At 41.6% G+C, this 57,671-nt stretch carries 45 protein-coding genes and 1 tRNA gene (1 of these 46 running past the window's edge); 29 read left to right on the top strand and 17 right to left on the bottom strand.

Annotated features, from left to right (window positions below; all coding sequences use genetic code 11):
• On the top strand, positions 1 to 677 hold the 3' portion of the coding sequence (locus tag C900_RS10025; RefSeq protein WP_157493980.1) for an IPT/TIG domain-containing protein. It extends 442 nt beyond the left edge of the window; only the last 677 of its 1,119 coding nucleotides appear in the window; its start codon lies off the left edge, out of view; the stop codon is at positions 675 to 677.
• Positions 678 to 1,182: 505 nt separating this feature from the next.
• Here C900_RS10025 and C900_RS28330 read toward each other — a convergent pair.
• On the bottom strand, positions 1,183 to 2,163 hold the full coding sequence (locus tag C900_RS28330; RefSeq protein ID WP_009579708.1) for an HNH endonuclease: 981 nt from the start codon (positions 2,161 to 2,163) through the stop codon (positions 1,183 to 1,185).
• A gap of 166 nt (positions 2,164 to 2,329) precedes the next feature.
• Here C900_RS28330 and C900_RS10010 point away from each other — a divergent pair, with 166 nt between their 5' ends.
• The 4 genes from C900_RS10010 to dcm are packed head-to-tail and all read left to right on the top strand — an operon-like array spanning position 2,330 to position 9,552.
• Complete coding sequence (locus C900_RS10010; RefSeq protein ID WP_009579707.1) at positions 2,330 to 3,100, top strand: HsdM family class I SAM-dependent methyltransferase; 771 nt, start codon at positions 2,330 to 2,332, stop codon at positions 3,098 to 3,100.
• A gap of 4 nt (positions 3,101 to 3,104) precedes the next feature.
• Positions 3,105 to 3,659, top strand: coding sequence for a JAB domain-containing protein (locus C900_RS10005; protein ID WP_009579706.1), 555 nt, complete (start codon positions 3,105 to 3,107; stop codon positions 3,657 to 3,659).
• A gap of 59 nt (positions 3,660 to 3,718) precedes the next feature.
• Positions 3,719 to 3,937, top strand: a complete 219-nt coding sequence (locus C900_RS29860; RefSeq protein ID WP_157493979.1) for a hypothetical protein — start codon at positions 3,719 to 3,721, stop codon at positions 3,935 to 3,937.
• Positions 3,934 to 9,552: a DNA (cytosine-5-)-methyltransferase gene (gene dcm, locus C900_RS09990; RefSeq protein WP_083867474.1), complete on the top strand. Its 5,619-nt coding sequence runs from the start codon at positions 3,934 to 3,936 to the stop codon at positions 9,550 to 9,552. The genes C900_RS29860 and dcm overlap by 4 nt, the downstream gene beginning before the upstream one ends.
• A gap of 65 nt (positions 9,553 to 9,617) precedes the next feature.
• Here dcm and C900_RS09985 read toward each other — a convergent pair whose 3' ends face one another.
• Positions 9,618 to 10,415 (bottom strand): hypothetical protein, encoded by a 798-nt coding sequence (locus C900_RS09985; protein ID WP_157493978.1) that lies wholly within the window; start codon positions 10,413 to 10,415, stop codon positions 9,618 to 9,620.
• A 170-nt stretch (positions 10,416 to 10,585) separates the two neighbouring features.
• On the bottom strand, positions 10,586 to 11,029 hold the full coding sequence (locus C900_RS09980; RefSeq protein ID WP_040496376.1) for a hypothetical protein: 444 nt from the start codon (positions 11,027 to 11,029) through the stop codon (positions 10,586 to 10,588).
• A 173-nt stretch (positions 11,030 to 11,202) separates the two neighbouring features.
• Between C900_RS09980 and C900_RS09975 the strand changes: the two genes are divergently transcribed.
• The 6 genes from C900_RS09975 to C900_RS09950 all read left to right on the top strand — a co-directional run bounded on the left by C900_RS09975 (position 11,203) and on the right by C900_RS09950 (position 15,357).
• Positions 11,203 to 12,657, top strand: a complete 1,455-nt coding sequence (locus C900_RS09975) for an ATP-binding protein (RefSeq protein ID WP_009579699.1) — start codon at positions 11,203 to 11,205, stop codon at positions 12,655 to 12,657.
• A 2-nt stretch (positions 12,658 to 12,659) separates the two neighbouring features.
• Positions 12,660 to 13,319, top strand: coding sequence for a hypothetical protein (locus C900_RS09970; RefSeq protein WP_009579698.1), 660 nt, complete (start codon positions 12,660 to 12,662; stop codon positions 13,317 to 13,319).
• A 124-nt stretch (positions 13,320 to 13,443) separates the two neighbouring features.
• A complete protein-coding gene (locus C900_RS09965; RefSeq protein ID WP_009579696.1) occupies positions 13,444 to 13,605 on the top strand; it encodes a hypothetical protein in 162 nt (53 codons plus the stop codon).
• Between the two features lie 75 nt (positions 13,606 to 13,680).
• Positions 13,681 to 13,752 (top strand) — tRNA-Arg (locus tag C900_RS09960).
• Between the two features lie 177 nt (positions 13,753 to 13,929).
• On the top strand, positions 13,930 to 15,051 hold the full coding sequence (locus tag C900_RS09955) for a hypothetical protein (RefSeq protein WP_009579694.1): 1,122 nt from the start codon (positions 13,930 to 13,932) through the stop codon (positions 15,049 to 15,051).
• 60 nt (positions 15,052 to 15,111) lie between these two features.
• Positions 15,112 to 15,357, top strand: coding sequence for a hypothetical protein (locus C900_RS09950; RefSeq protein WP_009579692.1), 246 nt, complete (start codon positions 15,112 to 15,114; stop codon positions 15,355 to 15,357).
• Between the two features lie 83 nt (positions 15,358 to 15,440).
• On the opposite strand, the gene C900_RS09945 is transcribed toward C900_RS09950, so the two are convergent.
• Positions 15,441 to 16,430: a tyrosine-type recombinase/integrase gene (locus tag C900_RS09945; RefSeq protein ID WP_009579690.1), complete on the bottom strand. Its 990-nt coding sequence runs from the start codon at positions 16,428 to 16,430 to the stop codon at positions 15,441 to 15,443.
• A gap of 90 nt (positions 16,431 to 16,520) precedes the next feature.
• On the opposite strand from C900_RS09945, the gene C900_RS09940 reads away from it, so the two are divergent.
• From C900_RS09940 to C900_RS09920, 5 genes are all read left to right on the top strand, one after another.
• Positions 16,521 to 16,856, top strand: a complete 336-nt coding sequence (locus tag C900_RS09940; RefSeq protein ID WP_040496373.1) for a helix-turn-helix domain-containing protein — start codon at positions 16,521 to 16,523, stop codon at positions 16,854 to 16,856.
• 3 nt (positions 16,857 to 16,859) lie between these two features.
• A complete protein-coding gene (locus C900_RS09935; protein ID WP_009579686.1) occupies positions 16,860 to 17,735 on the top strand; it encodes a DUF4007 family protein in 876 nt (291 codons plus the stop codon).
• 172 nt (positions 17,736 to 17,907) lie between these two features.
• On the top strand, positions 17,908 to 20,973 hold the full coding sequence (locus tag C900_RS09930) for a hypothetical protein (protein ID WP_185113968.1): 3,066 nt from the start codon (positions 17,908 to 17,910) through the stop codon (positions 20,971 to 20,973).
• Positions 20,960 to 22,117 (top strand): phosphoadenosine phosphosulfate reductase family protein, encoded by a 1,158-nt coding sequence (locus C900_RS09925; protein WP_009579683.1) that lies wholly within the window; start codon positions 20,960 to 20,962, stop codon positions 22,115 to 22,117. The genes C900_RS09930 and C900_RS09925 overlap by 14 nt, the downstream gene beginning before the upstream one ends.
• 111 nt (positions 22,118 to 22,228) lie before the next feature.
• Positions 22,229 to 24,346 carry a DUF262 domain-containing protein gene (locus C900_RS09920; RefSeq protein WP_009579682.1) on the top strand — a complete coding sequence of 706 codons (2,118 nt, stop codon included), beginning with the start codon at positions 22,229 to 22,231 and terminating at the stop codon, positions 24,344 to 24,346.
• Here C900_RS09920 and C900_RS09915 read toward each other — a convergent pair.
• Entirely contained in the window at positions 24,326 to 25,432 is a 1,107-nt protein-coding gene (locus tag C900_RS09915; protein WP_009579681.1) for a cysteine desulfurase family protein, read from the bottom strand. The two genes, C900_RS09920 and C900_RS09915, sit on opposite strands and share 21 nt — an antisense overlap.
• Positions 25,433 to 25,499: 67 nt before the next feature.
• Between C900_RS09915 and C900_RS09910 the strand changes: the two genes are divergently transcribed.
• Positions 25,500 to 26,837 (top strand): hypothetical protein, encoded by a 1,338-nt coding sequence (locus C900_RS09910; RefSeq protein ID WP_009579680.1) that lies wholly within the window; start codon positions 25,500 to 25,502, stop codon positions 26,835 to 26,837.
• A 578-nt stretch (positions 26,838 to 27,415) separates the two neighbouring features.
• Here the strand turns inward: C900_RS09910 and C900_RS09905 are convergent.
• The 7 genes from C900_RS09905 to C900_RS09875 all read right to left on the bottom strand — a co-directional run bounded on the left by C900_RS09905 (position 27,416) and on the right by C900_RS09875 (position 36,493).
• Positions 27,416 to 27,619, bottom strand: coding sequence for a type I restriction-modification system subunit M N-terminal domain-containing protein (locus tag C900_RS09905; protein ID WP_009579678.1), 204 nt, complete (start codon positions 27,617 to 27,619; stop codon positions 27,416 to 27,418).
• Positions 27,620 to 27,658: 39 nt separating this feature from the next.
• The gene (locus C900_RS09900) at positions 27,659 to 28,519 is read right to left on the bottom strand and encodes a nucleotidyl transferase AbiEii/AbiGii toxin family protein (protein WP_009579677.1); all 861 of its coding nucleotides are present in this window, start codon (positions 28,517 to 28,519) and stop codon (positions 27,659 to 27,661) included.
• Complete coding sequence (locus C900_RS09895) at positions 28,519 to 29,319, bottom strand: type IV toxin-antitoxin system AbiEi family antitoxin domain-containing protein (protein ID WP_040496370.1); 801 nt, start codon at positions 29,317 to 29,319, stop codon at positions 28,519 to 28,521. The genes C900_RS09900 and C900_RS09895 overlap by 1 nt, the downstream gene beginning before the upstream one ends.
• 354 nt (positions 29,320 to 29,673) lie before the next feature.
• Entirely contained in the window at positions 29,674 to 29,859 is a 186-nt protein-coding gene (locus C900_RS30240) for a hypothetical protein (protein WP_040496368.1), read from the bottom strand.
• Positions 29,852 to 30,094 carry a hypothetical protein gene (locus C900_RS29855; protein ID WP_157493976.1) on the bottom strand — a complete coding sequence of 81 codons (243 nt, stop codon included), beginning with the start codon at positions 30,092 to 30,094 and terminating at the stop codon, positions 29,852 to 29,854. The genes C900_RS30240 and C900_RS29855 overlap by 8 nt, the downstream gene beginning before the upstream one ends.
• 1,025 nt (positions 30,095 to 31,119) lie before the next feature.
• A complete protein-coding gene (locus C900_RS09880) occupies positions 31,120 to 34,731 on the bottom strand; it encodes an amino acid adenylation domain-containing protein (RefSeq protein ID WP_009579673.1) in 3,612 nt (1,203 codons plus the stop codon).
• Positions 34,732 to 35,518: 787 nt separating this feature from the next.
• Positions 35,519 to 36,493, bottom strand: coding sequence for a GlxA family transcriptional regulator (locus C900_RS09875; protein WP_009579672.1), 975 nt, complete (start codon positions 36,491 to 36,493; stop codon positions 35,519 to 35,521).
• 142 nt (positions 36,494 to 36,635) lie between these two features.
• Between C900_RS09875 and C900_RS09870 the strand changes: the two genes are divergently transcribed.
• The 9 genes from C900_RS09870 (at position 36,636) to C900_RS09830 (ending at position 44,995) form a co-directional block, all read left to right on the top strand.
• Positions 36,636 to 37,091, top strand: a complete 456-nt coding sequence (locus C900_RS09870; RefSeq protein WP_009579671.1) for an SRPBCC family protein — start codon at positions 36,636 to 36,638, stop codon at positions 37,089 to 37,091.
• A 125-nt stretch (positions 37,092 to 37,216) separates the two neighbouring features.
• Complete coding sequence (locus C900_RS09865; protein WP_009579670.1) at positions 37,217 to 37,708, top strand: SRPBCC family protein; 492 nt, start codon at positions 37,217 to 37,219, stop codon at positions 37,706 to 37,708.
• A 351-nt stretch (positions 37,709 to 38,059) separates the two neighbouring features.
• Entirely contained in the window at positions 38,060 to 38,251 is a 192-nt protein-coding gene (locus tag C900_RS09860; protein WP_009579669.1) for a hypothetical protein, read from the top strand.
• Between the two features lie 336 nt (positions 38,252 to 38,587).
• A complete protein-coding gene (locus C900_RS09855) occupies positions 38,588 to 40,075 on the top strand; it encodes an MFS transporter (protein ID WP_009579668.1) in 1,488 nt (495 codons plus the stop codon).
• Between the two features lie 164 nt (positions 40,076 to 40,239).
• Entirely contained in the window at positions 40,240 to 41,295 is a 1,056-nt protein-coding gene (locus C900_RS09850; protein ID WP_040496367.1) for a hypothetical protein, read from the top strand.
• 26 nt (positions 41,296 to 41,321) lie between these two features.
• Entirely contained in the window at positions 41,322 to 43,565 is a 2,244-nt protein-coding gene (locus C900_RS09845; protein WP_009579665.1) for a molybdopterin oxidoreductase family protein, read from the top strand.
• Positions 43,566 to 43,614: 49 nt separating this feature from the next.
• Positions 43,615 to 44,184 (top strand): 4Fe-4S dicluster domain-containing protein, encoded by a 570-nt coding sequence (locus tag C900_RS09840; RefSeq protein ID WP_040496365.1) that lies wholly within the window; start codon positions 43,615 to 43,617, stop codon positions 44,182 to 44,184.
• 14 nt (positions 44,185 to 44,198) lie between these two features.
• Entirely contained in the window at positions 44,199 to 44,717 is a 519-nt protein-coding gene (locus C900_RS09835; protein WP_009579662.1) for a QcrA and Rieske domain-containing protein, read from the top strand.
• A 2-nt stretch (positions 44,718 to 44,719) separates the two neighbouring features.
• Positions 44,720 to 44,995, top strand: coding sequence for a DUF6755 family protein (locus C900_RS09830; RefSeq protein ID WP_009579661.1), 276 nt, complete (start codon positions 44,720 to 44,722; stop codon positions 44,993 to 44,995).
• 59 nt (positions 44,996 to 45,054) lie between these two features.
• Here C900_RS09830 and C900_RS09825 read toward each other — a convergent pair whose 3' ends face one another.
• The 5 genes from C900_RS09825 to C900_RS09805 all read right to left on the bottom strand — a co-directional run bounded on the left by C900_RS09825 (position 45,055) and on the right by C900_RS09805 (position 52,307).
• Positions 45,055 to 45,699, bottom strand: a complete 645-nt coding sequence (locus C900_RS09825; RefSeq protein ID WP_009579660.1) for a hypothetical protein — start codon at positions 45,697 to 45,699, stop codon at positions 45,055 to 45,057.
• A gap of 146 nt (positions 45,700 to 45,845) precedes the next feature.
• Positions 45,846 to 47,108, bottom strand: a complete 1,263-nt coding sequence (locus C900_RS09820) for an MFS transporter (protein WP_009579659.1) — start codon at positions 47,106 to 47,108, stop codon at positions 45,846 to 45,848.
• 6 nt (positions 47,109 to 47,114) lie between these two features.
• The gene (locus tag C900_RS09815) at positions 47,115 to 48,218 is read right to left on the bottom strand and encodes an MBL fold metallo-hydrolase (RefSeq protein WP_009579658.1); all 1,104 of its coding nucleotides are present in this window, start codon (positions 48,216 to 48,218) and stop codon (positions 47,115 to 47,117) included.
• 148 nt (positions 48,219 to 48,366) lie between these two features.
• On the bottom strand, positions 48,367 to 48,948 hold the full coding sequence (locus C900_RS09810) for a Crp/Fnr family transcriptional regulator (protein ID WP_009579657.1): 582 nt from the start codon (positions 48,946 to 48,948) through the stop codon (positions 48,367 to 48,369).
• Positions 48,949 to 49,145: 197 nt separating this feature from the next.
• Complete coding sequence (locus tag C900_RS09805; RefSeq protein ID WP_157493975.1) at positions 49,146 to 52,307, bottom strand: T9SS type A sorting domain-containing protein; 3,162 nt, start codon at positions 52,305 to 52,307, stop codon at positions 49,146 to 49,148.
• Positions 52,308 to 52,553: 246 nt separating this feature from the next.
• Between C900_RS09805 and C900_RS09800 the strand changes: the two genes are divergently transcribed.
• From C900_RS09800 to C900_RS30365, 3 genes are all read left to right on the top strand, one after another.
• A complete protein-coding gene (locus tag C900_RS09800) occupies positions 52,554 to 53,240 on the top strand; it encodes a GNAT family N-acetyltransferase (protein WP_009579655.1) in 687 nt (228 codons plus the stop codon).
• A gap of 431 nt (positions 53,241 to 53,671) precedes the next feature.
• Positions 53,672 to 56,206 carry an alpha-glucan family phosphorylase gene (gene glgP, locus C900_RS09795; protein WP_009579654.1) on the top strand — a complete coding sequence of 845 codons (2,535 nt, stop codon included), beginning with the start codon at positions 53,672 to 53,674 and terminating at the stop codon, positions 56,204 to 56,206.
• A gap of 425 nt (positions 56,207 to 56,631) precedes the next feature.
• Positions 56,632 to 57,375, top strand: coding sequence for a LuxR C-terminal-related transcriptional regulator (locus C900_RS30365; protein ID WP_009579653.1), 744 nt, complete (start codon positions 56,632 to 56,634; stop codon positions 57,373 to 57,375).
• Positions 57,376 to 57,671: the final 296 nt, after the last annotated feature.

Here is a 57,671-nt window from a genome sequence, read left to right as displayed (position 1 = left end):
CGCAGGTGAATAGCTGGACTCAAAAGACAGCTATACATCCTGATTTGGATTCAAGGACAACGGCTTGTTGGGGTACAGAGGACAAAGGCTATATTCTGGAATATGGAAAGTTGTGGGAATACGATCCGCAAACAGACACATGGAATCATATAAGTGATGCACCCATTTCTTTCTATACACCGGATTTCACATTCTACATTAAGTCCGAAAACAAAGCATTTTTTATTCCCGCAGGAGGTAAGGTATACTCGTACGATATTGCAGGTGGAGACTGGAATGAAGAAGAAAGTGTACCTTTTGTTTTTGTCAATGAAGATTATGATGGCCTCTCAGCTAGCACCGACAACACAGCTTACATAGGCCGTGAAAACGGAGAGGTTTGGCAGTATTCATTTGAAAGCGGAATTGGAAAGTGGGAGAAACTACCCGAGCATTTCTTATCTCACGTAGATGCAATATTTACCATAGGAGGAAGGCTCTACATAGGGGATAGTTGGGGAGAAAAAACAGTACTCTACTTCAATGAAACAGACCAGAAATGGTATCAGAAAGTTGATTTTCCAGGGAGAAGGAGCAATCCTGTAGTAGTATCGGATAACAACAGCGCTTATTGGGGAGGTGGCGTAGGTGTTGAAGAGGAATATTTTATTGATGATTGGCACGAATTTGTGCCATAAAGCTCGGGAGGCTAAACTACTTATGTTTGACTTTAAATCCTTATTTTCGTAGTTATGATCAACATAGGCCAACGATTAAAAGAGGGTTTAACAGTAATTGAGCTAATAAAGCTACTTCAATCAGCACCCGGAGATTTAGCTCAATCTTCGGGTTACATTTTAATTCCTGCAGATACACTGGCAACAGCCTCAAGGACTGCCCAGGACACGATTAACTATTGTAAGGAGCATGGCTTTATCAGAGTTGAGCAGTCAGGGAAAAAGTGTTATGAGTTTTATGTGACTGAGAAGGGTTTGGCGTTCTTACGGTCGCAGCCTAAACAGTACTAACAATGAGAAGAATACTTTCGGATTTTGTAAATCTATTTGTGGGTTCTAAGGAGGAATTTGAATTAACCAATACCGGTATGGTAGTGACCATTCTTATTATATTCTTGGTTTGTTTTTTTTACGTCTGGATTCAAGTGTTTAATTGAGGCTATTACTGAAGTGATTCCTAATTTTTTCAAACCTTACGAAATGGCAATCTAATAATTTCATCAAGACCTTTTACCTTTATTGTTGCCCCCATGTTCATGATATTTACTTGCGCTGCACCGTTTGGATTATCAGAGGATATTTCTTGGCATAGATATTCAGCTATTGGAATATATAATTTCCCTTTGGAAAATTGAGTAACCTCCGATTGATGAAAGGGTATAAATATTTGATAGATAAATATACCATAGAAAATTAACAAGCAGTGTTCCGGAATAGCAAATGGGGCATCAAATTGTTTCCTTTTCATCAGCATTATTAACGGTTCATTAAGTTTCTTAGTGCCCCTTGCTCGTGGAACATAGAAATAGGGATGCATTGCTATTGCTTTCTCTGGAATTTCACCTATAAGCCATCGCCGTGTTTTCTCATAACCTCCTAGGTTTTTTTTATCAAGGAACCCCAGCGCTATTTTTACGAAGCATTTAAAAACATTTCTTGGAATGAAGGCAGGTTTAAAAGTATTGATGGACAGCATTTCGTTGTTAACGTTTACGCCTCCCTTTTTCAAATCCTTTATATATAGGTGAAGTTGATTGTCTTTTGAAATAATATGGAATTTATTCTTTTTGTCCTTAAATTTTGAAACTCCCCCACGGCCAGAAACTTGCGACAACGTATGCCAGATACCTGAGAAGTTGGCCAGATCATTTTCATATTTACTGAACAACATGTTACAATTATCACACTCATAACCTGAGAATAAAACCTTATTGCCCATCAATGCAGGAATTAAGTGCGCAAGCTTTCTGAAGCTCGTTGATGAAGCGTCTTTTTTGCAAAATCGACATACCCTCTCATTTGTTTTGGATTTTCCCCACATAGCTTGCCTCCAGTTACTTTCACTAGCATGAAATCTTTTCTCAATTTCATAATATCTCCAAAATACTCCTAATTCTGCATTGTCTGGATAAAAATTAACATCGACATCTATGTATCCTTCATTCATAATAAATTAGTTGGACGTGTTATATACCTAAATTAAAGTTAATCCTAATCGACCAGTTCATCAAATTCTCTGATTGTTCAGCTCTGGTTTACCTCTTGAAAAGGTAAAATCACGAAATCCAGTTGTATTAGCTGCTTACCATTGCCCATAATCAAGCCAACCGATTATGGGAACAACCAAAAACCAATCAGAGCTTAACCTTGAAATAGAGGCTTTCATCAAACACAAGGATGCCACCAACCAGGGCTATTCAGATAAGGACAAAGAATTTATTAACCAGTACATCGGTGCGGGTGGGGAATCGGCCAGTGGCAAAACTGGTGAAGGTATTCTCTACGAGTTCTACACACCGAGTTACATAGTAGAACTCATGTGGGAGCTGGCCGTTCACTTTGGGTTCAAAGCCGGTGGGCATGTGCTTGAACCTGCATGCGGTACGGGGCGCTTCTTTGCTCATTCACCAACCGGAAGTAAGCTGACTGGATTCGAGACCAACCCTACAAGTGCCAGAATTGCAGATATTCTCTACCCCGATGCAGAGATCCATAACCTGTATTTTGAAAACGCCTTCATGGAACCACCCCGGTATGTCTCGCGGATCAGGCAGGGGCTTACCTGGTTAAAAGATTACCCTTTTGATCTAATAATCGGTAATCCTCCCTACGGCAAATACAAGAACTTCTATAGCAGTTATTTTGGTTGGCCGAAAGTAATTTTGAATGAGATGTTCTTCATGTATTATGGTTTAAAAATGTTGAAGAAGGGAGGTTTATTAGTGTACATCATTCCAGACAGGTTTATGAGAAACGGAGCTAGCTACAGTCAAATGAAAAAGGAAATGGGTTGGCTATGCAAGCTGCTGGACGCTTACCATTTGCCACCCGTGTTTTCCAAGACTTCTGTGGCAACTGATATTGTCGTACTTCAAAGAACATAGTACTATGAAAACAAAGAGGAAAACTAAAGCGAAAGCGTACAAGCCAAAAAAAGCAGTAATTTATAGGCAACAACCTGAAATGCTCCTTGGCGAACTTTCTGGTCTAAAGGGACAATTCAAGCCCAACCTGGTGCCGGAAATAAAGGTTTCTTTTAATAAGGGGAAACGTATTCTTGGCAAAATCACCAGCTCGCATGACGTGGCAGATTTTATTCGTAAGCAATACAAGCGAGGAACAATAGAAACACAGGAATACTTCAATATCCTTTATCTCAATAAACAGAATAACATAATCGGTTATTACCGGCACTCGAAAGGCGGTATTGATGGTACATTGGCCGATATGAGGATCATCTTCGGTGTGGCATTAAAGAGCCTCGCCACCGCCTTAGTCTTATCACATAACCATCCGTCTGGCAACCTGAAGCCGAGCCAAGCTGATATTACACTGACAAAAAAATGTAAACAGTTGGCAGAATTGCATAATATCGCTGTTCTGGATCATGTGATCATTACCAAAGCCGGATACCTGTCCTTTGTGGATGAAGGTCTTCTTTAAACATCCGTAAACAGGAGAAATCACGGAATTGGTTTTTCCTGTTATGCTACGCTTGTAGCATGAAAACTCAACTAAACAACAACGACATCCGGCAACTTCGATCTATGATCCGGGTTGCCCTGCAACATTGTGACAAAAGCGTCACACCCAACTTTTGCGAAATGCTGTCCTCTCCGCAGAGCTATAAAAAAGCCGAAAGCATGGTGCTCAACTACGCTATTACAAATGAAGTGTCAATAGGAGCAGCTATAGGGCACCTGGAAAGTGAGATGGCATGAAAGCCACCGGTCTCACATTACTGGAGCTTTTTGCCGGGACCGGGGGCTTTGCCCTCGGGCTTCACCGGGCAGGTTTCCGATTTTCCACCCATTACTTTTCAGAGATAGACGAAAAGGCCACAGCTAACTATCAACTAAATTTCAAAAATGCGATCCCCTTGGGGGACGTGACCAAAATCAATGGGAAAGAAATCAAAAGACCAGACATCGTCACCTTCGGTTCACCCTGCCAGGATTTATCGGTTGCTGGACAAAGAAAAGGACTTAAAGGAAGTAAAAGCCGCCTCTTTTTTGAAGCAATCAGGATTATCAGAGAATGCCGACCCCGTATTTTTATCTTTGAGAACGTCAAAGGTCTCTTGTTCTCGAACGGGGGCAGAGACTTTGAAATCGTGCTCCGGACGCTTGCCAACCTTGGGCTATATGACTGCCAGTGGCAGTTGCTTAATACTGCCTGGTTTCTCCCCCAAAATCGCGAGCGCATCTACCTTGTCGGAAGTCTTAGAGGCGAACCCACACCAAAAGTATTTCCTATCGGAGACCACTGCCAGACGGATTGTAGAGCAAATGCAAAGACCCTCGTTCAAGCCAACATTGCTCCGACCATAGATACACGAGCCGGTGAACAAACAAATTCTGCTCCCTACGTGCTTGCCGTAAGGGGCAAAAAGCAAAAGGACGGCAGTTATGCGCAGGGGGTAGAGTTTCGCAGGGACAAAAACACGAATGCCATTATAGGGAACAATAAACATAACTTCCTTCTACAGGGAGTCTGGCAACCCCTCAAAACCCAACGAACTGAGAGGGCAAAAGCAATAAGGAGAGAAAACCAGAAGCTGGGCAGAGACCACGCCCCTTTTTCTGAAAAAGAATATGTGCCGCGGGAAGAAGATATGACCGGGGCGATTGCCAGCTCGTCCCAAATGGACAATCTCCTGGCTAGCAAAACCAAACCACTGATAAGAAGACTTACCCCTAAGGAATGCGAGCGATTACAAGGGTTTCCTGATGATTGGACACGTTTCGGCTCCTTTAATGGAGAAACACAGGAAATATCTGATACACAACGCTACAAAATGGCCGGTAATGCTGTCAGTGTACCAGTGGTTGAAGCAGTAGGCAAGCGGCTATTAGGAAAGCCTGTCCACCTGCAGGCAGCCCTTGATGGTATTCCCTCTGATAGTTTATTTCCTGATTTAAGAGGTATTCACAAAACGTATGGAAATATGGAAAGAGAACCCGACTACTACAGGCATAGAATGGAGTTCATTGACCACCTAATTCTGAAATATAATCTGCAACTCCGGGAGGAAACAGATCCTAAGCGAATGAAAGCTATTGAAAGAAATATCAGAGTGTTGAGAAATGGTGTCTTTCCCGAAGATTATGAAGACTTTGCCTATGAACACAGCATACCACTTATTGACGAGAGGGTAGCAAAAATCACCTTTGGCAATGATCCACTAACCTTTGAAGAAATCACAAAGTACAACACCTGGTTTGAGATCCATCCCGAAAAAGTGGCGGGTACCGAATGGATAACTACTTCAAGGGACTTTCCTATTAGCATCAAGGGCACAAAACAGGATATTCTAAACACCATCAGGCAAGGCATGCGCAGTCCGGCAAAGAGTGAAAAGAACAAAAAGCTGGAAGCACTAAAGGCCAATGCGCGAAGCATCAAACAACAACTCTTAAAACTCAAAAAGGATATGAACAATAACAACTATGCCCTAAGCGGGCTTGACGATGATAGTTTTTTTCAGGGTCTTGGAGATTTAGTTCAACCAGACCTTACGGTAATGAACAAGAACCTGGAATCATTAAAGGAAGTACTAAGCAAAAGCAAACAAGAACAACAGGAAAAGCACAAAGACCTGCTAAGTTTTGATGATGTTGATAGACTGTACAATAAAGGTATCAGCGAAAAGGAAAAGCAGGCTTGGGTATGGTATAAGCGGTCACTAGGCTACCCCATGAAGGGCTGGAATAAATACTATGTAAACTCAAAAGCAGGCAAGGAAGAAGAAGTATTGCGTACTACTCGTGATGCTATGATTAAGGACAACCGTTGGCAGGATATACAAAGCATTAAAAAAGGAACGGTTATAGGTAAACCTACCAAATTCACCAACACCTATGATGGCAATACCTACATGGTGTATGTCGGGCTGGATGGGAATAAATACATTATCAACCAGGCACATGTAGTCAGGGAAAAAACAGGGGTGAGAGTTGATAATGGAATACTTCACCAATGGATCAAAGAAGGGGTTCTGTTTTATTCCGGGGGCGACTATCTGCCTTACCCATTGTTTTCATATGGAAACATGTACGACAGGGAATTACAGTTGCGTGAAGACAAAGATGATATTATAAGCCTTTTTGGACAGGAAGTTTATGACAAACACATTGAGTTGATCAACAGCCTAAAGCCCAAATTACTGACGGTTACAAATCCCGATCCCAATGAGCGCCCAAAGATTTTAAGTGTTTCCAAATTTGCAAGAACCTTTACTATTACAGAGCTCCGTGAGGAATCCGGAATTGTTCTCAATGAAGAAGGAACCGCCACAGATCAAATAGCCAGCTATAGCCTTACTGATGCCTTTGCAGAATGGCTTGAAAAGCTTGAAAAACACAATTTCAGAGAAGTCACCGCACGCGAGATCATTGACTATTATATCAATGGCAAAAATCTAAAACGGGATTTCTCGGATGAACATAAAAGCACCATAGAGAAATATACAAGGATAGAAGGAGAAGAATTGTTCAGTCGGTTCCTCTACGAAGCTGTTACATTTGAAGACCAGCAGAAAGTTGACTTCAAATGGAATCGTGAATACAACGGCTTTAGCGCTATTCCCTATCATAGGGTCCCTATAGGTTTTGAATGCTCCTACAAGTTTAAGGCTTTCAGCCTCGAATTTACCCCTGCCCAACGAGAGGCCATCGCTTTTATGGAGATAGCAGGAAGTGGCATTATTGCTTATGATGTGGGTGTTGGAAAAACTATGTCAGCAATTATCACTGCCGCTAACGCACTTTATTCAGGTAAATGCAGCCGCCCGGTTGTTGTTGTTCCCAACCCGACCTATGCTAAATGGGTGCGAGAGATTATTGGCTACCACGACCGGGAGACGAAAAAATTCATACCAGGTGTACTGTCATTCACCGATGTAACGGTCAATGAGTGGTATAATTTAGGCAGGACTATAGCAGGCAAAATTGACTTTCTGAAAGCCGTTCCTGAAAAGAGCATTACTGTAATGACCTATGAAGGATTGAAGAAGATAGGGTTTTCAAGAAAGGTTATGGAGCTTCTTTTCAAGGAATTGAGCGAGATACTTGCCCAGGCAGGTGACGAGGACAAATCAGGCCGTGACCTTGAAAGTAAGTATCAAAAATTCAGAGAACTGATAGGTATGGGAGTAAAAGATACCATTGCCGATATTGATACCCTGGGCTTTGACTATATGATCATTGATGAAGCCCACAACTTCAAAAATGTATTTGCCGATGTTCCCACTGATGAAGACGGGGTGAAGCGCTACAAGATCACTGGCTCACAAAGTAGCCGGGCAGTAAAAGCTTTCTTCTTATGTAACTACATTCAAAGAACCTTCGGAAGCAATGTTATGCTTTTAACAGCTACACCATTTACCAATAGCCCTCTGGAAATCTACTCAATGCTTTCCCTGGTCGGATATGAAAGCATGCGCAAGATGGGCATTGTTTCAGTTGAGCGCTTTATGGAAACCTTTGTGTTGCAATCATTAGAGTATGTAAATTCCTATGATGATACTATCAGAGAAGCCCCGGTAGTAAAGAGCTTTAACAACAGGTTAATCCTTCAAAAGCTCATTCATAACCATATCGCTTATAAGACCGGAGAAGAAGCAGGAGTAAAAAGGCCATGCAAGGTCAACCTGCCCAGGATTAATGCAACCATGCCAGATGGTAGTATAAAGAGATTGCCGAACGACCAACAAATAGTCACCTATTTGCGGATGAACCAGGCGCAGAGGGACAACCAAAAGGAGATTATTCAACATGCCCAGGAAGGAACCGTTTTAAATGGCAATATTATGCGTGCGATGGGCCAGTCCTTGGATAATGCACTTTCGCCATTTCTGTACAAGCATAACCGGCCACCGGAGGACTATATAGATTATGTAGAAGGAAGCCCGAAAATCCACTATACAATGGAGTGTATTCGTTCTGTTAAGGAATATCATGAGAGCAAAGGGGAATCCGTTTCCGGCCAGGTTATCTATATGAACCGGGGCAAAGATTATTTTCCCTTCATAAAGGAATACTTGGAAGAACAATTATACTATAAGACGAATGTCAGACATAACAGTAAAAACTTTGACGAGGTAGAGATTATATCCTCCGGTATTTCCGCTAATAGAAAAGAGGCCATTAAAGATGCGTTTTTAGATGGTATTGTAAAGATTATCATAGGTACTGCCACAATCCGGGAAGGTATCGACTTGCAAAAGAATGGAACGGTTGTTTACAACTTGTATCCGGATTGGAACCCCACGGATGTAAAGCAACTCGAAGGCAGAATTTGGCGGCAAGGTAATCTGTTTGGTTATGTAAGGTCCGTGATGCCTTTGGTTCAAGACAGTATGGATGTTTTTGTTTTTCAAAAACTCGAAGAAAAAACAGCCCGCATCAATGATATTTGGTACAGAGGTGACAGGGGCAACGTGATAGACCTGGAATCGCTCGATCCGCAAGAAGTCAAATTCGCCTTATTTACCAACGTCAATGCCCTCACCAAGCTAATGATTGATGAAGAAAGAAAAGAGATCCGCAGAAGGCTTGTCATAGCAGAGAATAATGTTGACACTATGGCACGCTTCAATTTTAAGCTCAAAATGTATTATGAGTTTCAGGAAAAATGCAGGGAGAGACTTTCATTTATGTCACAACGATTCAAAAACTATTTCTTTGGCGATGGGGAGCAGTACAAAGATGAAAGATGGTACATCAATAAAACGGATGCAAACAAAAAAGCCTTTTTAGAGAGAGTTGATAAAGCGATAAAGGAAGCAGAAGCCTTTGAAGAAGGTACTGAAAAGGATGACAAAGAATTACTCCGGATTGGCAGGTTGTTTTTCAGCATCGGCAGGGATATGGAGCAGAACCCCACGGATGTAAGCCATACGTTCAATACATTTAAAGAATACCTGTCAGAAGTCAGGAAGGCAGAAAGGACAGTGCTGGCCGATAAAGGTTACACGCTAAACGATGATATGGAGGAAGTTTTGGCGGCTTTCAAAAAGGAATTTGAACAGATACAAGAGGAGCTGGATAAGACCCGTGAGGAATCCTACTTGAAAGTAAAAATGGAAGAGGTGTTGGCAAAGAAAGAAAAGCTTGCAATCAGCGGTGGTGATCCTGTCGAAAGAGCAAAGGATTTCGCAAAACTAAATTATCTCCTGGACTACAAAGCCTCTGATGTAGAAGATCAAAGGTGTGTGCTGCCTTTGCCTGACAGGAAGCCAGTAAGGAGAAATGATGAGAAATTAAAGCTGTTGAAGCTGAAAGCCAAGGCCGTCAAGGTGCGGCTGACCCTGCTCAAATATAAAATGGGTAGTTAAGCTTGTGTTGAATATATATGGGGATAGCAGCTTAAGTGGTATCCTCTATTTTCCTCATTTGTTTACTAACAGCCCATGCCACAATTTGAATCCTTCATTAAGTACTCTGGAAACTCAATGGCATCGTTGTTTTGTGGCATGTCCAGTTTAATGCCAAGTGAATACCCTTGGTTAATTAAAAATGCCAACAATTCATGCCAGAAGTTGGATGCTTCATCATCTATTGCGTATAGAACGGTTCCTGCACCAGGTTTCTGAAGCTTAAATTTAGTTATATCCAATTTTGGTCTTTCAAACCCGGTTTTACCGCAGTCTATTTTACAGGGGAAGAATGAAAAAATGTATGGACTGTCATCCGAATAATGCCTGTTGAAATCATACATTTCTCCTTTGTAAAGTTTTTTCCAAGGTGCTAGACCACTACCTAAATCAATAGTGGCTTGCCTTAGCATATCGTTGTATTCTTCCTTATGGTTTCGATAATCAGCAACCGTTTCAGAACTATTTACAACAAATACGGTATCGAGAACAAAATGTCTTTTGTCCATTTCAGAACCAAACAAAATAACTGAACCGGCTTGGAGGTTTAGTAGCATCTTTCCCTTTCCGGTTCTTTTCTGTTTACAATTCGTATAATAGAAGTGTTCCCCAAACACGAAAGGATCAGTATTATGTCTGCCTTGCCCTCTTTGTGAAAAGATAGGGTAATGAATAGCATGTGGCAGTTTAGAATCGAAGGGATTACCCGTTAATTCGAAGCGCGATTGAGGCTCCCATTCTCCCCAAAAGAGGAGATCAGCTCGTTGGGGTACCGTTGAGAATGTGTCTCCCAGGTTTTTTAAAAACCATCCACTATGCATCATAAATTTTCTCTTATGAACCTCAAGATCATTCCAAAAGCGATAGCCACCAGATGGAGAATTAAATTTGTAGTGACCCCCGTGATTAGTACTTCTTTTGGAAAGGTTTATCTCCTTTCCATTGTGAGAAAACTGTATTACCTTATTATTCATTCTACTAGGAAATCATATTATTAACCAATTCTACCTGCTTTAATCAATGGATTGAACCTCGTTTCAAAGTAAGCTTCCAGGGCTAATAGCCAATGACGATCTTCCTTGTTTTTTACATTAAATAAAAGTATTGATTTGTCATCAAATTTATCAATATCCCAGATGCAATGACCATTTTTTGCTGTATGTGCTTCCAAGTGTTGCATTACCCTAAACCGACTATTACGCATACTCACGCCTACTCTATATAGGCATCCGTTACCGATGAACACGTATACTCCAGGGTGCCAGACAATATTATGTTCAGCAGAAGGAAGGGCGAGGTATTCTATTGTGTCATAATCCATAGGCGAATTGTCGCCTAAAAGATCCATAATTTCGAACTTGTCTTTTAGAAAAGAGAACTCTTCTTCAAACTCTTTGATTATTCTGCTTTTAAGGTTTTCAGTATTTGTAACACTCATAAGTTAACTTATCAAGGTTGAAATATGTGTTTGAAAATAGTTGATTTAATTATTTTCTCCTAATTAAAATCAACGAGGATATAGACTGTAGAATTGCGGTTTGTAAACACGTCAAATCACGGAATACCGGAAAACACCGTTTTGCGCTCAAACTATCATTACTTAAAAAACTAATGATAACGATATCCAATTACCATCAAAAAGTAACTCCTGAAATAATTGAACGTCTTCCCAAGGACCTGCAAAAGTCCCATGAGGTTTTTGATCAAATTATCCAGTTCTACGATGAAGACGATGAACTTAAGGAGACTGCGGACTTACATGTAAAAGTACTTAACATGTTTCTGTCCGAAAAGGAGAAGCCAAAATCTCAAAGTACCAAGAAGAAGATCAAGTCGAAGCCAACGGAATCACGTAAAAAGAAAGTAAAGAAGGCAGGAAACGAGACTAAGCCAAAGAAGTCACGACAGGAACGACCAGAGATCAGCTATGTCTTTCATGAAGATAAGGATTTCTATTTCTTAAAGCGGTTTCTAAATCTACTCAATAGGCCCAAATCAAAGCACCAGATCGGATTATATATCAAGGCACTACAAAGAGCTATTGTCGCAAAAGAGATCCGCAAGAATTCAAAGTATGCTGCACATATCATAAAGATTCAGGAAAAGCTGTGTAACGTGTTTAATAAAATGAGTGATGACAAACTATTGCCGCTTGAGATAGATAACAAATGGATGGAGGAGCTTTCGGCCATTGTCAAGAGAGAAAAGGTTTACAAGTCAGTCATGCTCATTAAGAGGTATATCGGCCTGGAAGGTAAGCGTGCTCCCGAGAAAGTGCAGCTATTGTTGAAGGCAATTGAGAATGCTTTTAAGAAGCAGGAGATCGTCAAAGGAGATCCTTATTTTGAAATGATCAACAAGATCAGGACAAATTTGAAACAAGCCAAAGAGGGATCGCCGGTGTTGATTGAGCAGGCAGAATTGGCCGGATTGAGAGGAATTATCGAACAGTACGAAGGTCAGGAATTGGCGGGACTTGCGTGTGCCTGTGATACCCCGATTAACAGCCTCGATTTTGTTAAAGTGAGGTTTAATACGTTAGGTTTTAAAGGCGCATGGAAAAATTTTATTGGTGATCCTACACCTGGATTTACAGCGCTTATTTACGGTAAGCCGAAATGTGGCAAGAGTACCCTGTGTGCCATGTTTGCGGGCTACCTCGCAAGAAATCACGGACGAGTGCTATATGTGGCAAAGGAAGAAGGAAGACAAGGGATACTCCAGGAACGACTTATTCGAGTTGGCGCGATGCATCAAAACCTTGAACTTGTTGAGTCAATACCCTACGACCGGTTAAACAACTATGACTTTGTCATTCTGGATAGCGTTCACAAACTCGGCTTAAATGAGGATGACCTGGAACGTCTGAAAAAGGATTATCCCAATGTAAAAGGCTGGCTGTACATCATGCAGTCTACAAAAGAAGGAGTGTTCCGGGGTAGTCAACGGTTTGCCCATGATGTTGATGTGTTGATACACGTTTCGGAAGAAGGTGTGGCAGCACAGCAAGGTCGCTTCAATGCAGGTAGCAAAATGGAAATATTTGATCAAAATAAAGCTGCCTGACCATGACTATCGCAATATTAAAACTGTTGGGGAAGTACTATTGGATACTACTACTCATCATCATAGCACTACTTTTTTATTCACGTCAGTCTCAAAAGAGGCTGGCAGAGGATTACCGGCAAATGGCCGACCTGCAGGAAATTGAGGTAATGCAGTGGAAGGACAAAGCTGGCAAGAATAGGGCAAGAGCGGAAATGGCGGAGATCAAAGCGGAGAATGCCAAACACGTTCTCAATGAAGACTTGAAACGAATGCTTAAGGAAGAAGTTGGTAACATCAAACGGAACCTGATAGGCTATTCTTCCATCAACGCTAGTACCGAGGGAGAAATTCATGCCAGTGGCCGTGATACTCTAGTGGTATTGAATAACCAGGCACAACCTGTTAAAGCAACGAGATATTCATATAGCTCCAAACACCTGGACTTTCAAGCCCTGACATTACCAGGGGTTGATTCATTAATTGCGGATTACAGGGTGTATCACAATTTTGAAATCTTCTACTATTATAAGCGGCCAGGGAGGCCACCATTCAATGTTTTGAGACGTAAGCAAGCTGTAGCTGAAATTAAATTCGATAACCCTGGTACTCAGGCGGATAGTGTTTACAGTATTGTGCTCGAGCGGAAAAAAGGATTGTTAAAAGCTGTGCTTGGTCGCTAATGGTAACATTTAAAGGATTTAAGTAACATTCTTTAAAAACCGGAAAAATGCCCACAGTGATGTAATGTTTTTGTATAGTATTTTATATACCTTGGGAGAATTGTTACAACAAAGAAATGTTGAAATGACTAAATCAGAACTAACCGAAGTAGAGAAGAAAAATAGAGAAGAAGCAGCACAACTTTTTTATAGAACCCTATCGATCAATCATCCACATGTAACATTGGATATGTGCTACGAAATTTATGACAAAATAATAGAGGAGAATAAAAAGGAAAAGAAATAACAACTGTGGCTAATTGAAAAGCCGCAACAGTTGTCTTAAATCATTTTTTCTTTATTTTTGCAATCCCAAATCTTTGGCCCCGTAGTTCAATGGATAGAATAGGGCTTTCCTAAAGCTTAGATGTAGGTTCGATTCCTGCCGGGGCTACTACTTCAGAGCCGATTGTCGAAAGATAATCGGTTTTTTTGCTCTCTGCCAATTGATTAATTGTATTTCTCTCTTCAAGCTCAAAAATACCCAACCGGTAATTTGGATAGATATTAATACTTTTAAGTAGTCCGAAAAAGGAGGTTCTTATACCAGGCGTTAGACGTAATCAAGAATATGGATGTAAAAAGTTACCGTGATTGGATCGATTCAGAAAATTTTTATTACAGAAGATTTGATCTTCTAGCTTCAGCCTTGGAAAACTTTATGTTAAATTATCGTTTAACGGAACCTGATTTCACAAATGAAGTTGCTTCAAAGTTTGATGCTGTACTACGGTTTTGTGATGAAATAGATTATCAGGAAGATTCAGTAGCAACAGCTTATGGAATTTTACACTTCCTTCCTAGGTTTCGAAGATTTCAGTTAACGTTCTCAAAACTTGTAGATAAGCAAGTATTACCCTTAGGTGCTAAGCCAATAAACACCTTAGATATTGGCACAGGACCAGGGCCATCATTATTCGCATTATCGGACTGCTATTATTCATTAAGAAAGTTTGGGGAGCTACATAATATATCATATTTAAAAAATATTGATTATATCCCTGACTATGTAGAAAGAAGCTCTGGGTTTAGACAGTGGTTGCACCATTTTACTGAACTAGCAAATCATGAATTGCCAACTGATACAGAAGGGTGGGTAGTACCATATCACCATGGTTCTTTCCATGATTTCGATGATATTAAATTTAATTATTCATATTCTTATACAGATCTTAATTATAAGGGGGATTTTGTGATAAAAACAAAAAGGACTAAACATAGATTCAACGTGGTGGTATCTAGTAATTTTTTCACCCAAGTATCTCAAATTGAGTCTTTAAGGACAGAGCTTCAAAATTGCATGAGATTTATGAGGAACGGTGGTAAATTAATTATATCTGGAGGAACTGGCAAATCGAGTGATAATAAAAATTACCCTCAAATATATAGGACAGCCAAGGATATTCTTTTAGAAAATGTTTATGGCAATTATAGGTTTTATTCTAAAGCAAGGTATGTTAAGATTACTAATAATAAAATGTCTTTTGATTTACAAGATATATTTGGTCGGCGAATAAAGGAGTTTAATAAAAGAATATTGCAAAGATTTGAAGATCACAATGCGATTAACTCTTTACCAAAAGATATACGAAACCGTTTTGTTGAATCAACCGATGAAAACTATGATTACAATTACAAATGGGAGTTTCATGTTTTTGATAAATTTGCCAGATTAAAAAGAAAACACTCATAACACAAAAAGAAGGCAACAAAAAGCCTCTTATATTAACCGCTAGAATTAATCACATAAATTATGGCGATAAAATATAATACCAGAACAGGCGAAAAGACAGTGAATGCAAAAGCCGCTCAACTCCGAGATTATGTCCTTAAGCCAAAACTCAAAGGAATAAGGTGTACTTCTTGTGGTGGTAGCTCTGAATTTACTTTTCATCAACATCAAGGTTATGTAGGGTCAGGCAGTGTGGACTGGGAATTTCATTCTTGCTGTCCAGACTTTGAAACAAAAGTATTAGAGAAGCTAGGTATGAATAGATAATCCTATGACGTTCCGCATACATGCTCTGCGTGAATGTGGATTTTTATTGTTTGATTTCTTAAAAGTCAAGGCAGTTTGTTTTTTCATTCACATAGGCCTACCGTGGTAGCCTGACTAAGAGTGCCACAGCTACATTGAATACTGTTATACATGACTTCCTTTGGATGCGCTTTTGTATAAACCTTTTTTAGATGCTCTGGTCCGAAATGCAGATACAGAACGGTAGTTTTCAGTGACCGGTGGCCGAGAAGATTTTTGATGCTGTGCAATGGTGTACCGTTGTGATATAAGTGAGTTGCGATTGAGTGGCGAAGTACATGTGCAGATGTATTTATTTTAAGCTCATCAGGCTTGAAGTATTTTCTTACAACCCTCCATACAAACATGGGGTAAATCTGCTGCCCCTTGTCACTGCAAAAAAGGAACACACCCTTGTCCCCGTGTTTGCATTTACTTCGATACGTTTTTATAAGGTCGATTATTTTGGAGTTGACAAAAACTATTCGCTCACGTTTTCCTTTACCTGTTACCTTGATTTCACCTTTGCAATAATTTATATTCTGTTTTTGTAGATTTATGATTTCGGAAGCTCGGCAACCAGTGTAATATAACAGTTCAAGTATTAGTTGATCCCTTATTAATTTTATATTCTCCCCAGGGTTGATGTTATCTAATACATTTATGATATTATCCACAGGTATAAACTTTCCCCTACGTTTGGAATACTGAAAATGCCTGAGCTTCCAGCAAGGGGACGCTTCAATATAGCCGTGCCTCCAATAATATCTATAGAAGGATTTTAATACTTCTAGTTTTCGATTGACCGTATTTAAAGAGTATCCTTTTGACACAAGCCACATTAGAAATTCTCTAACATCTCTATGAGTGGCCAATAGCAGGCTTTGTTTAAAGAATCTTTGAAATTGTAATAAATCTGTTTTGTACGCCGTGATAGTATGAGAACTATATCTCTTAACGAAAGCAAGATGATCCAAAAAATAAGTAATTTCATTTTCTACTTCTGGAAGTGTAAATAACGCTTGATCGTTTTTTGGGATAACTAAACTTTCCATCGGTATAAATGCACTGTAAATTTGCGTTACGGTTCATAAAGTAGCAATATTTTTTCTTATCTTGCGTTAGACAATTTTTTTCCAAAAATTATGATTCTAGAAGTTAAAGAGCCGTTGGGAGATTTTATCAGAAAGCTCAGAGAATCAAAGGATATGCCTTTGCGGAAGCTTGCTGCTGAACTTGATATTGATCAGTCCACATTAAGTAAATATGAGAGGGGAGAAAGGCTAATTAAGGAAGAATTAATTCCTAAGTTAGCAGTGTTTTTTAATGTGAATGAAGAAAGGTTACGGATCAGCTATATGGGGGATAAGATTCTATTCTCCATCTTAAATGATCAGCGTGCTGAGGAAATATTGGAAGTCGCAGAGGAGAAACTTAAATATTACAAAAACCTGCACGCAAAACAAGGAAATATATTTTAGGTTATGGAGAAATTAAGGTTTTCGGGACATGAATCGTTTCATTGTCGACACTTTTGGTTGAAGAAAGGATACGATTTTATCTCTTCAGGACGGAAAATTTCGGATGTTGATGCAACCAGTAAGCTTGGTGTTGGAAAAAACATGGTGTCTAGTATTGGTTATTGGCTGAAGGCATTTACAGTAACAAACGATGACTATTCTACTACTGACCTTGCTGAGTTCTTGTTCGGTGAAAATGGTAAGGATCCTTTTCTTGAAGACATAGGAACTCTATGGCTACTTCAATATTACTTGGTTAGCTCTGGAATTGCTTCCATCTACCCTCTGGTCTTTAAGGAGTTCCGTAAGAAGCATTTAAACTCTCAGTTTTCGGCGCGCCAACTCGAGTTTGATATAAAGAGGGAATTACAGAAATACAATTTAACTGTTGCCGATAAAACAATCCAGAATGATATCAAGGTCTTCTTAAATAGTTACGTTGTTAGCAGTAAAAAGAGGACCGAGGATGATTTGTCAGCTATCTTAATAGACTTAAATCTTATAGAAAAGGTGGAAGATCATGAATACAGGAATGATGATCCTTATAAATTGAATATAACTGAAAGATCAGACATTCCATTCGAAATCATGGCGTTTGCGATATTAGATCAATTCGCAGATACTTCCCTTTCAGAAGATATTTCAATATCATTTGACGAAATACAACTGCAGGTGGCGGACTGTTTTGCCTGTAATAGAGAGGGTTTAGAACAGCATATTGGACTACTTCAGGATAAATATCCGTGGATTGTTTACAAAGAAGATGCTGGGCGAAAGGAAATCCAATTAAAAAATGGTTATGAAGATAAATGGAAATTATTAAGTAGGTATTATGCATAATTTTACGACATCCACAAATATACTTCGTGATGTCAATCATGACATTAATTATATACCCACTCCAAATTCTGTAAACGTATATAGAAGGTTAATTCAATCATATAAGACGGGGTATCATTCGTTTAATATTATTGGTTCCTATGGGACTGGTAAATCCAGCTTTTTGTGGGCTTTGGAAAAGAACTTGAAGGATGAGGTTACTTATTTTGAGCCATTGAATGGCCAGTTTCAGGGACTGAAGAAATTTGAGTTTTTAAAAATTGTTGGGGAGTCCGAATCATTCATAAAAGTCTTTAATCAAAAAATTGGGCTGGATGAGGAAGCAAATATTAATGAGACTTTTAAAAGACTCGAAGATATTTACATGCATTCTGTTGCGGACGTAAAGGTGCTTTTTATTGTAGTTGATGAATTTGGGAAGTTTCTTGAATTTGCAGCCAAAAACAATCCTGATAAAGAACTTTATTTTATACAACAACTGGCGGAATACATTAATGATCCTAAAAAGCATGCGCTCTTTGTAATCACACTTCATAAAAACTTTAAAGCCTATGCCCGTGGCTTATCAAGAGATCAAAAATTAGAGTGGGATAAAGTAAAAGGACGATTAATAGACATTGCATTTGACGAGCCTATCGAACAACTTCTTTACTTATCGTCTAGAAGAATTAGCGAATTCGGGTTCAAAATTCGCTCAAAGAAGAACTTTGTTAGTCTTTTTAAACTAATAAATGACTCAGGGCTTATTTCTCATGCGAAGAATCTGGATAAAGACTTGGCTGCAAAGCTTTATCCTATGGACTATTTGTCGGCAAATATCCTTACACAGGCATTGCAGAAATACGGGCAAAATGAGCGATCTCTTTTCACCTTTTTGGCTTCAAGAGAGAAAGATTCTTTGCAGCTTTTTGATTCTGCATCTAACAAAACTTACAATGTTGCCGATGTATTTGACTATTTAATCAAATACATGTCTAGTGAACTTGAAGATCGTGATAACAATCCTCATAAACCACTATGGCAATCAACATTTACGGCAATACAGCGTGCCGAAGCATTGAATGATGGGCAGTACGAGGAAATGGCAAGTTTGCTAAAATGTATTGGATTGATAAATCTTTTTGGTAAGCCTTTAGGTCGTTTAGATAAGTCTTTCCTTGAGGAATATGCGTATTCTGCAATGGGCATAGAAAATGCGAACGAGTTAATTGATAAGCTCATTCGTCAAAAGATTATCAAGTATTATAGTCATCGAAATAAAATCTTCTTTCTTGAAGGTACTGATGTTGATTTTGAGCAGGAGTTAATTGAGGCTTCTAGTAAAATCAGTCCTATTGAAGATGTAAAAAGAGCTCTGAACTATTTTCTTGAGTTTCCAACTCTACCTGCTAAACGAATCCAGTACTTAAGAGGTACACCACGATTCTTTGCATTTAATTTATACAATTGGGAGGATATAAGTGACGGGAAGGTTATGGTTCCTGACGGAGAGGTGGATGGCTACATAAACATTGTTTTCGGTGACAAAGAGCTAGTGAATGAAATGAAGCAATGCTCAGTAAGCTCTCATCCCGGACAGATTTTTGTCCTTTATTCTAATATAAGTCCCATTGGAGAAATTCTTTTTGAAATAGGCAAAATTGATTATGTAGTACAAAAGTTGTCCGAAGATCCAACTGCTCAAAAAATTTTACTTGAAGAACGGCATCATGAAGTTTCAAAACTCAGAAAACTAATTTTCACAAGTCTTTATAGTAACGAGGAAGTTCAGTGGTTTAATTCAGGGAAAAGCCTATCTATTTCGTCTTACAGAGATCTTAACTCTTTGTTGTCAGATGTAGCTGAGGTGGCTTATTATAATACTCCAGTTTATTTGAATGAGATGGTCAATAGGGAACATCTTAGTAGTCCAATCTTGACAGCAAGGAAAGCATTGCTTAATGATATAATTGAAAGCAGTGAACTTGAAGATTTGGATTACCCATCTCATAAGTTTCCACCTCAAAAAACAATATACCAAAGCCTTTTGAAGGACACTGGTATTCATCGTAAAGAAGGTAATGGTTGGGTGTTAGGAATGCCGGTTGAAAAGTCTTTCCTCCCTTTATGGAACGTATGCGAATCCTTTTTGGATGAGGCTAAAGCCCACAAAAAATCAGTTAATGATCTTTATGAGGCATTAAAGGAACCACCATTAAAGTTAAAAAAGGGATTGATTGAGTTCTGGATTCCTATTTTCCTGATCATAAGAAGAGAAGATTATGCTCTTTTTCATGTCAATCAAGGTTATATACCTTACTTGACATCGGATGTGCTTGATTTGATCCACAAAAAGCCAAAGGATTTTTTAATAAAGACATATGATGTCGAAGGCATAAAAGTTGATTTATATCATAAGTATAGGGAGTTGGCAGCACTGCCAGAAGACAAGCAGGGAAAGGGTAGTAGCTTTATTAGTATTTTTAGTCAATTTATGAGGTTTTATAATGACTTGCCTCAATATAATAAACAAACAGGAAGATTAACTTCTTCGACATCCGCCTTTAGGGAAGCGATAGAAAAAGCAAAAGATCCAGAGGAAGCCTTGTTTGAACAATTTCCTAAGGCATTAGGATTTCATGGTGTGAATCTGAAGGGTGATGAAAGTATAATCCAAACGTATCTGGATGAGTTAAATACCTCTATATTTGAACTTAGAACAGCTTTCAGCAACCTCCTTGATCGAGTGGAAAGCAAGATGTTGAATGTGTTGGGCATAAAGGAAAAGAGATTTTTGAATTATAAGAGTCTTATTCAGAAGAGATTTGGACAAATTGATTCAAATCTTTTACTGCAAAAGCACCGTACATTTTTCAATAGGTTAATGTCGCCTCTGGATGATCGTGATTCATGGTTGCAAAGTTTGTGTGATGTGCTAATATCAAGGAATTTAAAGCAGTTAAAGGACGATGAAGAACCGTTGCTTATGGTTCGGATTGAGGAATATTTTGGTGATTTGGAAAAACTGCTCGATATCCATAGCTTAAAGAAAGAAAGAATAGCTGACGAAATTATAAGATTTGAGGTTTTCAATCACGATGGAAGTAAAAGGAATGAAACGGTTATTATTCCATCAGATAAAAAGGATTTGGTTGACAACGTTGAGGCAGTTTTAATGAAGCAGTTAACCGATGACAGGCATGTGAACAAGGCTGCTTTGATCAGGATTATTAACAAGTATTTTGATGAAAAAGACTAAAGTGAGACATGTTTTAGGAATTAGTGGTGGCAAGGACAGTGCTGCCCTTGCTCTGTATCTTAAAACCCGTCACCCCGAACTGGATGTTGACTATTATACATGTGATACTGGTCGGGAGTTGCAAGAGACCTATGATTTAATAGATAGACTGGATATAACGTTGGGTAAACCTATTGAGCGACTGGTTGCCGTAAGGCCCAAAATTGACACTCCTCATGAAAGTACATTTGATCACTTTTTGGAAAAGTTCGGAGGCTTCTTACCTTCTTCAACAGCTAGGTGGTGCACTCAGTCGCTTAAGTTGAAGCCTTTTGAAGAGCATATTGGTGATGAACCGACCATATCTTACGTGGGAATAAGAGGTGATGAGGATCGAGAGGGATATATATCAAAGAAGCCCAATGTACAGTCGATATTTCCCTTTAGAAGGAATATTTGGGATGAAGGACTGACATTGGAGGTCTTAAGCAATAAATCTCGGGAGAAGTTTAACGATTGCTATGGAGAAATTGCTAGTCAGAAGAAATTGAAAGCAGCACAATATTACCTGGAAACCCCAATCTCAATGAAGTTCACATCGAAGCAAAAGCTAAGCGCTTTGCTGGAAGTGTCCGTCAAAACTTTTAATCATGCCGTGTTCACTTATATCAAAAGATACGAAGACCCAAACACTAGAGAGATAAGACCGGTAGGTTTACTTAAATCATTTCCGCTTGTCGAAAATGAGGATGTGTTAAAGCTTGATGATATTTTTCAAATACTTGAAGATAGTGGGGTTGGGATACCTGCTTACTATAAGGAACGAACCTATTTAGTCGAAATTGATGGTGAAATAAAGCAAGGAACTTATTCAAGAAGTAGAAGTGGCTGTTTCTTCTGTTTTTACCAGCAAAAGATTGAGTGGGTATGGCTATACGAGAACCATAGAGAGTTATTTGAGAAGGCGAAGGAGTATGAGAAAGATGGGTATAAGTGGATGGATAACGAAACTTTGGATCAGTTATCTAGTCCAGACAGAATAGAAGCTATAAAAAAAGAACACTATCTGCGCATGCAAAGAGGTATAAATAAGAGAAATAATCAATCCTGGAAAGAGGAAATTATGGAAGCTGAAGGGATAGGCTGTGCCTCTTGTTTTATTTGACAAATCAAGGACGAATTGTAGTAGAAATTACTATTATTACATCTTAGTGCAGAACTCGGTATCCTTTGGTTCCTGCATGCGTTTTTGTATCGGTAATTTTTGAGAATAATAATGGAATTCAGAAAGTTTAGCTTGCAGTCACTTTTAGAGCAATCTTCAAATCAACAGTTGGTTCTTCCCAATTTTCAACGAGATTATGTTTGGAAACATGATCAACAACAGATGCTTTTAGCTTCATTTCTGACCAACTTACCAATTGGAACATTTCTAATTCTAGATGGTGGAAAAGATGACTTTGTAAGTAAGGAGCTTTGCTACAACAGAAGAGCTAAGCCTACTGAAAGGTGTCTCTTTCTATTAGATGGGCAACAAAGACTCTCCACTATAAAGAACATATTTTACGACCTTTTTGGGAGCGAAGACTGGGAAAATAATTTTGACAGTTTACATTATCATCTTAGGAAAAGGTGGTATATGGACTTAACTGAAGATGCAATTAGAGATGCAATAGGCTATAGCAATCTGCAATTTAAAATGCTAAGGGACAACAATGAACTAACGCCAATTTTAAACACTAAAGAGCCTTCTGATATTGTAGATGGATTAAAGTTCTTCACGATCTTCAAGACGACAAATAAAGAAAAATTTTACCATCCAGCTTTTTCTTTAGGTGAAGAGGCAAGTGAATATGATAATAAAATTGAAGTGGCAATGCAATTTGCCGCACAAAAATTTATTCCCTTATATGATTTAATGAGTGAGGATAAAATTGTCATAAAAAATTGTTTAAAAATTTTAGCAAATAAAAGGTTAGAATCATTAAAGAATATTGTCAATTCCGATGAATCAAATGGGTATGAAATAAGCCAAACATATTTAGGGCATTTGGATAGTACCATAAAGCAAAAATATAAGAATAACAATATTCAGAGTATCAATTTGGTATGGGAGACTTTGAGAGATAACTGGATAGAGTCCTTTATTAGTTATTTCAAAGATTTGTTTGCCTCTGATTTGATGATTCCCTATGTCAAATCAAATGAACTTCCTCGTGCGACTGCGGTTTTTGAGTACATGAATAAGGGAGGAACACCATTGGATACTTTTGATATCATGGTAGCTAAATATGCAGATGTGAGAGAAGAGGAAACTTTGTATGACAAGTTAGAAAATTCTATTCTCTCCACTTTAGACATACCTGGTCAATTGTCAAATGGTAAGAAGGATGTTAAATATTCGCCAAGCTGTTTTGGGCTACAAAAGAATGATTCTATTATTAAGCCAATTAAAGAGCAATTCCTGAATTTTTTAAGTATAATAACTAAAATTAGCAAAGACGGAATAGATAGTGTGGATGTGAGCCACATAAAGAAGGATAAAATATTAAATCTGAGAAAGGAAGAAATTGAAAATTCCCTTGAACAAGCATTAAAGGCTTTAACCAGGAGCTTAGCTTTTCTGCAATTTCGATGTGGAATTCCTAACTATAATGGACTGAGCTACAACTTAATGTTGCTACCCATTGGAATAGCTCTTTCTCATGATGAGCACTGGGAGGATGCTTATACCCTAAATAAAATTGAGTTTTGGTATTGGTCAAGTTTGTTTTCCGGGAGATTTCGCGAAAAACAGAATCAGCGAGCTATTAATGATCTAAAAGAATTGGTGAGATGGATTTCAGGTGGTACTGAAACAGAGTTACCAAAGAGGATTAATAATGTGTTTGCAGAGTCTAACTATTCTGACCTAAATACATTCTTATATAAAACGGAAGACAAAACGGTTCCTTCAGCTATTCATAACGGAGTATTACAATATATATTAAGTCTTGAGCCAAACGACTTTGTTGAAGATGAACGAAAGCTTAGAGCCTGGGAGGTGGCTATGAATGGTGAAATATTGAATGATCATCACATTATTCCTTTGGGGAGTGTTACTACCTTGGGAGAGTCTACAAAAGTATTAAGATCAAGTAAAAATAATATTTTAAACAGTCCTTTGAATAGGACATTAATATCACAAAAAGCGAACTCGGCGATTAATAGTCTGAGTCTGGAAAGATATTTGCCACTGCTCAATAGTGCTATTGAGTATTCACATTGCCTGGGTCATTCTACTTTTGAAAAAATTCCGAATAACACTAGGGATGAGCAGGAGACTTTCCTGAAGAATAGATTTACCCAAATTAAAATGCAGCTTCAAAATGAATTAAATTCTTTGAAAAGCTAGCTGTAGAGCAAAAGCGGTTTCGGTAGCTTTTCCAAAGGATAATCTTACTGCGGGAGAATGGATGTTCATTGCTGCTAATACGTGAGAATGCTGTATTACTTCTGATGAGCACGCAGAGCCAGTTGAGGCGGATAGTAAATTTTTGTTGCGCAGCAAAAATTCATCAGCGGAACAGTTTATTATCTCAAAGTTTGATATGTTAGGTAGCCTTTGAGTCAAACTACCATTAACCCTTGCCATATTATCAGCAATCAGTTGATGTTCAAGTTGATCGCGCAGCTTTTGAAGCTTTTTAGCATCTTCTCTCATTTCTTTTTTAGCAATTTTTGACGCCTCGCCTAATCCTACAATACCAGGTACATTTAATGTGCCTGATCGATAATTTCGTTGATGTCCACCACCGTGGATTAGTGGTGTCAGCTTAATGTTTCTTTTGATGTACAGTCCACCGATTCCTTTTGGGCCATAAATTTTATGTGCACTAAAGCATAATAAGTCTATATTTTGCTTAACGACATCAATGTCCATTTTTCCAAATGATTGAGTAGCATCCGTCATGAAATAAGCACCACTTTCCTTAGCTAGTTGAGCAATTTTGCCAATTTCCTGGATGACTCCGGTTTCATTGTTTGCATGCATAATACACACTACAAGCGGATTCAATTTTAGCGCAGATGCATACTCTTCCCAGTCGATGAGACCTTGATGATCTACGTTAAGGTAAGTAACTTCCGATCCTATTTCCTCTAACCATCTGCATGTATCTAAAACAGCTTTATGTTCAGTTTTTACGGTTATTATATGTGACCTAGTTAGAGAGTGACTCCAATATAATCCTTTCAATGCTGTATTAATCGCTTCGGTTGCGCCTGATGTGTAAATGATCTCGTCTGGATACGCATTTATGAGGTCGGATATATCGGTCGAGGCCCGATCAACTGCTTTCTTTGCTTCCTCACCATGTATGTGAGTGGTGCTTGCCGCATTTCCAAATTTGTCAGTAAAGTAGGGCAACATAGCTTCCAGTACACGTGCATCAACAGGGGTAGTGGCTGCGTAATCAAGGTACAAGGGTTTATTCTTCATGTGTCCAAATATAATCAACCCAGGTGTCTTTTCGCACGTTGTTATATTTGAACTAAACTAATGAGCCATGAAAAATGCGTATCCAATTAGCAAAAAGCTTTTTGATATTTTTGCTCTTTTTACGAGAGAGCCATTCGTTCAGTTTTATACAAAGGAGTTGGAATTTTACAGCAATGGGAATGGTGTATTGCTTGGATTAATTAGTATGGATTTAATAGACGGAGATTATTACACTTGCATTTTATCTAGGGATTCCTCGAGGCAGTATAGAGCTGAATCAGTTGAAGGTAATATCCCTACTATTGAACAAGCTAGAAGTTGGATCGATACTAAAATGGGGAGTGATGCTATTACATATCATGAGAATGTTGAATATTTTGATGTCTTTAAGGGAAGGACGAGTGAAAAACAGACTCATCCAAATTACAAGCTTTTAAAAGAGAGTGAATCATTCAGTTCAGCAAGAGAGGTTATTAAGGAAGTTTCTTATCACTATAAGGATATTGACGGAAACTTTATAGATCAGTTTCAATCAATTAACGGGTTTGATGCCAGAGTTTGGGAGTTATATCTCTTCTGTTTTTTTAGAGAGCAGTATTTTTCATTTGAAAGAAATCATGAAGCTCCTGATTATCTTGTAGAGAAATTTGGTCCAAAAATAGCTATTGAAGCGGTTATTGTGAGTAGAAAGACGGCTTTATCAAAGGTGCTTGAGCATAAATCCTCCGAAGAAATCCAAGAAGCATTGTCAAATGACGTTCCTTTAATGTATGGAAGTGCTTTATTCAGTAAAGTGAAGAAAGAATATTGGAAAAGAGATCATGTTCAGAATATGCCGTTTGTAATAGCCATAGCTGATTTTCATGACGATTTTTCCATGACATGGAGTTTTGGTGCTCTATCTGAATACTTGTATGGTTATAAATACAGTAGTTCATTTGATGATGATGGAAAGCTATTAATTGAACCAGTTCAAGTAGAAGGTTATAAAAAAAGGAATGGCACTATTGTTCCATCAGGTTTTTTCTTTCAGCCAGGTTCTGAAAATGTTAGTGCCGTCATTTTTTCGTCTTGCGCGACATTGTCAAAGTTCAACCGTATCGGCAAGCAAGCTGGGCTGGGAAGTGGAAATGTTGAGCTTATAAGGACGATTTCCTATCATGACCATGATCCGAATGCCTCTGAACCTGCATTATTGTCTTACAAAGTTTGTGAGGCTAGTGATGAATCTTGGTCTGAAGGAATAATTATTTATCACAATCCAAATGCGAATATTCTCTTGAATCCTGACTTATTTGATGAACGAGTTGCACAAGCTTTTTTTCAAAATGGATTTATTAAGAGTGTGATGCCTGAGGTTTTTCCATATAGCTCATCAACATTAAATTTAATTGTTAAAGAATAATTTTTTTCGTTAGTTGGTGTTCACTAATAGTTCGCTAATATTTTAATATTAATTGTAATAAGCTGATAATTAATATTTTAATATTTTAAAAAATAAGTTTCCTAAACTTTTGATACAGGTTCGATTCCTGTCGGGGCTACTAAGTAAGTAAAGCCTGAGTTTAATAGCTTAGGCTTTTTTATTGATTATCAGTATTTTACATTGGTTTCATTAAGTTCGATACTTCAAACTTTAAAAACCTGTCTAAAAGTATTGATTATAAGTGTCTAATAATTAATGCTTTAAAAGTTCGATTCCCCTTCTTAATTTTTCTCTTTGTGGGGTAGCATATACGTTATTCAATTGTGGGATTTTTAAAATCCACTTGCTCTCTAATTTATGGGAGGTTATATCAATTTAACTTAAACTTAATTGTTATGAAAGAAGGTAAAAAACGATTGACTCTCGATTGACTCCTGATGTGTTAAGAACATTTGTAGGCATAGAAGCTCTTTCTGATGAAGAGGCATGTGAAATTGTTGATACGTTAGAGGTATATACAAAAATAATTGTAGAATATTCATTGGATTGTGGCGATCTTAATTCCTCTGAAGAGAACGAACCATAGCAGGATCTTCCTCTATGATTTGTTCTGCGATTTCTTTGTTTCCAAATTCTTCTCCCTGAATAGTGATTTTGCCTTCAAATACATCAGAAAGCCGCTTGATGAAGATCAGTGGCAGTATATAATCTTTATATTTTGGCGCATCTACTTCTCCCCGTTTTTGCAAGCCGCTTCCCATAACCAGTTCTCTAATACTCTTATATCGGTTATTCCCATTTTATTTTAATATGCTATTTAATAGTTGCGTTAAATCTTCTTTCACTGTATCATAGTTTGCCATGTCCTTTGAAGGTATTTGATGTCCTAAACTATTTTTCCAGGCTGCCTGTAGTTTCTTGTCGTTTTCATCATTGATCATCTGATCGATACCGGTAAATTCCAGCCCTTTGAATTTCATTTTTTGATGAAATGCTGTCACGATCTCTGGCCAGTTTAAATCGGACGCGTTTTGAGATAAGTACCAGATATCGTAAAAATCCCGTGGTGCCGTATATGATCGTTGGATTAAAGCTCTGAATTTTTCGGCCAGCACTTCAGGTATTGCATAGCATGGTACTACATCAGCAGCTTCGGTTAGCTGATCACTATATTGATGATGTACTTTCCGGTTTTCCGGAGTAAAGATCATTTCTTCATACAGAATGATTTCAATCTTAATAGAAGTCTGCCAACGTTGCGGTGGAGCTGGCGCCTGGTTTCTCGGGTGGTCTGCTCCCCAAAATTTGACATTGGCAGCAAATCCCGTTGGCTCATCTTTGTGTCGTAAAAGTTTGAGCTCGTGTACATGCAGAGGGATCTCCGTACGCTCCGTTACTAATTGAACAATTTGATCCAATAGTTTTGTATCCAAAACAAAGTCAGGATCCGTTGCTGTAAAATCCAAATCTTCAGAAAAACGATAATTTTCAAAGTAACATTTCCTTAAACAGGTACCTCCCTTGAAGATGAGTTTATCACGGCATTCGGGAATAGAAAATATTGCATCGATAAAATGCCCAAGCACCCAGTCTTTGTCAATGGTGGTTTTTGCGACACTTTTTTGTTCGGCAATTTTCCCTATTTCCTTTTTTAAGATCATCAGTATTGTTTGTTGGCGATGTCTAGTATTTCGGATTCGGAGATATTTAGCTTGAGCCGCCATTCAGCGTTAAATTTGCCTTTATCTATACCTAATGGATCCAGTGGATTATAAGCTTGTTTTACCTGGTGTTTGGCAAAATGAATGAAAAGCTTCATATCTTTTCTGTCTAGTAATTCAGCCAGGTAACCCATACGTTTGGTGGCTGCCCTGTTATTTACTGCCTGACAATATGCTATCATTTTCTCCGGAGATAGCTTTGCGGACGTAAACGCTCTGATCAGTTCGGCATAGCCACCGGAATACTGAGGCAGGTCAAAGCAATCCACAATTGTTTTTTCTACGTCTGTGATTTGATAGCTATGATTTCCATAACCTTCTTTTACAACCCCCGTTCTTTTGGCAGGAGTTATTCTTACAAATTGATAGCTAACGCCAAATACTTCTTTCGGGGGTTTAACCTTTGTGGTCTGAATGAAAATCGTATTTGGAAATTGTTCTGTTAATCCGTGGAGGTTTAACGCAGACCAATAAGCTACCACACCATCTTCTACCAATCGGGTACCGATCACTTTTTCGTCCCTAAAATTTGAGCGGCAGTATTTCCCCCTTTCTATACGAGATAGTATTTTTTTATGTACAAGGTTTTCTACGAGCTCGTTGATGTCATCAAATTGATCAGATGCCAATTCCTTTAGGTCATGTAAAGTAAAAATGTCCATTTCATACTCATCCAACATCAGCATAAGATCAATTTGATTCTGTGTCAGATTTTCTGAAATGTATGTACTCCTTGCCATTATATTTTGATTAACTATAAACCCTAATTATTGGGGTTTATTCTTTATTAAAATATAATTCAAATATATACATTGTTTGCCAATGAACAAGAAAGTATTGTATAAACCTTAAAATTAGCTCTTACTTCTTATTCAAGAGGCTTATAAAAATTACTACAGGCTAAAACTAGCCTTATATAAAAAATTACGATCATGGAAACATCTATAAACAACACAGCGGTAGTCACTTCTAAACTAAAGGTGGTCTATGCAATATTTCACAACCAAAAATCATCCGACCGCGCCTTAAGGAATCTTGCTAACCATGGATACTCAAAAAAAGAGGTAAACATTAAATCTAACAATCCTGACGAGTTATACTTCCTTAAGTCTGTTTGGATTAAAAATAGGAGCACTTGCAATCGGGCTTTCAGCCGGAGCTCTGGTCTTAATATACTTTACATTGAGCCAAAACCTGTTGCAAGCTAACCTGCTGCTGGCGGTTCTGTTTAGCATAGCGGTGGGAGCAATCTGGGGTGCTACACTGAGTTTTTTAATCATTTGACGGTTTTAACCATAAATCCATATCTCCAGTAAACCTGGCATATCCGTGAAATCCAACTGCAAGCCCACCAACAAGGAGAAATTCAACTTCATTTTTAATGAGTTGTTCCAATACCTCCTTATAAAAACCTTCTATTTCCATTCTATTCTTCTTGGCCCTTTTGCATTTATCTGTTTTAAACCTTGTTTGGATAATTCCATCAGATATGCCCATTTTTTCGTAGGAGGCCATGACAAGTATTTATCAATAAAAGCATTCTGCTGATCATCTGCGTTTTTGTGATCCGGATTCCACTCTACTCTTCTGGACATAATCAATTAATTTAGTGTTTGTAAGACTTTGAATTCGTCCTTTTTCAACAGCCCTGAACTCTTCAGTTAATCAGCGAACATTTGTATGTCAAATTTACTATCCTGAATGGCTTTTAGCAGTAAAGGTCCTGAATTCAGCCCCCTAGGATCTTCCTAAGTTGCTGGTAGTATCCTTGAACTTAGGAAGATTCTTCGTGCCTCCCCGAGGCAAGTTCGGGGACCTTGAAAAGAGGTTTTTTAGCTTATTTTTGGATACGAATATAATTTAATCGGTTCTACTATATCGAACTCACGTTAAACATACAAAGTATCCTGGTAGTTCCTCTGAATAGCAGTAGTCTTTCCCTATGAGACTATTACAGACCTGAGTTCGGGATAAGAAATTTGAATTTTATTCAAGAAAAAAAAGGAGTGATTTAGTGTAATAATTATTGACAATCAGTTGCGGCTATGGAGGAGCAAGGGCTGTGAGCAAATGGCTAAATTTCAATGCCTGCGATAAACAAATCACAAACTCGCCCCGTTTGAAATAACGGGCTCAAACAGTGTGATTTATGAGGTGTACGTGTGGCATTGAAATTCTTACGGCCTCCGCTAAAGGCTTTGGCCGTCAGCGGAACACCATTTCATCAAGGGCGTTCAGGTAACTGTCATTATCTGCAAAATCAACTAAAAAGTTGTTGGATACCTCCCCGCGGCAAGTTAGGCAAGTTCGGGACAGGCAGGATAACCGCCTTTTTTAATCATTTTATATCGAACTCACGTTAACTTAAGTCCAATTATAGCCACGTCCACCACTATTAAGTTGAAATGGCCGTCTCAAAAGTCTTCTTCCGATGCCATTGGTACTTGATATTGGCCTCCTAATGTTAGCCTCTATGCTTTTTTAGGGATCACCAAGTCAAGTTTGGAATGACGAACTGACCCTTGAGACGGCTTCCTATTCTATAAATCCGGCTGGTAAATAGCTTCTTCTGTGTTTTTCAACGAAACGTCAAGTGGTGTTTCTTGTTGCCGTTCGACCATTCGTGCAAAGAGCCAAATAAACGGCTCAACCTCGCCCTTCAACACACATGCACCTTTGCTAATGCTGTGAAGCAGCCCTTGAACATTTGATGTACGTAGAGCAGAGACTGTCTGCCGGTCCTTGAGAAGCAATGAACAGGTCGGAAGATCAGATAGCTCTTCAGCGCCCAGTGTGACATCTCCCTCATTGACCACTATCGTAATCGGCTCGTCCTGTTTGGGAAACCTCACGGAAACAGCGAGATTCGGAGTTGGGTAAGGGGCTTTAGCCACCAATTTTTTCAACCAGGCAGAGAAGGCATTGGCCCACTCCTCTACCTCGGATTGTATAATACCTGGCTCCTTTGTGTCAACCCGGGCACCGGCCATCTGCTCATCCACTTCACGTTCCGCTTCGATCAGGGCCTCCAGGGTCCTGTCAACATCTTCACGGGTATGGGAAGCTGAGCAGATGAGCCTGAGGCGACCGCGTCCGCTCTCCACAATAGGGTATGTTACCGCTGATGTTTGCACGCCACGCTGATACATGCCCTGCACTATGGCGTATAGTTTATCCTTGTCGCTAAAATGCGGGGTTACGATAGGGCCGTCCCCTGTCCCCAGGTCATACCCGGCTTTGGTGAATCGTTGGCGCATGTATCGCGTTGTATCCCAGAGTCGATCCCGCAGTTTATCATCTGAGCGGATCCTGCGCAAGGCGGTAAGTGCTGCGGCCATATCTGCCGGGCTGATGGAGGCCTGAAAGATATAAGCTCTGGCTGACGCCTTCAACAGGTCGATGTGCTCCTCTCGTGCGGCAACCACACCGCCAAGACTACCAAGCGCTTTGCTGAGAGTGGTCATGATAAAGTCTACCTCTTCCGTGATGCCCTGATCAGCGCAAATGCCTGCCCCACGTTCACCGTAAAAGCCGAATGAATGGGCTTCGTCCACTAACACAAGAGCACCATATTTTTTAGCCATACGCACGATATCTGCAACGGGTGCAGCGCCTTCGCCCATGCTGTATACACCTTCAAGCACAACCAGGACTGTACGGTAAGGCGATATTTCAGACTTAAGCACTGCTTCCAGGTCAGATGAATTGTTGTGTTGAAATGTTCTGATCGTAGCGCCGCACAGTCGAGCCCCATCAACGATGGATGCGTGGCAGAGTTGATCGATTACAACTACATCGTTTTTGCCCAGAAGTCCTGCAACGGCACCGACATTTGCTGTATATCCTGTAGGGAACAGGCAAGCGCCAGGCTTTCCTACCAACTCAGCAAACTCCTTTTCAAACTGCAGGTGAAGATCCGTCATACCTGAAGCTGCTGCAGACGTTCCCATTCCCGTTCCAAATTGCTGCAACGCCTTAGCCGATTCTTCCATGACTTGCTTATCGCGGTTCAGGCCTAGGTACAGGTTGGTGGTCCAGATGATGGCTTCCTGCTCTTCATCATTGTATGCATCAGTTACCATACCCCGGGTTGCGCTTCCGGTGCGGAGCACCTTACTGTAGGGATTTCTGCGCTGATCATTCACCATGTGTAACACTTCCTGCACAAGTATACTCTTATCGGTAGCCGACCAGGCGGATACTTTTGCAGCCTGAAACGTGGGGTGGCTGGACTGGATGTGTGTCTGAAAAGTCGCGAGAGAGTCTGAAACTACTCTGCGCCCCTTTTCCATAGGCTCATTATCTGTGCTACTGCCCCTAAGTTTCAGAATATAACGGGTCAAGGCTTCAGGAGTGGGGTACTCCACAATTGCGGTGGCCGGCAGCGTTCGGCCCAGCATTCCGGAAAGTCGACTGCCTAACTCTATGGTGGTCAGCGAGTCAAGCCCCATGCTATCGAATGAACGGTCAGGTAATATTTGTTTAGGGTCACTAAAATTCAAAAGAGAGGCGACCTCACCCTGAATGCCAGCCAGTATGTCAGCTTGCTGCCCTGTGGCGAAGTCTATGGTTCCGGGGTTCGATTCAGGCGCCTGTTGTGTCTGGACAGAGTTACGGGTCTCTTTTAAGCTCTGTAATTTATTGCGGTCGAGCTTTCCGTTAGGCAAAAGAGGCAATTCCCTGAGGGGTATCACCACATGGGGAACCATATATTTTGGCAGTCGTTGCGCCAAATATGCTTTCACCTGCTCATCCGTAATTGCTTCGTGCTGACTCACCATATAGGCTATAAGCATTTTTTGTCCAGCGCCTCCATCTACGGCTGCCGCGGCTGCCGCAGTAATCCCTTTCATCGATTCGAGTGCAGACTCGATCTCTTCAAGTTCGATCCGGAACCCTCGGATCTTGACCTGCTGGTCAACCCGGCCGAGAAATTCGATCTCTCCGTTTTTCGTTCTACGGCAAAGATCACCTGTTTTGTATAGCCGCTTCTCCGGGATCACATCATTTGGAGTCATTTCTATAAACCGTTCTTTGGTACGCTCCTCATCATACAGGTAGCCACGCGCGAGCTGATTTCCTGCTAAATAAAGTTCCCCCTCAGTGCCATCAGGTACCGGATTCATGGAATCATCGAGAATGTAAGAACGGGAATTTGGCACTGATTTGCCAATGGTAACCGTTTGGATGCCTTCATGAACCTGTGCGGCTGTTGAGAACACGGTGTCTTCAGTGGGGCCATACAAATTGAACACCCGCGCCCCTGTATTTAACGCAAAAACCTTCTCTACAAGTGGTAGTTTGAGCGCTTCACTACCAAAAACGATAGTTCTGATGCCATTAGGAGTCCATCCTGAAGATAACAACGCTTGTATTGCCGATGGCACCACAACACAACTCTTTATCAGGTTTGCCGAAGATAGTGCCGGCAGGTCGAGCATATTGTTAGCCAATACCACTGTTCCTCCTAATGACAAGGTTCCCAGTATTTCCATGACCGAGGGATCGAAACATACTGAGGTAGCGGCCAGCATTCCCTTCAGATCCTCATTATCCAGCAAACTGCCCATCACCCGGATCATCGCAACCACATTTCGATGCTCAATAGCAACCCCTTTCGGCCGCCCTGTTGATCCTGAGGTGTATATCACGTAGGCCAGGTCGCTGGCAGACGGCCCGGCTACCGTTTTCGCTGTCTGTTGACCCACCTGATCGAGTCTTATGAGCTCGTGTACGCCCTGGCAGAGTTCTGCACATTTCTTGTCATCCACAATGGCAGCTAGCGCGCGCGAATGCTCCAGCATGTAGCGCACGCGCTCTTTTGGATAGGCAGGATCAAGCGGTACATATGCGCACCCCGCTCGTAATACACCCAGTAAAGTCGCCACAAGTTCCCAGGTGCGGCTCATGCACACACCGACAAGGGAGCCAGGCTCAACCCCACGGGTTGCAAGCTCGCCCGCAACTGCGTTTGCCCGGTCCGTCAGATACTTAAAGTCTATAGTGGTTTCGCCATCGATAACTGCTGTCCGCTTCGGATGCGCCTGCGCCTGCTGTGCGATCAGCTCCCAGATTGTTTCTGCAGGGTGATGCCTCTCGTTTTGCACGGATTCCGCTCGCATGCCCGGAGTTGCATTTGGTTGTTCATTCATGTTTTAGTTTCTTTTAGTTGGTTTTTAATTCGTGTCTCTAAGAAAACGCCAATGTCTGCGTTACGCTTGCCCCAAAAATGCTCTTTCCGACAACTGTAACAACTGTACGGGACTACCGCTTTTGGGACTTCACACCTGTGTGCCATAGCACTGCGGTGCGCAGGCACAAGCCCTTGCTCTGCCGAAGCGGCTACACAAAGGCGCGCTTGACCTTGATGTTTTCTTAAAGCCACTTAGAGTTTTCTTACAAGCATTAATTAAGCTGACGAATTCAATATTAATTCCGTTGCCCCTATGCCAAAAAAGACTTGGTCATGTCACACAAACGCATGTTGGTATGCGAGACAAGTATATGATGACCCTCTGTAAGTGCTACGTTTGAACGAGAAAGTACAAACGTTGAAGAAAAGTCGTTACCATTTTTAATTTTGGCAAGTCGCTGGACACCAATGGATTTTAATGATACCCGTCACTATTCAAAGGTATACCCCGATAACCGAAATTCAAATTTTCGGTAACTCTTGTTTGGGATGAACGCTTACACCGTAGTGCTTTGTAAGGCTGATATTTATCTTGAGCGTTTTTTTAATTCGTGTCTCTAAGAAACGCCAATGTCTGCGTTATGCTTGTCCCAAAAGTGCTCACGTACCCCAGTAGGTTCTGCTTTTTGGCACTTCACAAGCCTTGATCTTAACGTTTTCTTAAACCACTTAGAGTTTTCTTACAAACACTAATTAATAGCCCTCGTAGGACTCTCTTCAAAGATCAGACAAAAGTTCTTAAACTGTCAACTTTCCTTGTTGTATTTTGATTTGTAGCCATTGGGCGAGAGGCCTGTGATTCGGCTGAACACAGTTCTAAATGCTTTGGTGTCACTATATCCCACCTCGTACATCACTTCATTTACTGTCTTCCGGGTGTTTTCAAGGGATTTTTTGGCAGCTTCGATTTTAACCCTTTGCAGATAATCCAAAGGTGTAATTCCTGTTGCCTTAATGAATCTTCTGTCAAAGGTTCTTCTTTCAATATTTAACTTTTTTGACAGGGATTCGATGGAGATTTTATCATTATAGTTTTCCTCCAGATACTTTTGGGCCTGTTGCACAGTAGTATCGTCATGTTTTTTATGACCATTGAAAATGGAAAACTGCGACTGCAGGTTGCGGTCGAGGTCAATCTGAAAGACTTTAGCGCAATGAATGGCGGTGGGGCGGTCGTAATATTTTTCTATGAGGTATATGATCAGATTCAAAAATGAAAAGGCCCCTCCGTTGGTGTATATCCCATTTTCATCAGTTATAAGTTTATCAGTTTTCAGGTCAACCCTGGGAAACATTTGCCGAAACTCAGTATCTACAGACCAATGTGTGGAGCAACTTTTTCCATTGAGCAGCCCCGTTGCCGCAAGCAGGAATGCCCCGGTGCAAATGCTGGCAATAGACGCTCCTTCTTTGTATTGTTTTATGAGCCATTCTATCAATGGTCCATTGTCTTTTAGGGCTTTCTCATAATTATGATTCAGTGAAGGAATGATCACGAGGTCGGTTTTTTTAATGCCGAGTATATGCGAATGCGTTTTTACGGTGAATAATCCGTCATAGAAATCAACATTTTCTGAAGTGCCCACTAACTCAATTTTAAAACGCTCCTTTTGGCCTTTGCTTTTCCGGATAGCATTGGCTCTGGAGAAAATTTTGTACGAACCTACTATACTACTCAGGTTATTCTCTCCATTCGGGACTATTATCGACAAATGCTGCATCAGAGGGATTTTTTAAACAAAAATAGAAAAGAGTTATGTCTATATCAACCTTTTATAATGTCTGATTTAACCATTTTGTAAGGGTATTATAGACATTAAATTTGTAAAACAATAAACTCAAGGTTTGACATAAAAAATCGAAATGAAAACAACGATCAAAAAAACAAAATCAACAGACTTTAGCTACAGCTTTAGTACAGCAAAATCTCATGAAGAAGTGTATCATCTATTGCTTGATGTTAAAAAGTGGTGGTCTGGCTTTTATGAAGAAACCATCACCGGACACAGCACCAAGGTCAACGATGAGTTTTCTTTTCTGGCGGGTGGAGGCCTCCATTTTTCTAAACACAGGCTAATTGAATTAGTGCCGCACAGCAAAATCGTGTGGATGGTCACAGAAAGCCGGCTTACCTTCCTTGATCAACCGAACGAATGGCTGAATACAAAGATCAGGTTTGATATCGCCAGGCAGGGAGAAACAACGGTGGTAACATTTACCCATGAAGGCTTAGTACCCACGTTTGAATGTTACGGTAACTGCTCAATGGCCTGGACAGCCTATATGGACAATCTCAAGCAGGTGTTAAATGGAAATTGATTAACGAAAGCATGCAAGCAATATTGATCTTTTCACTGGCAGCCGCGCTGGGGCTACCGCCCTGCCATGGTGACTCGAAAACACCTGAAAATAAACTAATATCGAATACTTCAAATATAAACAACATGAACGATCAAGATTACACAGCAACAATTTATGTAGAGGCAACTCCTGAAAAGGCCTATAATGCCATTAAAGATTTCCGTGCGTGGTGGTCGGAAGAAATCGAAGGTCCGACAGATGAACTCAATGAAGTGTTTTTCTACCACTACAAAAACATCCATCTATGCAAAATCAAGCTGATCGAAATGGATGAAAACAGCAAACTGGTTTATCAAGTGTTGGAAAATGAATTTAACTTCATTGAGGACAAGACGGAGTGGGTGGATACCAAGCTCATCTTTGAAATAACACAGGGAGATGGTAAAACAAAAATCAAATTTACTCACCAGGGATTAGTCCCGGAGTACGAGTGCTATGAGGTTTGTAATGATGCCTGGACGGGCTACATCACCAATAGTCTTTACAAGCTGATCACTTATGGCAAAGGTGAGCCAAACCCGAAAGATAAAGATGGGTTTAATGCCGAACTGGCGGAAAAGTGGAAGTTGAACTAACTGACGCTTGAGTAGTGTCTCTTAGAAAACTCTAAGTGGGAAAACGTCAAGGCTTGTCCTAAAAAGCGGAGCGTACTGAGGTACGAGAGCATTTTTGGGACAAGCATAACGCGGACATTGGCGTTTTCTTACAGGCACTAAGTAAACTCGGCTTTAACGTCCTCGGTAGGCATCAACAAGCTTGGCAGTTTTTTTTGTGGGTAATTACATTTCCTGATCGGCCTTGAGGAAATGATGTTAAGAATTTCAATGCCACACGTACACTTTGTAAATCACACTGTTTGAGCCCCGTTGTTAGATGCTATCATCTGACCATCAGCATGTAATGTAAACTTGTCATTGGTATGAACTATGACTATAAGGAATAGCAATCTTCTCTTCGCAGGTGTGCATGAAGAGGAGATTGCTTATAATGAGCTTGAAAACCCACGTTTTGTTGTGGTTGGTTTATGGTTTTACCCCGTTGCCGGTGTCTGCTTTTTCTGGATCAGGCAGAAAAGTTTGGGACCTGATCTATGGCAGAAGCTGAAGCCCGGACACTGACAGTAACGAGGAGATCCCGGATCTTCACTGCGTTACGTCCGGGCACCCCCTTCCCCTCTCCAAGGAAGAGGGGATTGCCGCACTTCGTTACCGATCGCTTCGATTCCTTCCCGAGACAAACCCCCAAAGGAGAGGGATGTGCAGAAAGTAGTATAACCACAGGGCTTTGGTGGGTGAGGTGTTGCATTTAATTTGCTTTCAGGCTTTTACTGAAAAAACACTGTAGAAATTATTTTTTTAGGGGATTTTAATTGAAAAGTAATTATTCTTTTAGAATTTGTCACAACCAATTTAGCAGTCTTTTGTTGTAAAATCATAAACCACTTTCAGGCAGGTATGGACAGTCCGACTTTCACCTCACATAAAATGCTCTTTCTTAATACCCTTGCATTTACCATATGCTTTGCTGCCTGGATGTTTAATGGGGTGGCTGTTACGTTTCTTGTTGATAATGGTGTTTACGACTGGAGTTCCGTGCAGGTTGGTTTACTGCTTGGTATTCCGGTGTTGACCGGGGCTATTTTTCGATTGCCATTGGGCATACTTACAGATAAGTTTGGCGGGAAATGGGTGTTCGGAGGGTTGCTGTTGGTGAGCGCTGTTCCGATGTTTTTGCTTCAATACGCTGATTCATTTCTTGGCTTTGCTCTTTGCAGCTTTGGCTACGGTCTTACAGGAGCATCTTTTGCAGTGGGTATCGCCTATACATCAATGTGGTACAATAAAGCCTGGCAGGGTCGCGCCCTGGGTATTTTTGGAGCCGGCAATGCCGGTGCAGCCCTCACTACGCTGTTTGCCCCTACTGTGTTGTTGAAGCTCACCAACAATGGCACCGAACTGGAAAACTGGAGAATGCTGCCTGTTATCTATGCGGCCATATTGGTGGCTATGGCTGTTATTTTCCTGCTCTTTGCCAGGAATAAAAAACCGGACACCCAGCGTACACTCAAAAAGCTCCTCCGCCCTTTGGGCAGTGTGAGGGTGTGGCGGTTTGGACTTTATTACTTCCTGGTATTTGGCTGTTTTGTGGCCTTCTCACAGTGGTTGGTGCCATATTTTGTAAACGTATATTATCTTCCTCTGGTCACAGCCGGTGTACTCGCTGCTGCTTTCAGCTTTCCTTCAGGGTTAACGAGGGCTTTAGGTGGTTTGTTGTCGGATAAGCTGGGGGCGCGAAAGGTGATGTACTGGGTACTGGGTTCTTCATTGGTGATCAGCTTCTTATTGATTTTTCCAAAAATGGAGATCTCCTCACCCGGTAATGGCATTATGGCCAAAAAGGCTGGTACAGTAACCCATGTAACAGAAGATAAAATAATTGTAGCCGGTATCGAATACAAACTGAAGCCTAAAAGGAAAACAAATTCTGAGGCAGCGGAAGGAGATGTTGTTTTTCCTGAAAAAAGTGCCTGGCAGGAACCTGTGGTAGAAGAGGGGCAACAGGTCAACAAGAAACAGTTGTTGGCAAGAGGTGAAACTAAGATATTCTTCCAGGCCAATATATGGGTATTTACAGTGTTGGTCATACTTTTGGGTAGTATATGGGGAATAGGTATGGCGGCAGTTTATAAGCACATCCCCGAGTATTTCCCTGAAGAGGTGGGTGTAGTAGGAGGTATGGTAGGCGTACTTGGTGGCTTAGGTGGGTTTTTCTGCCCTATTATTTTTGGCTACTTATTGGAAGGTTCCGGGCTGTGGACCAGCGCCTGGATGTTCACGCTTGTACTTTCCTCCATTTGTATATGGTGGATGCATAATGTTATTCAAAAGATGATGCACCGTGAACAACCAACGTTAATGCGCCAGATAGAGCCTAAGGATTAGAAATATGAAAATGATAAACGACCAAACCATATATGGAAATGGAAATTTTGAGTAGTTGATTTTCTGTGTCTCAAGGCAGAGCTATGAATAAATAAAGAGGCCATTGTCATAACCATGTTGGTGGTGTCTTAGTTTTTTAAGAATTTGTTTTTAAGAATAAGATTATGTTTAGACTCTTCCAAACCCTCAATCGTACTGCCCTTGTAAAAGCAACCATTGCGGTTGTAGTGGTTGTGATCCTTGTTTTGGTTGGTTCTCGTGATCTGCAAAATTTTGACCCTGCACTCATATCTTATTTACTGGGCACCATATTCGCTGTTTTCGGAATTGCTTACAGATATTCGGTTTGGTTGCAAAGGCCACCCACGCGCCTGTACTGGCGGAGGAGTATGCAATTCCTCTTCAGCAAGGATTTCATACCATATGCATGGAGGTCTCTGAGATTGTTTGTCAGAAATATCCTCTTTCAGCGGTTTATAGCCTACCGGAGCAGAACCAGATGGGTGGGACACTTCCTGCTGGCAATTGGTTGCCTTCTTGCATTTGCCATCACCATTCCTCTCACCTTTGGATGGATACATTTTGAGCTCAAGCCGGGAGATGATGTAACTTATTACGCCAAGGTCTTTGGCTTTGAAGCCGGTACTTTTGCCCTGGGCTCTGTTATGGCCTTTGTTGCATTCCATGGGTTAGTGTGGTGCTCGTTTTTAGTGATCATAGGGTCGGCAATGATGATGAAGCGGAGGCTTACCGATGGCGGACTGATTGCCACGCAATCGCTTAGCGAAGACTGGCTCCCGCTGATACTCCTGATCGCAATTTCTGTGACAGGCCTGGGTATTTCTTACGATTACACTTTTTTGCAAGGCAAGACCTATCAGTTTATGGCGGTGACCCACGCCATAGTGGTCATTTTATGGCTGGTGTGGTTGCCCTTTGGTAAGTTTTTTCATGTTTTTCAGCGTCTGGCACAGTTAGGAGCCAACCTTTACAAACATGAAGGGCAGAGGAGAGGAATGGCTGTTTGTGAGCATACACACCAGGAATTTGCGACTCAAATGCATGTAGACGATTTGAAATTACTCACAAAACAGCTCGGGTTCGACTATGAGAAAAAAGACGGCAGAAATCACCTGGACCTGAGCCCTGAAGGCAAGCGTTCAGCTTTGGCAAAGGCACATTTTCAGGCGAGGAAGGCATCAGGAAAGTTCTTTGGATAGAAATTAAAAATCAATCAGACTAAAAAATGGCGAAGCTTCCCGTAACAGTTGATAAGATAATAGAAAAATTTGGACCTCATAAAGCATATCCGCCACAGGTCGGATTCCATGGCGCGCATGAACCAGATAAGTTGGTAAAAACCCATTGTTGCTATTGTGGAATGCAGTGTGGCATCCAACTCAAGGTAAAAGACAATAAAATTGCCGGTTTTGAGCCCTGGATGGAGTTTCCCTTTAATGAAGGCCGGCTTTGCCCAAAAGGAATTCAACGATACATGCAAAACAACCATCCCGACAGGCTCATGGATCCCTTGCAGCGGGTAGAGGGCAAAGGCTTTGAGCCCGTGTCGTGGGAGCATGCTATGAGCACTACAGTAAGTGAGATCAAGCGCATTCAGAACACGTATGGCAATGATGCATTTGCCATGCTATCTGGCGTTTCGCTCACTAACGAAAAAAGCTATATGATCGGCAAGTTTGCCCGTGTAGCGTTAAAAACGGCCAACCTTGATTATAACGGCCGTCTGTGCATGGTTAGCGCAGGTGGGGGCAATAAAAAGGCCTTTGGGCTTGACAGAACCTCCAATAGTTGGGCAGACTTAAAACATGCGGAGGTAATCCTCGTGGCCGGAGCAAATATCAGCGAAACCTTCCCAACGCTTACACATTACATCTGGCAGGCCAGGGACAATGGCGCGAAACTAATCGTTGTTGATCCCAGGGTGATCCCACTGGCGCGAACTGCTGATCTGCATTTAGCAGTAAGGCCGGGTGGGGATTCTGCTTTATTCGGGGCCATGCTAAAAATACTCGTAGATAATGACTGGCTGGACCATGATTTTATCAAGAATCACACTTCCGGTTTTCAGGAAACAATTGAAGCGGTGAAGGATTACGACCTGGAGTGGGCAGAAGAAACTACTGGTATACCCAAGGAGCAGATCATGGAGGCAGCTACCCTATGGGGTAAGGCAAAAACAAGTTTTTTACTCCATGCCAGGGGTATAGAGCACCACTCTAAGGGAGTTGATAATGTGCTGAGCTGCATCAATTTAGTGTTAGCCACGGGCCGTATTGGAAAACCCTACTGCGGATATGGGACTATTACCGGTCAGGGCAACGGTCAGGGGGGAAGAGAGCATGGCCATAAATGTGATCAGTTGCCAGGCAACCGTGATATCACTAATCCGGAACATCGTAAGTACATTGCCGGAGTGTGGGGTATCGATGAAAAGGACATGCCAGGTAAGGGCCTGACTGCCTATGAGCAGATTGAAGCTATCCACCGGGGTGATATAAAAGGCATGATCTCTATTTGCTTTAACCCCCTTGTATCGCTGCCCAATAATAATTTCGTTCGTGAAGCGCTCGAAAAGCTGGAATTTTATATATGTATTGATACATTTCTGTCAGAAACGGCCAGGCATGCGGATATCATTATGGCTGGGTCTTTACACGAAGAAGAGGAAGGTACGGTAACAACGGCAGAAGGAAGGGTAGTAAAAATTAATGAGGCCATTACACCTCCGGGAAATACAAGAAGAGATGGACAGATATTGATGGAGCTGGCCGCCCGGCTGGGTACCGGTGATAAGTTCAGCTATAACACAAGTGAAGACATTTTCAACGAGCTCAGGGTGGCTTCCAAAGGAGGAACGGCAGATTATTACGGGATCACCTATAAAAAAGTGGTGGACAATATGGGGGTTTTCTGGCCTTGTCCATCGGAGGACCATCCTGGAACCCCGCGCCTGTGGGAAGACCGCAAGTTTAAAACACCTGATGGGAAGGCGCATTTCAATCCGGTTACCTACAAACCTGCTGCGGAACGAACAGACAAGGAGTTTCCTGTAGTTTTAACAACAGGCCGTGTTGTATCGCAGTACCTGAGTGGCACCTCTACACGAAGGATAGGAAAACTGGTTGATCAATATCCTGAACCTTTGCTTGAAATACACCCGAAGCTGGCCTATCAATACGATATCAAAGACAGGGATCTCATTAAAGTAAAGACCAGACGGGGAGAGGCATCGTTTCCTGCACAGTTGGTAGAGACTATACGGGAAGATACAGTTTTCATTCCTTACCACTGGGGTGGAAAACAATCGGCCAATCAACTGACCATTGGCACACTGGATCCGGTTTCAAAGATACCTGAATTTAAAGTATGTGCCTGTCAGCTAATTCCTACAGGAGAGAAAGCAACCGTTGAATTGACGGAAACAGCGTACCAAAGTTATTTGCCCGCGGAAAACAGTAATGACAAATAACGGGCCTAAAACAACATTGAAATGAATTGTAATCGCAAAATTGGAAAGTATGCCGGAAACAAAGTATAAACAAGAAATGGCTTTTTTTGTAGATATGCAACGCTGCATTGGTTGTCACGCCTGTGAAATGGCCTGTGCGGAATGTGAGACAAACGGACAGGAAAGCATGATACATGTTAACTATGTAAACCGGGCTGTGAGTGTACAAACAACGGTTCAGGTATGTATGCATTGTGAGGATCCCACCTGTGCCAATGTTTGTCCTGCCGATGCCATCCATCAGGATGATTTTGGGGTGGTGCACTCTGCCAATACATCGAGGTGCATCGGTTGTTCCAACTGTGTGTTGGCTTGTCCGTTTGGTGTGCCAAAAAAGGAGGAAAAAGCCGAACTGATGATGAAGTGCAATATGTGTTATGACAGGACCAGTGCTGGCAAAAAGCCAATGTGTGCAACAGTGTGCCCCAGTCAGGCTCTCTTTTATGGTACAAGGCAGGAGATTGAAAGAATGCGCCCCGACAGCGTACCGGTAAATACTTTTCAATTTGGAAACCAGGAGGTTAACACCAAAGTAAACATCATGATGCCCAAAGGCACTCACAAACTGATCGTTGAATAATGACACCTTTGAATATGAAAGACGAGAAATATGAGAAGATCCCCAATTGGAAAAGTGACTTTCCGATAGAACGCAAGGAGGCCACCCACGTTAGTCGAAGGGAATTTGCCAAATACCTGGGGTTGCTCTCCGGGGCCCTGGCGATTGGCAACGGAGGTATCGTAATCAAGTCACTGTACTTTCCGGCAGAGGAATTGAAAGGAGAACATTATGTATGTAATCAATCCGATGTACCTGTGGGGGAAATGTTTCAGTTTAGTATAGAAGGAAGTGAGATCATTCCTTACATTCTCATCCACCTTGAAGAAAATGAGTGGAGGGCATACGAGCAGAAATGTACGCACCTTGCATGTGCTGTTCGCTATAGAGCAGATTTGGATAAGATAGAATGTCCCTGTCACAAAGGATATTTCAACCCTCGAACAGGAGACGTGTTACAAGGTCCACCACCACGCCCGCTCCCACAATTGGAGGTGGTACTAAAGGAAAACCAGGTATTTGTAAAAGCTAAAGAACCAAATAAAATTGTATAGCTATGAGTGATTACAGAAGGTCGCAAAATGAGGCGCACCCCAATAAAACCAATACCCTGATGACGGGCATTATTTTGCTGCTCATCTTATTTGTAAGCATACAAATATGGTTCTTGTTCGGGGCATTGAACAATGCGCTTAGGGAAAATCTCGCATTTGCCATTACCACTTTTGTCGGGTCTTTTATTCTGGCTCTGGCTTCATTCTGGGTGCTCCGGTATCTACCTGATCCTATTCGTTCAGAAAAAGGAAAAGCCCCGGAGAGGAAGGATCTATAAGGTCAAATTCTCTCAGGGTTATCCCAAGAGTGGAAAAATATCTTTCATGTTTTTCCTTACTATTTGCACCAGCATTGACACTTCGCAGTAACTACCGCAGTATACCAGAGAATGCGATTTTTAATCTCAGTTGTTTGTACGGCAGCATCTTTGCCACAGGAATGACACTCAGGGTCTGTACAGTTGACTGAAGAGTTTTCACATTTTGATTGGATATCCTTTAGTGCGTTACGTAAGGCAGATTTGGGGCCATATGATGAAACATCTGCATCTACGTTTTCGGGGGTGGCATTTGCAGCACAAACTCCATTGCCTGTGTTCCCATGTTCCAGATCGGTTGTTGCATCAATAATCGCAGCGCCTAATAGATAAATGAGTATCAGGTATACACCACCTCTAGCGCCCCATTTCAGCCAGGATGTGCCCTTACCAGCGGAGGCCCCTGCTGCAGCGGCCGCATCAGCCTCTGCTTCAGCAACTGCTACTGCCAGTAATTCAGAATCGATGACGCCAGCACGGGCATACAGTCGCAGGAGTCGCATCAGCATGTTTCTGTCAATAACTCCGGATGTCAAAAGCTCGTACAGAGCACGTAGAAGTGCCAGTGGAGTCATATTTTGCGTGATGATATTGCGCAGTCGGGCTGCGGCAGCGGGGTCATGCATTGTAAGCTCCCGCAGCAGGGTTTGTATTAGTTGGTCCATGTAAGTAAGTTTACTAAGTCAATATAATAAATTGACCATCTAAAAGAAAGAGGTTTTTTTGCATCAGAATGAATGCGAAGAGGAAGGCTAGGTTGCAAAACCAGGGTTGCAATGGCACTGATGGGAACTATTTGATGGCTAAAAAACTACCCCTTCATCCTTAATCCAATCACCAAAGCAGAGACCACAGTTAGTCCTCCTATGAGTATTACGGAGATATCAATTCCAAAAAAATCCGCGGTTATACCAGTAAGTATTGCCCCGATGGCATAACCCAGGTCTCTCCATAACCGGAACACACCGATGCTGTTGGCGCGCTGCACAGGATGGGTATAATCGGCTATGGCTGCCAGAAAAGTGGGGTAAACTATGGCTGTACCAATCCCCAGTAAGATACTCAAAAGGGTGAATTGAATGAATGAAGTAGCAAAAACCATGGCCACAATAACGGCCCCCTGAATGAGCATTCCCCAAAAGAGCATAGATTTCTTCGCCAGCATATCCGCCAGTTTGCCGGTGACTAACTGACCCAAACCCCATACCACCGGATAGATGGCTACTATTTTTCCAACTTCTACCAGGCTAAACCCTTTGTTGGCCAAAAGGATGGGAAAAAGGCCCCAGATCATGCCGTCATTCAGGTTGTTCACCAGCCCGGCCTGGGTGATGGACCCGAGGTTGGGATTTGTCCAGGTAGTTTCACGGAAAACATTCTTCAGTTTTTTGACCTGGCTGCTTTTTGTTTCAGTACTGACATGGTGAGCTGTGTCTTTGATCAGAAAAAAACTAGCCAGCAAACCTACAATGACAAAGCCAATACCCAAATAGAATGGATAAGGGCGAAGGCCATATTCTGAGGCCATCCATCCTGTCAGGAAAGCTACGATGCCAACGGCCAGGTAACCTGCAGATTCATTTAAGCCCATCGCCAACCCCCTGTTTCTTTCGCCCACCAGGTCTATTTTCATCACCACCGTGCTGGACCAGGTCAGTCCCTGGTTGATCCCCAGCAGAATATTGGCAGCAATGATCCAGTTCCAACTGCTGGCGTAGATCAAAATAAGGGGAACGGGGAGCCCTACTAACCAACCGATGACCAACAGGTTTTTACGACCTATCTTGTTGGCCCAGGCACCGGTGTAGTAGTTGGTAATGGCTTTGGAAATGCCAAACACTACAATAAAAGATAGGATAGCCGTTTTTGCAGCTATGCTAAAGTCTGCCTCGGCAATCTGCGGGAGTATAGTACGCTCTAATCCGACCATGCCGCCAACAAAGCCATTGATGATTACCAGCAGTGTAAACTGCTTCCAGTTTTCTCTAAGTCCTAATTTAACTTCCCTCCCTAAGGCGTCAGACGGTTCCAAACCGTCAGACGCCTCGCTTTTCAATCCTGATTTAACTTCCATAGCTTTTTATGATATAGCACATCTGTTTGCACCTGCTTCCAACTCAATAGGATCAACACCTGAAGTGTCACCTGATATATTTTTCTCAACAATTTTCAGGTAGTTTTCCGGTGGGCTCGGTATCCGTTGCATTAACAACCGAACAAATGCCTCTTCTTCCTCTGCCAGCATGGATACCTTTGATAAAATATCCTCAAGGCTTGCTTGAATAAATGTTCCGTCAAAGGCAACTGGCTGGCTGGTATGGCCAGGCATGATCAGTATCGATTTGTCCAGTTGCACAAGTTTCTTCAGCGACTGGTAAAGTAACCGGGCCTTCTTTTTGGCCTCGTCTTCATCGGCTTTTAGATCCGGTCTGCCTACCCCATTGGTAAATAGCGTATCACCGGTCAGCAGCACCTGGTCATTCACCAGGTAGGTCATGCTTTCCGGTGTATGACCGGGAGCATGAATAGCCTTCACTTCCAGTTTTTCTAAGAAAAAGATAGAGCCATTTGTGACTGGCAGGAAGGAATACCGAAGTTTATCATTTTCAGGAACAAAGGGTTGAAGGTCATAAGCTGCCGCTAATTCTCTTGCACGGCTCAAATGGTCGGCATGTATATGTGTATCCACTACATATTTCAACGTCAGGCCTCGTTTATCCATGGCATCTTGATAGACCTCTATGGGCAATGAAGCATCGACTACCATGGCTTCGGCTCCTGACACAATCAGGTACGACAGACACCCTTTTCCTGTGCGCCTGAACTGCGTGATATTGAACCCTTCAAAAGATGCAGAGGCGGTGTTCCACGAAAGGCTCCAGCTTTTCATGCCGCCATGCAAGCTATAAGCTTCATAGCCGGCTTTTTGCAGGAGTTCAGAGGCAATCAGACTGGTTTTGCCACCGGCACACACCGTTACTACCGGAACTGATTTATCCAGGTCAATGGACTGAACGGCCCCCGGGTTGTTCTTCTTCAATTCATCATAAATATCCACATGCACGCTGCCGGGAATGTGCCATTCCATGCGTTCATGAGCAGGCCTGATATCCAGTACGCTTACTTCTTTGCCGGTTTCAAGCCATTCTCTGAGTGTGCAGGTATTGATCTCTTTTCGCGCCATTGTATTACATTTTGATAACACAAAGGACGGGGCTATGAAGATCAATTCCTTTTACATTTGTTAAATAATCAGGGATGATAGATGGCCGGAGTAGATTTTTTTGGAACCGGTCTGATTGCGCAACAGTCGTTTTCAGAGAGGAGCCAGATTATGAAAAGTTAGCCCTGATCCTACTCAGGCTCACCTGAGTGATGCCCAGGTAAGAAGCGATATACTTCAGCGGAATATCCCTGACTACAGTGGGTGATTTTTCAATAAGCGATTTATAACGCTCCTCTGCGGAATAAAACTGAAGACTTTCCAGCCGGTTGATAGTATCTACATACGAACGTTCGACAACCTTTCTGAACAGCCTTTCAATATCATGGTGCTGGTCAAAGAGTTCAAAAAGCGGTTTGGCAGGAATGGAAATAAAGATGGTGTCGTATATTGCTTGTATGGCTTTATGGCTTGGTTTGCCGGTAAAAAGACTTTCTGCTCTTATGATCAGGTCGTTTTCAAAGGCAAAATATTCTGTAACATCTTTATCATCTTTGTAATAATAGATCCTGGCGGCCCCATCTTGTACGAAATAGATGGTTTTGCAGGTTTGGCCTATCGATTGAAGATTTTTATTTTTATTGATACTGACGAAAGAACATAAGTTGAAAATAGCTTCTTTGGATTCCGGTGAAATCTGGCTGATCTGGCTTAAATATTCTATGAAGTGCTCTTTGCTTGTGTCTTTCACTTATTTTGAAACGAGTTTTTTCTGTCAATGTACGTAAACTAAATCCTCCTGCAAAAGCTCTTCATCTAAGTTAGACGTTTTCTAATGGTTCTAAGTAAGGTCGGATGCCGATTTTGACCATTGACGTGGCTCATTATATTTCAAAAGTGTTATGATAGCAGTAAATTATGTATCTGCCGGACGTCTGCCTCTAAGTACTATTCCTTTGCAAATTGAAAAACGGATGTTTTATTTTCCTTTGTCAATCTCATCAGGTATAATCCGGGATGAAAGGCGGATATATCGAGTGTAACTACATTTGAGCCCGTGGTTGCAGGCGCTTTCTTGTTGATAAGTATTCTGCCCGAATGGTTAAGCACTTCTATCAGGATACCCTTTTCGTCTGAGGTGGTAAATCCAATATTGAGGACCCCTTTGTTGACAGGGTTCGGGTATAGTGTTATGATACCGACATTATTGACGGAATTTTCAATGGCTATTATATCAGAGTACTCATAAGTACCATCGAAGTCAATTTGTTTGAGCCGGTAATAACTCCTGCCTGCCAAAGGTCTTTCATCATGAAATGAGTAGGCTTTTATACTACTGGTGGTACCACTCCCTGTCACTTTACCCAGCGTGCTCCATGAACGGCCGTCTTTACTTCTTTCAATCAGAAAATGATCATTGTTCAATTCAGAGGCGGTTTTCCACGTGAGCACTACGTGTTCATCGATAGCGCTGCCGTTAAAATATATCAATTGTACCGGTAGTAAATTGTCAATATCAGAGCCGGTAAAAGTGGAGAAAGAGGAGAGCCCTGTGACGGTAACATTGTTGTCAGTTGTATTCGGAGTATTAGAGGCAAAAGAGATCCAGCCGCTACCATCATCTTTTGACAGGCGGATGTCACTTTCCGAAGACAATGTCCCTATCAGTGCTTCGTCATAGTATAGTTTCAGATCATAAGTATAGTCACTTCCTCCAGTGGTCTCTATATCTACATAGCTGTTAAAATATTCTGCAGTGCCGGGTGCCGGGCTTGGTGGATTGACACCGCTATAGTATCGGAGAGCTGTAACTGTGGGCAGCGTACCGGATGCTCCCCATGTAATTTCCGCTATCACTCTGTCACCAGATGTAAAAGTCTCTGTTCCGCCATTGGAGTGAGTGCCGCTGACGCCAGCAGCCGGGGGTGTTGAAGAGGGAGTAAATTCATAGGCCCCCATATCTGGAGCGCCTGTAGCTACAGATATGCTTCTTGCTGTTCCGATAAAGTCATCTGTCACCGTATTGATCTGTACTCCGGTACCGTTGGCGTACCAGGCATTAGGATTTGTAGCATCTGGCAGCAGATTAGAAGTGGAGGTATACCCTGGATCGGCTGTTATAGAGCTGGCATCACTACCGGAAGCTGCCTGCCAGGAGGCTAAAGTAGCGTAATTTGTAGAGCCTATCCTGCCAATGTAATTCGTACCACTGCCGGAGGCATTTACAAAGTAATTGTTATAATTAATATCCTCGAACTGCGAACTGGCCGTCTGAGCAAATATGCCTGCCGATCCTATTCCGGTGCTACCTGACAATCCAAGATTATTAACTATTATATTATTCTTAATTTCTGCCGTGCTGCCCGAGCCAAAGCCTATTCCCACGGAAATAGCATCCGTTTGGTTTAGTGTGGTGCCATTCAGGTAAATAGAATTATTGAAAATATCGATGCCGCTTTGTGTTCCTGATAACAGAATACCATAGGGATTATAATCGTAATACCCCGAAGTGATATCCCACCCATCACCATAAATTCCGTAGATCACATTGTTGCGGATCACACTGCCGGCACCTGTGGTTTCAGAAGCCACCCTGATACCAATGCCGTTGTATCCTCCGGTGCCGGAATATCCGATATTGTAAATCTCATTTTTTTCCAATAAAATATTTGTTGCCCCTGTTCCGAGGCTGATGCCAACATCCTGCTCATTGGCAGTATCATCAAAGTTACCGATAGCATTGCCACTGATAGTACCGGAGCTGACACCGCGTATATATATGCCTACCCGGGAGATCGCGTTTGTACCACTCTGCTCCAGGTCATTATTAGCTATGGTATTGATGCTGCCGTTGATAGCTCCTGCACTGCCTCCGTCTATATAAATGCCGTATTCTCCCGTTATGAACTGGTTATTGTCGATGGTGATCGCAGAGAACCCGCCTGCTCCGTTGTCGTAGGTTTTATCCATAATAAGAATGCCACCCGAATAGACGTTGCCTGCATCATCGGCAGTCTCAATGATAGTATTTTTGATCGTGATGTTGTCATTGAAATTAGGGGATTCGGAGGCAATAAAAATAGTATTGGCCTGAGTGGTGCTGGTATTATTTATAGTGAGATCCCTGGATGCAGTGCCGTTGTTGGAGCCATCGATAACTACATTGTCGGCCTCATTAAGTGTAAACAGGCCGCGGTACATACCATCAACCGGGGCATCTGCAGCCACTGCACCTGAAATTACTGTGGTAACGGAGGCATCTGGTTTTATTGTAAGAGTATAAGAATTAGATTCCGGACTGGGCGGATTTGTATTGAAATTGTCGATGATGATCGGAAAGGCCTCTGTAGTACTATTATACAAAGCATCCGTAAGGTTAAAGGTGACGTTACTCGATACCCCAAAGGTGTTTAGAAAGTATGTAGCCTCGGTAATAGTCGGAAAATACGCTCCGGATGCCTGTCCAATTGTGTATTCTCCGGAAAGAGAAGATGGAACTGGGCCTAATGAGAGTATTATGTTGTCGACTGCTGCCGGCACTCCATTGGTTGTATTATTGTCATTTGTCCAGGTAAACACAATTCTCAGGTCTGAGCGCCCTTCCACCGTAGTGGGTAAGGTTTCGGTATATGTAGTGAAAGAGGCTTGGTTGGAAAATTCATTTCCGGAGTTGAGCCTGTAAACAAAACCGCCATACGCTTCAATGTTTGATTCTGTTAAGTTGGTGAGTGACCTGTCCACTATATATACTTTCATATAATCATAGCCTACTTCTCCAACACATTTCCAGTCAAATTTTATCTCTACATCCAATGAGGCGTCAGAAGGGAAATTAATATCTTTATAGGTATATGTTTCTTCAGCTACAGTCGAATTGTAACCGAACGTTGATCCATCCGAAGAAATGTAGATGCCTTTGACGCCAGAAGATACCCCACCACCATCGGTGCCCCTCCTCCACTGATTGGTACCCCCTGTTTCTACCAGCCAGTTGCCAGCTCCGGGTTGCCCTTCCCAGTTCTGAAAGTGAATGATAGATTGAGAATACAGATCTGTACAAAAGACACAGAAGGCCAATGTAGCTAACAGTTTACAGGAAAATTTGACCATTTTAAGTGACATCCAAACAGCAAAATAACATTTTGATCAAAATAAAAAAATCGAGCCCTTCTTTTTATGCGACCCGGGACCATGGAACTAACATATGCCGGTGGACTTATTGATGTAATACACAATTGGTATTATATTCGTGTTTAAACATCTGCTACCCTGAAAATGGTTCAAGTAATAGACAAGAATTTTCAACTACACGCCACAAAAATTCCAGCCTGCACCAACGGGATGAAAGTGTTTCATATGAAAGGACTCTCTTATGTTGATAGCGGGCTGTCATGCGACACTTTTAACATCATCCATATTTCAGATGGAAATCATGCAACAAATGAAGCCCTGGCAGGTGTGTTGGACTATTTTAAAAAGCATGATCTTGAATATTGCATTTGGGTCAGCGAATCCAATAAAACCGCAGTGCTGGAAGCAGTGTTTGAATCATACTTCATTACACGGCAAGGTGAGGAGGTAGGCATGGTGCTGGATTTGGAGAAGTATCAGCCGTTCTACAGGGATGAATATGAAAATATCCGTATTGTGAACAGTAAGGAGGCGCTTTTTGACTACGCTAATGTGGTTGCATCCAATTGGGAACCCGCGGACCAGAATGTGATCAAATATTACAATATCACCGGTAGTAGCTATTTAGACCCGGCCAATGGTATAATGCTTCTTGTATATTACCACGATGGCAAGCCCGTGGGCACCATTGAAATGTTTCCTTCGGATAGTGCAACCATCGGATTATACGGCCTCGCCACTATACGATCGTTCAGAGGAAAGGGCATCGGATCAGCCCTAATGGACTTTGCTTTGAATAAAGCTAAGGAAAAAGGCTACCAACAGGCGGTGTTACAAGCAACGGAAGACGGTATAGGTATTTATAGGAAGCAAGGCTTTGTTGAATACAGCAAATACTATGAATACTCATAACCACAACATTTGATTGCTTATATTGTTACATAGCTAGTGTAGAGTTAAGCATACTTTAGCCATGCCAAGCTTTGTTATGTTGTTCCATGCTGCCTAAAAAATACTTACGGCTATGCTCATATTTTTTGCGTTGCCTGGAACAAAAATAACTGCAACTTATACGGCACAGTACTCTACACGGGTGTCTCTAAGAAAATGCCAATGTCTGCGTTACGCTCGCCCCAAAAAATGCTCACGTACCTCAGTACGCTCTGCTTTTTGGCACTTCGTTCCGCCCTTTGGCGGAAACGTGTTGCTTAAAGCCACTTAGAGTTTTCTTACAAACACCAGCTAACTGTAAAAATAAGCGGCAATGATGAAGATCATCTAAATCTCAATTAAAATGTCATTGGGTTTCATGTCAGCATAATGGAATTTGCTCTAATTCGGATATGAGCCAAAAAAGATTCTTTCAGGACCAACTTTACGGATTTTTGCCCACGGATATCGATGGGTTGGACATGCTTATTGAACTGGCTCTGGATATTCGATGGTCATGGAATCATGCCGCGGATAAGATATGGAAACATCTCGATCCTGCTCTCTGGGAGCTTACTCATAACCCCTGGATAGTTTTACAGACTGTTTCCAGAAATCAGCTTGAGCGACAGTTGGCCGATCCGGCTTTTAAACGAAGGATAAGAGAGCTGATAGCAGAACGAGAACAGGAAGCTATTGCCACAACCTGGTTTCAGCAGAATCATACACATGCTCCCCTTACTTGTGTTGCATACTTCAGCATGGAGTTTATGCTAACGGAAGCGCTCACCATTTATTCGGGGGGTCTGGGCAATGTCGCGGGTGATCAGCTCAAATCTGCCAGTGATCTGGGCGTACCTGTTGTTGGGGTAGGGCTCTTGTATCAGCAGGGTTATTTTCGGCAGGGGCTCGATCAAAATGGTGATCAACTGGCAATGTTTCCTTATAACGAACCTGGGCAGTTACCGCTGACACCATTACGCCTGCCTGATGGCGAGTGGTTACGATTAAAAATCGACTTGCCGGGTTATCCGGTCTGGCTTCGCACCTGGCAGGTACAGGTGGGCAGGGCCAGGCTGTACTTGTTGGATAGCAATGATGCCGCTAATCTTCCTGTTCATCGAGGTATCACAAGTGAACTATATGGTGACGGCATTGACACTCGAATAAAGCAGGAGATCATTTTAGGAATAGGAGGATGGAAGCTTCTGCGTGCACTGGGGCTGAAGCCGGAAGTTTGTCATATTAATGAAGGACACACAGCCCTTGTAATTTTGGAACGCGCCAGCGATTATATGAAAGAGGCTGGAGTCTCTTTTGAAGAAGCTCTGGCTGTTACCAGGGCCGGCAACCACTTCACCACGCATACCACCTTATCATCCAGTTTTGATCGTTTCAACGCTGCAACTATAGAGCAGTTTCTCGGATCATACGCCAGACATGATCTGGGGATCAGCCTGAATCGCCTGATGGGGCTTGGTCGTGAGACTGCGGGCAATGAAAATGAACCTTTTAACATGGGCTATCTCGCTTTTCGCGGCTGTGGTGCCGTTAATGGAGTCAGCCGGCTTCATGGGGAGGTGAGCAGACGCCTTTTTGAACCGATTTTTCCACGCTGGCCTACTCCCGAGGTTCCGGTGGGTTCCGTAACTAATGGCGTGCATATGCCCGCCTGGGATTCAGAGCTTGCTGACAACCTGTGGACAAAAACCTGTGGAAAGGAAAGATGGAAGGGTACCCTTGACACACTGGAACAAGACATCTGTTGTCTGTCTGACGAGGCGCTTTGGCAGTTTCGCAATCAGTCGAGAGATAAGCTTGTCAGTTTCATACGAGAAAGATGGGAGAGACAACTGAATATTTCGGGGTATCCTACTGAAATGGTTGAAATGGCAAAGCGGGTTTTCAATCCTAAAGTACTGACTTTAGGCTTTGCCCGAAGGTTTGTGCCTTATAAAAGAACCAACCTGTTGCTTCATAACCCTCAAAGATTAATTCATTTATTGACAAATGAGCAACGCCCTGTGCAATTGGTTGTAGCCGGTAAGGCTCCCCCTCGTGATCCGGCCGGGAAGTCACTGATCCGCCAATGGATACAGTTCATTCAGCAATATCACCTGTATGATCACGTCATATTTTTGAGCGATCACGACATCTTTTTAACGGAGCAACTGGTTCGTGGCGTGGATGTTTGGATCAACACTCCTCGTTACCCAATGGAGGCATCGGGTACCAGCGGCATGAAGGTGTTAGTTAATGGAGGCATTAATTTGTCAGTGCTGGATGGCTGGTGGGCAGAGGCCTACAGCCCTGAGGTAGGCTGGGCGATAGGAGATGGCAAACAATATGGTGATGATGTAGACCAGGACGCAACAGATGCAAATGCCTTGTACAACCTGCTGGAACATGAGGTAATACCGGAATTCTACGAACGAAATGCCGCAGATATACCTGAAAGATGGGTGAAAAAAATGCGCAGAAGCATGGCCACTTTGACACCCCGTTTTTCTTCAAACCGTACCGTCCGCGAGTACACGGAAAAGTACTATTTGCCTATGGCGGAGAGGTATCTGCAGCGTGCTGCTAACAGAGGAGAGCAAGGGATAAGGATTGCCAATGTGCAGGCTGAACTCAATAACAGGTGGTATGGATTATCATTCATCGATGTAAAAGCAACCGCCATTGCAAATGGATATTTATTTCATGCCTCCGTTTTTTTTAACGGTATTGATCCTGAAAAAGTGTGTGTTGAGGTTTTTGCTAATGAAGAAAGAGGAGAGGAGCCGGTGCGTGTAAAGATGACTGGCCAACCTCATGAACAATACCATGAATTTAGTGTGGAGATAACCACCAAAAGAGCGGTCAGCGATTACACCGTTAGGATCGTTCCTGCTTATGAAAATATCTCTGTGCCCCTTGAAAATAATCTGATTCTTTGGCAGCGGTGAATTTGAGTGAGACACATAAGCATCAGATGCTGCGGGTGTTTTTCCCCTTTTATCTCAGGTATTTTGCCCTTGATAATAGGTATGTATAAAAATAATATTTGTATAACAAAATATTGTCCAGGAGGTAAAGATCAAGTGGTGCAATCCGAGCCAGGAAACATAAACACTACATGTCTTTGCCTGGAAACGGAGCGATAATACTGTAAGTTCAGCATTTTATTTAGGCATAAGCGTGAGGGATTTATCGATTGTTTATTGAAAAGTACATCGATCTTTTTCCGGTGATTGAAGTGACTGTACTATTGAATTAGAACTTTGCTTAAATTAATGATACGAGCGAATATGTAAGGAGCAGGCAACGATATTTTGTAGAGTGAGCATAGTGCAGTTGACTTATAATTTGATTAAAACCAACACCAAATACTATGTATTCTACCAAAGAACAGGAAGAAAAACTGAGTTTTATCTCCTATTCGGATCTTTTGTCGGAAGACAACCTGAGTCCTTTCGATGAAGTATCATCTGTTGTATTCTTTATCTGCGATTTAAGTAATAGCCGGATATTATTTGTTAGTAATTCCTCGAAGGAGTTGCTGGGCCACAACCCTGAAGAATTGATGCAGGGTGGGCTGGATGCTTTTATTTCACTCATACATCCGGATGATTACCCGATGTTATTAAGCAGGTATGCGGCTAAGGTTTCAGATATGAAAAAATCACTCCCGCCAAGCGATAAAACATTATGCTTAACAAGCTATCTCAGAATATCTCATGGTGATGGTCATTGGGTAAAGCTACATGCTGACCTGATCATGTTAAGCTTTGATACGGATAATAATCCTGAAAAGATTTTCGGAAACCTTAAGGTACACGCTGAAAGGAAATCGCCAGCGCCTATGTTCCCTGATTTTAGTGATAAGCCTTCGAGAAAACAGGTGGCGCTTCCCATTCAACTGAACCTGAAGGAACCCCCTTGCGAAAAAGTTTCCTGTAGGGAAATGCAGGTGCTGAGACTGATTGCTGACGGGTACTCTGCCAAGCAAATAGCCGATAAGCTGTACATCAGCGAGCATACTGCTATTAATCACCGAAAGAATCTGATAGAGAAGTTTAACGTAAAAAATACGGCAGAGCTGATCAAGGACGCCTCGAAAGTTTACTGGCTTTGATGTAATTGCCGTGCGGTGGTTTCCTAAGCCTGCCAGGACTAGGAAACCTGAGTATGCTGTCAATGCTTCCGAACGTTAAGCTTTACCAAACTTTAGAAGTTTAGTAAAGCACCCCAGGAGTTTATTTATCTCCCTCTGCAGGCAACAATTTTCCTTTAAGCTATAGTTGGGTGCGTCAATAAACCAATATGGAAGGTCTTAGTTTGGCAGTGTAATTTCAGGAGGTCACACGCGCTAACCCTTATCCCTTATCCGTGGTCTGTGGCTCACAGACCATAAACAATTGCCGTGCGGTG

Source organism: Fulvivirga imtechensis AK7 (genome assembly GCF_000331535.1).
GTDB lineage: Bacteria > Bacteroidota > Bacteroidia > Cytophagales > Cyclobacteriaceae > Fulvivirga > Fulvivirga imtechensis.
Note: the sequence above shows the minus strand (reverse complement) of the source record. Positions and strands in the feature narration are given on the sequence as shown.

Coding starts and splice junctions, on each gene's coding strand:
- C900_RS09840 (WP_040496365.1), top strand. CDS start 43,615: ATGCCGGAAACAAAGTATAAACAAGAAATGGCTTTTTTTGTAGATATG.
- C900_RS09825 (WP_009579660.1), bottom strand. CDS start 45,699: ATGGACCAACTAATACAAACCCTGCTGCGGGAGCTTACAATGCATGAC.
- C900_RS09985 (WP_157493978.1), bottom strand. CDS start 10,415: ATGATGCATAGTGGATGGTTTTTAAAAAACCTGGGAGACACATTCTCA.
- C900_RS09870 (WP_009579671.1), top strand. CDS start 36,636: ATGAAAACAACGATCAAAAAAACAAAATCAACAGACTTTAGCTACAGC.
- C900_RS09920 (WP_009579682.1), top strand. CDS start 22,229: ATGGAATTCAGAAAGTTTAGCTTGCAGTCACTTTTAGAGCAATCTTCA.
- C900_RS09905 (WP_009579678.1), bottom strand. CDS start 27,619: ATGGGAAGCGGCTTGCAAAAACGGGGAGAAGTAGATGCGCCAAAATAT.
- C900_RS09925 (WP_009579683.1), top strand. CDS start 20,960: ATGAAAAAGACTAAAGTGAGACATGTTTTAGGAATTAGTGGTGGCAAG.
- C900_RS09815 (WP_009579658.1), bottom strand. CDS start 48,218: ATGGCGCGAAAAGAGATCAATACCTGCACACTCAGAGAATGGCTTGAA.
- C900_RS09880 (WP_009579673.1), bottom strand. CDS start 34,731: ATGAATGAACAACCAAATGCAACTCCGGGCATGCGAGCGGAATCCGTG.
- C900_RS09935 (WP_009579686.1), top strand. CDS start 16,860: ATGGAGAAATTAAGGTTTTCGGGACATGAATCGTTTCATTGTCGACAC.
- C900_RS09975 (WP_009579699.1), top strand. CDS start 11,203: ATGATAACGATATCCAATTACCATCAAAAAGTAACTCCTGAAATAATT.
- C900_RS09835 (WP_009579662.1), top strand. CDS start 44,199: ATGAAAGACGAGAAATATGAGAAGATCCCCAATTGGAAAAGTGACTTT.
- C900_RS09900 (WP_009579677.1), bottom strand. CDS start 28,519: ATGATCTTAAAAAAGGAAATAGGGAAAATTGCCGAACAAAAAAGTGTC.
- C900_RS29855 (WP_157493976.1), bottom strand. CDS start 30,094: ATGGCCTCCTACGAAAAAATGGGCATATCTGATGGAATTATCCAAACA.
- C900_RS09855 (WP_009579668.1), top strand. CDS start 38,588: ATGGACAGTCCGACTTTCACCTCACATAAAATGCTCTTTCTTAATACC.
- C900_RS29860 (WP_157493979.1), top strand. CDS start 3,719: ATGAAAACTCAACTAAACAACAACGACATCCGGCAACTTCGATCTATG.
- C900_RS10005 (WP_009579706.1), top strand. CDS start 3,105: ATGAAAACAAAGAGGAAAACTAAAGCGAAAGCGTACAAGCCAAAAAAA.
- C900_RS09970 (WP_009579698.1), top strand. CDS start 12,660: ATGACTATCGCAATATTAAAACTGTTGGGGAAGTACTATTGGATACTA.
- C900_RS09940 (WP_040496373.1), top strand. CDS start 16,521: ATGATTCTAGAAGTTAAAGAGCCGTTGGGAGATTTTATCAGAAAGCTC.
- C900_RS10010 (WP_009579707.1), top strand. CDS start 2,330: ATGGGAACAACCAAAAACCAATCAGAGCTTAACCTTGAAATAGAGGCT.
- C900_RS09895 (WP_040496370.1), bottom strand. CDS start 29,319: ATGGCAAGGAGTACATACATTTCAGAAAATCTGACACAGAATCAAATT.
- C900_RS09875 (WP_009579672.1), bottom strand. CDS start 36,493: ATGCAGCATTTGTCGATAATAGTCCCGAATGGAGAGAATAACCTGAGT.
- C900_RS09910 (WP_009579680.1), top strand. CDS start 25,500: ATGAAAAATGCGTATCCAATTAGCAAAAAGCTTTTTGATATTTTTGCT.
- C900_RS30365 (WP_009579653.1), top strand. CDS start 56,632: ATGTATTCTACCAAAGAACAGGAAGAAAAACTGAGTTTTATCTCCTAT.
- C900_RS30240 (WP_040496368.1), bottom strand. CDS start 29,859: ATGATTAAAAAACTCAGTGTAGCACCCCAGATTGCTCCCACCGCTATG.
- glgP (WP_009579654.1), top strand. CDS start 53,672: ATGAGCCAAAAAAGATTCTTTCAGGACCAACTTTACGGATTTTTGCCC.
- C900_RS09860 (WP_009579669.1), top strand. CDS start 38,060: ATGACTATAAGGAATAGCAATCTTCTCTTCGCAGGTGTGCATGAAGAG.
- C900_RS09850 (WP_040496367.1), top strand. CDS start 40,240: ATGTTTAGACTCTTCCAAACCCTCAATCGTACTGCCCTTGTAAAAGCA.
- C900_RS09950 (WP_009579692.1), top strand. CDS start 15,112: ATGGCGATAAAATATAATACCAGAACAGGCGAAAAGACAGTGAATGCA.
- C900_RS09800 (WP_009579655.1), top strand. CDS start 52,554: ATGAAAGGACTCTCTTATGTTGATAGCGGGCTGTCATGCGACACTTTT.
- C900_RS09955 (WP_009579694.1), top strand. CDS start 13,930: ATGGATGTAAAAAGTTACCGTGATTGGATCGATTCAGAAAATTTTTAT.
- C900_RS09830 (WP_009579661.1), top strand. CDS start 44,720: ATGAGTGATTACAGAAGGTCGCAAAATGAGGCGCACCCCAATAAAACC.
- C900_RS09845 (WP_009579665.1), top strand. CDS start 41,322: ATGGCGAAGCTTCCCGTAACAGTTGATAAGATAATAGAAAAATTTGGA.
- C900_RS28330 (WP_009579708.1), bottom strand. CDS start 2,163: ATGAATGAAGGATACATAGATGTCGATGTTAATTTTTATCCAGACAAT.
- C900_RS09820 (WP_009579659.1), bottom strand. CDS start 47,108: ATGGAAGTTAAATCAGGATTGAAAAGCGAGGCGTCTGACGGTTTGGAA.
- dcm (WP_083867474.1), top strand. CDS start 3,934: ATGAAAGCCACCGGTCTCACATTACTGGAGCTTTTTGCCGGGACCGGG.
- C900_RS09865 (WP_009579670.1), top strand. CDS start 37,217: ATGAACGATCAAGATTACACAGCAACAATTTATGTAGAGGCAACTCCT.
- C900_RS09915 (WP_009579681.1), bottom strand. CDS start 25,432: ATGAAGAATAAACCCTTGTACCTTGATTACGCAGCCACTACCCCTGTT.
- C900_RS09945 (WP_009579690.1), bottom strand. CDS start 16,430: ATGGAAAGTTTAGTTATCCCAAAAAACGATCAAGCGTTATTTACACTT.
- C900_RS09980 (WP_040496376.1), bottom strand. CDS start 11,029: ATGAGTGTTACAAATACTGAAAACCTTAAAAGCAGAATAATCAAAGAG.
- C900_RS09965 (WP_009579696.1), top strand. CDS start 13,444: ATGACTAAATCAGAACTAACCGAAGTAGAGAAGAAAAATAGAGAAGAA.
- C900_RS09805 (WP_157493975.1), bottom strand. CDS start 52,307: ATGGTCAAATTTTCCTGTAAACTGTTAGCTACATTGGCCTTCTGTGTC.